Here is a 56,286-nt window from a genome sequence, read left to right as displayed (position 1 = left end):
CGTCACCGAGCTGACCGAGACCGTCACGCCCGAGCTGGAGATCCTGCGCATCTCCGGCGAGGTCGAGCGCGAGCAGCGCTCGGCGCTCGAGCGCCGCCGCGCCGGACGCGACGACGCGGCCGTGCGCCGCGCCCTCGGGGAGGTCGTCACCGCCGCGCGCGGCTCGGCGAACCTCATCGAGCCGATCCTGGACGCCGCCCGCGCCGAGGCGACCCTCGGCGAGATCTGCGGGGCGCTGCGCGAGGAGTGGGGCGAGTACCGCGAACCGGCCCGCATTTAGCGCCCGCCTCTAGGGCCTGCTCAGGGCTCCGGATGGGCGGCGTCCGGGCCGCCCGCCGCCCGAACCGCGCGCCGCGGCGCGGCGGCAGACCGTGCGCGGATGAAATCGGACGGACAATGCCCGTGCGGGATGCTTCAGCAGGGATGCTAAGGGCGCCCTTTCCTCTATGGTCGAAGCTGGCGCCGTCTCGCGACGCTTTGCCGTGTTGCGCGAAAATGAGACAGAACGTCCCGCTGAATGGAAGCGCCTGCCATTGGTGGCATCCTCACAATAATTTGTATAGGGATCGTGAATAGTTATTCGAACATGCGCGCCGATATGTCGGATAGCATTGAAATTGAGGATTCAGTGGTCGCTGTGAATATTTATCGCGTGGTTGCCTATGTTGCAAAAGCAAATTATTGAGCTGTAAAGTACCTGTTTATGGCCCTTTATTTCCGTATTGTCCGACGCTGTACTCCTGGGTAATTGCTGACATGATCGGCATCACAGTTTAATTGGAGGAAAAACTTCCTCGCGATGGCCGTGACGAGATGATCTTGATGTAGTAGTCTGATCGAATGATGCATGCTGAGCGAGTCGCATACCCCGGAGGTGATCGACCGACACGTGAATCAGGCGGCGCCCGCGGAGACCGCCCCAGGGGTGAGGCCATCGAGAACTACGGCCTCTGAAAACAAAGCTTCTGAAAAGGATTCATCGGCTCAGCTCCGAGCACACCGCATTCCCCCGGATGCATCCGAGAAGGCCGCGCCCGCGGCAGTGCCCATGAAGTACGAGCCGGCCCAGCGCCGGTACCGCGCCAACACGACAGGCAAGGTGGTATTCCCATGGCGGACAAGCAGACGAAGGAAAGAAGAAGCACTTCCAACGAGTACGGTCATTTGGCGCCGTTGTTCGTGGAGTTGGCGGGGTTGGAGGCGGGTGATCCGCGGCATGCGGAGGTGCGGGATCGGTTGGTGACGGGGTATCTGCCGTTGGCCGAGCATATTGCGCAGCGGTTCTCGGGGAAGGGGATCGCGAAGGATGATCTGGTGCAGGTGGCGTCGGTGGGGTTGATTCATGCGGTGGATCGGTTCGATCCGGCGCAGGGGGCGGATTTTCTGTCGTATGCGGTGCCGACGGTGATGGGGGAGGTGCGGCGGCATTTCCGGGATACGTCGTGGCCGATGCGGGTGCCGAGGCGTTTGCAGGAGTTGCGGTTGGCGATCAATCAGGGGAATGCGGAGTTGGCGCAGGAGTTGGGTCGTCCGGCGTCGGCTGAGGAGTTGGCGCGGCATTTGGGGATCAGTGTCGCTGAGGTGGCCGAGGGGTATGAGGCGCGGCAGGCGTATCGGGCGGTGTCGTTGGATGAGCCGCCGTTTGAGGATGCGGAGCGGGCGTCGTTGGCGGAGTCGGTGGGGTCGGAGGATGCGGCGTTGGAGTTTGTGGAGAATCATGAGTCTTTGGTGCCTTTGTTGCAGGGGTTGCCGGAGCGTGAGCGTCGGATTTTGGCGTTGCGGTATTTCGGGGATATGACGCAGACGCAGATTGCTGAGGAGGTGGGGATCTCGCAGATGCATGTGTCGCGGTTGCTCAACCGGATGCTCAACGACCTGCGCGAAGGCCTTACCAACGCCCCGACCTAGCGGCAAAGGTCGCACCCGACTCGAGCAAAGAGACAGGCCCACACAAGCAAAGGCTGTGCCCACACAAGCGAAGATCACGCAAGCACGCCGCCTCGCCGCGGCGTGCTTCGTGCGTTGCGGCCGCCCCCGTTCAGTCTTCGAGCTGCTGGGCGGGCAGCCGCAGGTAGATCCGCACCGTGGTGCCGTCCGGGCAGGTGTGCATCCGGACGAGGTCGACGATCTGGTTGACCAGCAGCAGCCCGCGGCCGTAGTGCTGGGCATCGTCGGCCGAACGCCGCCCCACCAGCGGATCGGTGATCTGCCCCGTATCACTGACCTCGCAGATCAGATGCCTGCTGTCGGTCCAGATCCGGAAGGTGCCGAGCCCGCCGCCGTGGCTGATGCTGTTGGTGAGCAGCTCGGTGACCGCGATCTCCAGATCGATGAGCTGCATCGCCGACAGTCCCACGGTCCGCCCGTACGCGGTGACGAACCAGCGCGCGTTGTCGAGCGTGGCGTAGTCGGCGGCGCGCTCGATGGCCGACCTCGGCGGGCGCTCGAGCGGCCGGTTGTAATCGGTGAGGATGCGGTCGGGGTCGTACCGGTCGCTGGGGCGCCGTCCGGTGCGGTCGATCAGGACCGGGTGGGTGGCCCTGGCGTCGTCGAGGACCCGCTGACCGAGCTCCCCGGCGTCGTAGGGGCACAGCTTGGTGACGGCGCGGCCGTTGAACGCGAGGTTGAGCAGCGCCTCGTGCTGCACGCACGCGGGGTACTCCAGCTCGCTGCGGCCAGGCCACACCGGCTCGCCGATGATCCGCACCCGGCGCCCGGGGTGGGCGTCGGCGAAGGTGCGCACCACGCTGGGGATGATCCGCCCCGGGTTGGCGCCCGCCTCGCCCATGTCGACCAGGAGGACGCGCTCGGCGGAGGCGCCCAGGGCCCGCCGCACCGACTCCAGGTTGTGCTCCGGCACGGCTACTGCCACCGGTTCGCCGGCGGTGAGTCCCCCCTCGATGAACGGGATCGTGCCGTTCAGGTACTCGTCGCCGCTGGAGTAGAACAGCGCCGGATGCTCGAAACGCTCCTCGGTCTCCAGTACGATCGCAGAGTTCATTGCGCTCCTTCGAACGTGATCGCGGCCGTCCCGTCCGGCCACAGGACCTGAATCACCCGGTGCAGCGCGGGCGGCGCTCCGTACACCACGACCCGGTGCCCGTCGGGCAGCGCGGCCGCAGCGTCCACCAGCAGCGTGGTGCCGCGGACGTCGATGAAGGCCACCCCGGACAGGTCCAGGTGGACCTCCTCGCCCAGGCGCGCCACGCGGCGCAGCGCCAGTGCCCATGCCTCGTGGCTGTTCAGGTCGATCTCGCCGGCGGCCCGCAGGCCGATCCGTCTGTCGCCGTATTCGGTGATGCGCAGGGGTTCGTGCAAGTCGTGCTCCTCGGCTGGGGGCGGGTACGGCGCTCGCTCAGAAGGCGTGCGGACACCGTGCCACTCGCTGACTGCGTGCTCTGCCATCACTCCACTTCCATGTGAGGCACTGCCGTGTGAGGCACTGCCATGTAGGGCCGCAGCGCTCCGATGGTGCTCCCGGAAAACGACGCTGCTCCGGCTTCCGTGCTATGGGTTCCACGAATGGCGGAGCCAATGCGTCAGTGGTGTGCTCCCGATGGATCCGGGCATATCGAGCCAGGGGCGGAGGCGGCTCATTGTGGCCATGAATTTTACCACCGGCGACTGACAGGGCTCCCCGCTCGCATTCGGTCCTGGACGCCGTGCGGTGCCCGTGCGAGCCGGGATCAGGAGATCCAGGCGTCGCACGAGACGTAGAACGCGTCGAGCGCGTCCTGCTCTTCCTGGGAGTCGACCGGGGTGTCGTAGTAGGTTTCGAGATCGTCGAGGCACGCCTGCATCGCCTCGGTGTCCGCGGCCTGCCCCTCCAGCTCGTCCACCTGCCCTTGCAGGTCCTCCAACTGCGCCTGGGCGTCGTCGAGCTGTCCTTGGAGCTCGTCGACGCTGGCGGCCCGGTCGTCGGCGAGGGCCTCGGCGTCGCCCGCCTTCCCGTGCGCCTGGAACCACAGGATCCCGAACAGCACGACGCCGACGAAGCACAGCGCTGCCCCGATGCCCAGCGCATGCACGACCGGCGACGGCTTCTGTTGGACCGGGGGCAGCGGCGGCCCGGCCATCGTCGGGAGTCCCATCGGCTGCTGCTGGTACGTCGGCTGCGGCGAGTAGGCCGGCCCGCCGCTCATCGGCTGCTGCGGCGGCTGGCTGTCGCCGGGATCGCCGAAGCTGTAGTGGGGCGGCTGCGAATAGGACATGGCGGGGGCTCCAAAACTATGAGGGCACTTCAGTGGCATTTTAGTGCGGTATCGCTCATCAGACGCCCCGCACGCCGCTGCGGTTCCCGCCCCCGGCGCGGCCCCGCCCGTGGAGAGCTGCGCCGGTTCCGCCGCCAGTGCCGGATACGGTGTCTGTACGGCCGACCGCGTGGCGTCAGGCCGTGCGGATCCGGCTGCGCCACAGCAGCCAGATGAAGTACGGCGTCCCGATCAGCGCGCACACCAGCCCGGCCGGGATCTGCGCCGGAGCGATCACCGTGCGGCCCACCGTGTCGGCGACGCTCACCAGGAGCATTCCCAGCAGGACCGCCACCGGCAGCACCCGCGTGTGGCGCGAGCCGACCAGGCCCCGCGCCAGGTGCGGGGCGACCAGACCGACGAACGCGATCACGCCGACCACGGCCACGGCCGCGGCCGTCAGGACCGCCGCGGCGGTGAGCAGCAGCAGCCGCGTGCGCTCCAGCCGGACGCCGAGGACCCGCGGTGTGTCGTCGTCCAGCGACAGCAGATCGATCTCGCGGCGGTGCGCGACCAGGAACGGCACGATCAGCGCGAGCGCGAGAGCGAGCGGGAGGAGCCGGTCCGCGGTGCGCCCGTACGTGGTGCCCGAGAGCCAGGTCATCGCCTTCGGCGTGTTCCACGGGTCGGAGTACAGGATGATGAGCGTGCAGGCCGCCATGCCGATCGCGGCGGCGCCGATGCCGACCAGCACGAGCCGCGCGGTGTCCAGGCCGCCCTTCCAGGCGAGCCGGTACACGATCGCGAACGCGGCGAGGCCGCCCGCTGCGGCGGCGCCGGTGATCGTCCACGTGCCCGCGTCCGGCACGAGCGTGATGAACGCGACCGCGCCGACCCCGGCCCCGGCGGTGACGCCGATGATGCCCGGCTCGGCGAGCGGGTTGCGGCACACGCCCTGCGTGACCGCCCCGGCCGCGGCCAGGGCCGCGCCCGCGAGCAGCGCCGCGAGCACGCGCGGGTAGCGCTGGTCGATGATCCACGTGTAGGCCGAGCCGGTGCGGCCCTGCACCCAGTTCCAGATGTCGCCGCCCAGGAGCAGCTGGTCGCCCATGAGCATTCCGGCGATCAGCGCCGCGGCGACGGCCGCCGACAGTCCCGCGACGATGAGGCCGAACGCGAGCCGCCCGCGGTTCGCCGCGCCGTGGAGCATCGCCGGGCGGTCGTCGGCTCCCGCGCCGGTCATCCGGCGCGCCAGCCACACCATGACGCCCGCGCCGAGGATCGTGGTCGCGACGCCGACCGGGATGAACACGCTGTGCTCGGCGCCGACCAGCGCCCGCAGCGCCACGTCGGCGCCGACGATGACGATCGCGCCGCACAGGCCGCTGAAGAGCAGCAGCGCGCGGTGGGGCAGGAGCTCGGGCACCTTCTGGGCGATCAGGCGCGCCGCGACCGGCGCGGCCAGGCCCGCGAAGCCGATCGGCCCGGCCACGGTCACCGCGCAGGCGGCCAGGAGCAGGGCGATCACGACCGCGGACAGGCGGGTGCGCCGCACGTGGACGCCGAGGCCGGCGGCGGTGTCGTCGCCCAGGCGCATGACGTCGAGCCTGGAGGCGAGCGCGATCGCGCCCGCGACGGCCAGGGCCACCAGCGGCCCGGTCTGGAGGAGCGGCGCGAAACCCGTGAGCGTGAGGTTGCCCGAGCCCCAAGCGAACAGGCCCATCGTCTCCTGCTGGAACACGATGAGCAGGAGCGAGACCACCGAGTTCGCGGCCATCGCGGTCGCCGAACCGGCGAGGATGAGCCTGGTGGTGGCCGAGCCGCCTCCCGAGGCCATGGCGAGCACGAGCGCCGCGGTGGCGATCGCGCCGAGGAAGGCCACGCCGACGCCCGAGAGCAGCGGCAGCGTGATGCCGAACGCGGCGACGACGGTGACGGCCAGATACGCCCCGGCGTTCACCGCGAGCGTGTCGGGGCTGGCCAGGGGGTTGCGGGCGATCGACTGGAGCAGGCTCCCCGAGACGCCCAGGGCGATGCCGACGAGGACGGCCGCGGCCAGGCGCGGCAATCGGGCCCCTGACAGGACGTTCCACACGCCCGGCTCGGCCGAGCCGGTGGCCAGGCGCAGCAGGTCACCCGCGTCGACCGTCGACGTGCCCTGCGTGAGGTGGAGTGCCGCCAGCGCGACCAGGACCCCGGCGGTGACGGTGAACATCGTCGCCGCCGGAAGGAAGCGGGGGTTCGCGGCCCCGTCCTCCGGTCGCACCGGCGGTGTCAGGGTGCGGCTCAACTCGCGTAGACCTCGGCGTAGAAGTCGAGGAAGAGCTCGCAGGAGCGGGGGCCGCCGAAGGTCCAGGCGCCGTGCGGCAGCTCGTACATCTCGCCGTCCTCGACGAACTTCAGGTCGTCCCAGATGGCGTTGCCCATGAGCTTCTCGTTGAAGATGTCGTCGTCGAACGAGTTGTTGTAGACGAACTTGAGCTCGGTGTCGGTGAACTGGGCCATGCCCTCGACGTCGGTGGCGCCCAGGCCCCACAGCTCGTCGGTCTCGCCGGTCCAGGCGTTGGCCAATCCGACGGCCCCGGCGAGCGCGCCGGGCAGGGACCCGGCGCCGAAGGGCCGGATGGAGATCGTCGAGCCGTCGTCCCAGCCGTCGGCGAACAGGTACGGCACGTCGGCGGTCCCGGCGGCCTCGATCGCGGTGGCGACCTCCTCGACCTTCGCGTCGAAGTCGGCCAGGAGCGCCTCGGCCTCGTCGTCCTTGCCGAGCAGATCGGCGATCATGGTGACGTCGGACTTCATGCGGCCGATGTTGTCGGCGGCGTCGGAGCCCTGGGTGACCAGGACGGCGGTGAACTCCTCGAGCTGGGGGATGAGCTTCTCGTCGTCGGTCTCCATGACGACCAGGTCGGGAGCCAGTCCGGCGATGGCGTCGATGGACGGCTCGGAGCGGGTGCCGACGTCGGTGACGGTGTCGTCGAGCGGCACGGCCGCGCCCGCCCACGTCTGGTAGCCCTCCAGGTCGGCCGCGCCCGCGGGCATGGTGCCGAGGCTGGCGACGATCTCGGTCTCGGCCCATTCGAGGGTCACGACGGTCTCGGCGGGGGCGTCGAGCTCGACGGTCTCGCCGCGGGCGTCCACGGTGGAGACCGGCCCGGCCGCGTCGTCGGTCTCGTCGCCGCCGCCGGTGTCCTCGGTGGTGCCGCAGGCGGCGGTGGCCAGGAGGGCGGCCGCGGCGAGCGAGGCGGGCACGGCGGCGCGCAGGTGGTGGTGCTGCATCGGGTTCCTTCGTTATTCGGCGGCGCTGGACGCGAGCCGCCGGCTGTGCTTGCCGATGGGCCGGGTCGTGAGCAGGCCGGTGGCGGGATCGGTGTCGACTTCGATGTCGATGCCGTAGGCGGGGGTGAGGTTCTCGGGGGTGAGGACCTCGGCGGGCGTGCCGGAGGCCGCCACGCGCCCGCCGTGGAGCAGGACGGCGCGGTCGGCGACGGCGGCGGCCTGGTCGAGGTCGTGGAGGACGACGCCGACGGCGGTGCCGTGGTCGTCGGCCAGGTCGCGGATGAGGTCGAGGATCTCCACCTGGTACCGCAGGTCGAGGTAGGTGGTGGGCTCGTCGAGGAGGAGCACGCCGGTGTCCTGGGCGAGGCAGGAGGCGAGCCAGACCCGCTGGCGCTCGCCGCCGGAGAGGGTCTCGACGCCGCGCTCGGCCATGCCTGAGACGCCGCAGATGCCCATGGCGCGTTCGACGGCGGCGGGGCCGTCCTCGTCGCCGGAGCGCCAGCGGCCGCGGTAGGGGTGGCGGCCGTAGCCGACGACGTCGACGACGCGGACGCCGCCGGGGACGGGCCTGGACTGGGCGAGCAGGGAGACGCGCCGGGCGAAGTCCTTGGGGGCCAGGGCGGCGGCGGGCGTGCCGTCGTCGAAGGCGATCTCCCCGGCGCTCGGCCGGTGGAGCCGGGCCAGGGAGCGCAGCAGGGTGGACTTGCCGCTGCCGTTGGGGCCGAGGAGCGCGGTGACCTCGCCGCAGCGCAGTTCGATGTCGGCGCCGTGCACGACCGTCTCGCCGAAGTAGGCGAGTTCCAGGGAGCGGCCGCTCAGACCGGCGTCATCAGACATGTAGGTAAGGCTAACCTACATTCTTCCGGCGGTCGAGAGGGGTGGACGCCCGGAGGCGAAGATGACACGCGAGCGGGTGAATCCCGTGCCGCGCTATGGACTTGCCGTGCCATATGGGGTCGACTTATCCGAGACGGCGGTGCACCGGCGCACCCCGTGCCGGTGCGGGCGCGTTCGCGCGCCCCACCGACCGCCGCGGAAGAAAGGACGAGCATGACACCGGATGTGAAGGTGGGACCTTCGAGTGTCGCCATTGACGAGGAGACCTGGACCCTCGAGCGCGTCAAGGCGCTCGGGGTGATGACCAACGTCGAGACGGCCGCCCAGATCCTCGGGATCGGCCGGACCGTGGCCTACCGGCTGGCCAAGGACGGGGACTTCCCCGTCCAGGTCCTCAGGATCGGGCACAGCTACCGGGTGCCGGTGCTGCGCCTGCTCGAACTGCTCGGCGCCGAAGAGTAGCGGCCCGGCAGCCCTCGGTGCCGCGAGGGGGCGCGGCACCGGGCGCACCGTCACTGACGCTTCTTGTGCTTGAAGTGCACGAACAGGCGGCCGAAGTTCTTCGAGTCCTTGTCGACGCGGTGGTACAGCGCCTTGACGTCCTTCTGGTCGAGGAAGCGCAGCACCTTCTTCTTGAGCTGGCCCGAGCCCTTGCCCGGGATGATCTCGACCGTGTCGATCCTCTTCGCGATCGCCTCGTCGATCACCTCCCGCAGCGCGCGGTCGATCCGGTCGCCCTTGTTGTAGATGTCGTGCAGGTCCAGCACCAGTTTCGCCATGCGACGAGCTTGACACAGGCCCTACGCGGCGGCCACGCGGCGCAGGTCCGGCTCCAGGTAGATCGCCGTCGCGATCGGCACCGCCTCGCGCACGCGCGCCTCGGCGGCGTTGATCTCCGCGGCGATCTCCTCGCCCGTCTCGGAGTTTTGGATGCCGATCTTGGCGGCCACCAGCAGCTCGTCCGGGCCGATGTGCAGCGTCTTGAGGTGGATGATGTCGGTGATGTCACCGCCCGCGAGGATCGCCTCCTCGATCGCGGCGATGTGCTCCAGCGAGGCGGACTCGCCGATGAGCAGGCTCTTGATCTCGATGGCCAGCACCACCGCGATGGTCACCAGCAGCAGGCCGATGACGACCGTGCCGAGCGCGTCGAAGAGCGGGTTGCCGGTGATGACGGCCAGCCCGACGCCGAGCAGGGCCGCGACCAGGCCGATGAGCGCGCCGACGTCCTCGAGCAGCACCACCGGCAGCTCGGGGGACTTCGCCCCGCGCACGAACTTGACCCACGACTTGCGCCCGCGCAGCGTGTTCGACTCCTTGACGGCCGTGCGCAGCGAGAACGACTCCAAGACGATCGCGATCACGAGCACGACGATCGCGACCAGCTCGTTCGACAGCTCGTGCGGGTTCGTGATCTTGTGGTAGCCCTCGTAGAGCGCGTACAGGCCGCCGACGCTGAACAGCACGATCGCGACGATGAACGCGTAGATGTACCGCTCGCGCCCGTACCCGAACGGGTGGGCCGGGCTCGCGGCCCGCTTGGCGCGTTTGCCGCCGAGCAGCAGCAGCCCCTGGTTGGAGGCGTCGGCCACCGAGTGGACGCCCTCGGCCAGCATGGAGCCGGATCCGGTGATGCCGGCCGCGACGAACTTGCTGATCGCGATGCCCGTGTTCGCTAGCAGGGCCGCGACGACCGCCTTGGTACCGCCTTCTGCTGACATGTGCCCGTCATTCCTTCCGTCCGGGGGTGCGCGCAGAACGAGTGTGTCATGGCATGGCAACAGACACCACGACAGTCGGCGCCGCGCCGCCTGGCGGGACGCGCGAGCGGCCTCGCCGCCGCCCCGCGATGCTAACCTTGAGCCAGTGGCCACGCCCCGGACGCCGAGCGTCCGGACAGGGTGCGGGCACTGCGCACCGCCAAGGGGCACCCGCCCCGGCCGGCCCCCGATCGAGGAGCCCGGCCCCTGCGCAGACCCCCGCCCGCGTCGCCACCGCACGGACCGAGTGGTGGACCGGTTCCGGCATATGAGACCCAGCCGGGTCGTGCCGAGAACCGACACCGAAAGGCCGTGCCGTGACCACCCTCGAACGGGTCCAGCCCGTCTCCTCCGCCGCCGTGGAGCGGCCCACCCTCAGGCAGTGGCTGTCCGTGGCCGCCGTCGCCCTCGGCGTCTTCACCGTCATGACCGCCGAGATGCTCCCGGTGGGCCTGCTCACGCCCATCGGCGCCGAACTGGGCGTCAGCACCGGCACCGCCGGGCTCATGGTCGCCGTCCCCGGATTGGTGGCCGCCGTCGCCGCGCCGGTGAGCACCGTCCTGACCGGCCGCGCCGACCGCCGCCGCGTCCTGCTCGGCCTCGCCGCGCTCGTGGCCGCCGCGAACTTCGGCGCCGCACTGGCCACCGGCTTCGGCCTCATGCTCGCCGCCCGCGTCCTCGTGGGCCTCAGCATCGGCGCGTTCTGGTCGGTCGCCGGAGGCATCGCCCTGCGCCTGGTGCCCGCCTCGGCCGTGCCGAGGGCCACCGCCGCCGTCTACGGCGGCATCGGCGCCGCGACCGTCCTCGGCGTCCCGGCGGGCACGTTCATCGGCGGCCACCTCGGATGGCGGGCCGCGCTCGCCGTCCTCGGCGGCCTGAGCCTGGCCGCCTTCGCCGCGATCGCCGCCCTGGTCCCGAAGCTGCCTTCGACCGGCGCCGTCCGCTTCGCCTCGCTCGCGCGCATGGCGCGGGCCAACGCGGGCGTGCGGACCGGCCTGGCACTGACGTTCCTCATCGTCGCCGGCCACTTCGTCGCCTACACCTACGTCAGGGAGATCCTGGAGGCGAGCGGCATCGCGGGCGGCGCCGTCAGCGGCCTGCTCATGGCCTTCGGCGCGGCCGCGCTCGGCGCCACGGCCGCCTCCGGCGCGCTCATCGGCACCCGGTTGCGGGCGACGCTCGTCGCCCTCGCCGCCGCGATGTCCCTGGCCATGGCGCTCATGGCCCTGGCCGTGGGCGACGTGTTCTCCGCCGCGGCCGTCCTGGTCCTGTGGGGCGCGGGCTACGGCCTGGTCTCCCCGGCCGTCCAGACCTGGTACCTGCGGGCCGCCCCCGATGAAGCCGAGGCCGCGACCTCGCTGAACACGATGATGTTCAACCTGTCGATCGCGGCGGGCTCCTTCGCGGGCGGCCTGGTCGTCGACGCCTCGGCCGCGCGGGCCGTGCTGTGGATCGGGGCGCTCCTGCTCGTGCCGGTCGCGCTGCTCGCCCGCCGCCGCTAGGCGCCGCCGCCGAGCGGTGGAAGAATAGGCCCAGCGCCGACGGAGGGAAGGGCCGATGACCGTACTGCTGGTGTTCGCCACCGCGATCCTGGTGGCCTCGATCGTGCCCGGCCCCGACTTCGTCATGGTGACGCGCAACGCCATGCTCAGCGGCCGGGCGAGCGGGATGTGGACGGCTCTGGGCATCGCGCTGGGCGTCAGCGTCTGGGTGGTGGCCACCGCCGCCGGACTGGCGGCGCTGCTCGCCGCCTCGGCCGCGGCGTTCACGATCGTTAAGATCGCCGGTGCCGCCTACCTCGTCTACCTCGGCGTGCGCTCGATCATCGCGGCCTTCAAGGACCGCTCGAAACCGGTCGTCGAGGTCGACCTGGAGCGGCGGATGAGCCGGTGGGCGGCGTTCCGCTCGGGGCTGCTGTGCAACCTGCTCAACCCGAAGGCGGCCGTGTTCTTCACGGCGCTGATGCCGCAGTTCATCGGCGGCGGCGCGCACTGGGCGTACGTGGGGGAGCTGGCGGCGGTGGCGATGGCCGCGAACGGGCTGTGGTTCCTGGTGCTGGCCAACCTCGTCGGCCTCATGCGCCGGTTCCTCACCCGGCCGAGGGTGCGCGCGTGGCTCAACGGGATCACCGGCGGCATCATGGTGGCGTTGGGCCTGCGGGTGGCTTCCAACTAGAGGGGGGGCCCGCCCGTCGCCCACCTCCACCCGAACCAGTCGCCGCTGCGCGGCGGCAAGCCATGTGCCCGTCGCCCACCTCCACCCGAACCAGTCGCCGCTGCGCGGCGGCAAGCCATGTGCCCGTCGCCCACCCCCACCCGAACCAGTCGCCGCTGCGCGGCGGCAAGCCATGTGCCCGTCGCGGGCGGCAAACTATGCTTCCGCGGGCCCCCACGACTCGATGAGCGGCTCGCCGTGCTCGCTTCGCCCCCACGCCTCGTCGACGCGACCGAGCCTGGACTTGGAGGCCAGGCCGTGCACGACCGCGATCCTGTCGCCGCGCACCTCCAGGACCACCATGCCCACCACCCGGCCGTCGAGGACGGCGACCACGGCGGGCTCGCCGTTGACCACGGCGGCGTGGAGGGCCGGAGCGCCGCCGACCAGCCGCAGCTTCGCCGGAGTCGGCTTGAAGGCGCCGCGCAGCGCGGCGGCGATCCGCTCGGGGGCGGCGAGCCGCACCAGCTTCTCCGACAGCCCGGCGCCGTCGGTGATCGCGGTCGCGTCGTCGGTCAGCAGCGCCACCAGCCGCTCGGTGCGGCCCGAGGCGGCGGCGTCGACGAACGCCTCGACGATGCGGCGCGCCGAGGCGCGGTCGGTCGCGCCGGCGCCGCGCCCGGCGGCACGGTGCCCATAAGAACGGTGCTCATAAGTGATGCGGCGCCGGGCCCGGTGGGCGTGCTGCTGGCTCGCCGACTCGGTGATGTCGAGGATCTCGGCGATCTCGGCGTGCGAGTGCGAGAACGCCTCGCGAAGGACGTAGACGGCCCGCTCCACCGGCGAGAGGCGCTCCATGAGCGTCAGCACCGCCAGCGTCACCGACTCACGCTGCTCGGCGGTGTCGGCCGGACCGAGCATCGGGTCGCCCTCCAGCAGCGGCTCGGGCAGCCAGTCGCCGACCGCGCGCTCGCGCCGAGCCTGCGCCGAGCGGAGCCGGTCGAGCGAGAGGTTGGCGACGACCTTGGTCAGCCACGCCTCGGGCACCTCGATGCGCCCGACCTCGGCCGCCTGCCAGCGCAGGAACGCGTCCTGCACGACGTCCTCGGCGTCGGCGGCCGAGCCGAGCAGGCGGTACGCCAGCGAGGCCAACCGGTCCCGGTTGGCCTCGAAACGCTCGACGGTGGCCGTGTCCATGCGGGCGATGCTAGGCGGTGGCGGCCTCGGCGGAGCGGTCGGCCGCGGCCGACCGGCGGTGCCTGCGGGCCGGCATGCCGAAGGTCGGGTGGGCGACGCTCCACGCGGCGCCCTTGAGGATCCCGTTCTTGACGCGCGCGGCCGTCCGGCCGCCCACGACGGCCCAGGACTTCGACCGCGCGTCACCGTCGACCACTTGGAGGATCGCGTCCTTGCGTCCGAGGCTGATGTGGTTGCCGTAGTACACCATCGGCGAACCCGCGGCGTTGCGGCCGGTCAGCTCCCTGATGATCGCGGCCATCGCCTGCTTGCCGGTGAACCCCGCCGAAGCGCAGCTCATCGGCAGCGGCAGACCGTTCTCGGCGACGGCGTGGACGCTGTCCCCGGCGGCGTAGACCTCCGGATGGGAGACCGACCGCATCGACTTGTCGACCGTGATCCGGCCGTCGCCGCCGACGGCGAGGCCGCTGGCGGCGGCGATGGGATGGGCGGCGAAGCCCGCCGCCCACACGGTCGCGTCGGCGTCGAAGGCGGTGCCGTCGGCGGCGACGGCGCCCGCCGCGGTGACCTGAGCGATGGGCGTGTGCTCGTGGACCGCGATGCCGAGCCGGTCGAAGGCCCCCAGCAGGTGGCGGCGGGCCTTGGGGGCCAGCCAGCCGCCCAGCTCGCCTTCGGTGGCGAGGGCGATCCGGAGCCCGGGCCGGGACTCGGCGAGTTCGGTGGCGCCCTCGATCGCGGTCAGGTTGCCGCCGACGACCAGCACCGACCCCGCGCCGTCCAGCTCGTCCAGGCGGGCGCGCAGACGCAGCGCCGCCGGGCGCCCGGCGATGTGGAAGGCGTGCTCGGCCACGCCCGGGACGCCGTGCTCGGCGATGGTGCTGCCGAGCGTGTAGACGAGGGTGTCGTATTCGAGCCGGTCGGCGCCGCTGCCGTCGTCGACGGTGACGGTCCGGCGGTCGGCGTCGACGGCGGTGACGCGCGCCAGCCGCAGCCGGACGCCGGTGCCGGCGAAGATCGCCGCCAGGTCGCGGCGGGGCAGGTCCTGCCCGGCGGCGAGCTGGTGCAGTCGGAGCCGTTCGACGAAGTCGGGCTCGGCGTTGACGACGGTGATCTCGAAGTCGGCCGGGTGGAGTCGGCGGGCGAGGCATCCGGCGACATAGGTCCCGCCGTATCCGGCCCCGAGGACGATGATGCGGTGCTGCATGTCCCTCTCCTGTCTGTTCGCTTGCACTCTGAACGAGACGGCGCCCGGATTCATGACAGCTTCGGCTATGCCGTGCATCACGTGAACCGCGCGGCGGGTGTCGCGGGGCATGCGGTGAGATGTTCGCGGCGGCGGTCGGTCCGGCGCGCTTGCGGGAGCACGCCGACAGGGATCGACCGCCGCCGGGAAAACCGCTGGCGGCCGCGCCCGTCCATGGGCGACGATCGGCGCCATGAGTCAGTGGGAACTCGAACCCGAGATCGAGGCGTACTACGAGCGCGGCGGCGAGCGCGACCGCCTGACGAGGAAGGCGCGCGGCCGCCTGGAGTTCACGCGGATGCAGGACCTGCTGCGCCGCGTCCTGCCCGGCCCGGGGCTCGACGTGCTCGACGTCGGGGGCGCCACCGGCGTCCACTCCGCCTGGCTGGCCGCCGACGGCCACAAGGTGACCCTCGTCGACCCCGTGGCGAGCCAGGTGGCCGTGGCCGCCGAACTGCCCGGCGTCGAAGCGGTCGTGGGCGACGCCCGCGACCTGCCGTGCGAGGACGAATCCCGCGACGCGGTCCTGCTCATGGGCCCGCTGTACCACCTGACCGACCGCGAGCAGCGCGTCCGGGCGCTGCGCGAGGCGCGCCGCGTCGCCCGCCCCGGCGGCGTGGTCGCCGCCGTGACGATCAACCGCACGGCGGGCTGGAACGACTGGCTCCTGTGGAACTCCGCCGACTACACGATCCAATCGCTCTCATCGGACGAGAGCCTCCGCGCCCTCAAGGAAGGCCACCTGCGCTACTTCGACCGGGACATCTTCACCACGGCCTACCTCCACCACCCCGGCGAGATCGCGAGCGAGTTCGCCGACGCGGCCATGGCGGCGCCCGCCCAGTACGCGGTGCAGGGCTTCCCCGGCTACATCCCGCAGCTGGAGGCGATCATCGACAACGACGAGGTGCGCGAGCACCTCCTCGAAGGCCTGCGCGTGATCGAGACCGAACCGTCCCTCCTGGGCGCGAGCAACCACCTGCTGACGGTCGCAACCCTCCCCGGCTGAACGGCCTTCGCCGAAGTCAGGCGACCGGCCGCGGGGCGCGGTCGGTGATGCAGTATTCGAGGCCGGTCGGGTCGTGGAGCACCTGCCAGTGCTCGAACCGCTCGATCGGCACGGCGCCGAGTTCGCTGTGGCGCAGGGTCTCGGCTTCGAGGTCCGAGGTGGCCAGGTCGATGTGGGCGCTGACCGGATCGTCGAACTCGGCCTCGTCGCGGCGCTGGAGCAGGATCTCCAGCGGCATGCCCGGCGGCCGTTCGAGCCGCTCGAACTCGGGGGAATCGCTCGGCCGGGGGCGGCGCCCGCTGAACGCCACCCAGAAGTCCCGTTCGCTCCCGTAGACCTGGGCCGGGATGTCGATGCAGATCTGGTCGGCGATGCTCCGCTGCCCGCCCGGCCATGTGACCGGCGCGGGTATCGCCGTCTCTCCGTCGTAGGCCACGATGCAGAAGGGGAACCCGCCGGGGGAGCGGAGGGCTATGAGTCCCTCTCCCTTGCGCACGACGCCGGCTCCGAGGGACTCGGCCCGCGCGGCCTCGGCCGCAACGTCGTCGGCGTGCAGGTCGAGGTGGTTGCCGCCCTCGCCCGACTGGAGGCGCTGCACCCACAGGCACGAGTGGCCCTCCCGGGGGGTCAGGGCCGCGAACTCGTTGTTCACGCCGCGCGGCTCCGACAGGTTCGCGTCGGTCACCTCCAGCCAGAACGTGGTGCCGGCCTCGAAGGCATCGGCCGGGAAGTCCCAGAACGCGCTCATCCATCGAATCGCCATACCCCGGAGTCTAAGGGCGCGGTGCGGCTCGTTCAGGGACTTGAAGAACCCTCAGGTGCCAGAAGCCGCCGCATCGCCTCCAACTGGGCGTCCGCCAGGAGGATCAGCTCGTCCTCGGTGAGGTGGTCCATATTGGTCACCGACCATTCGTCCATCGCCCACAGCACCGCCCTGACCAGCTGCCGTTGCAGTGAGACCGGCAGCTCCTCACCCACCGCGCCCACCGAGCGGCCCGCCTCCAGTGCCCGGTCGATCCAGGCGTCGATGCGACTTCTGCTCGCGTCGAGCGAGGCCGGGGCGTCGGGGAGATAGAACAGCCTCGCCAGCGCCGTGAAGCCCGGGCGCTCCTGGGAGGCCTGCGCCAGGCGGTCGGTCAGCGCCCTGACGCGGCCCCAGAAGTCGCCTTCGGCGAGCTCGGCCGGGTCGGGCAGGCCCAGGGCCGCGGCCAGGTCGCCCCCGATGTCGGCCACCACCGCGCCGAACAGGGCCTCCTTCGAGCCGAAGTAGTGGTAGAACGAGCTCTTGCTCATGCCCTGGCCGCGGATGATGCGGTTGAGGGAGGCGCGCTCGTAGCCCGCCTCGGCGAACTCCACCGCCGCCGCCTCCAGCAGCGCGCGCCGCCGCTCCGGCGGCAGCACCCCCGTCTCGCGTCTGGTCATGGCCGCCAGCATACCCAACGGATTGGACCGGGTGGTCCAATCGTGTGGTACCTTGGAGTGGACCGGGTGGTCCAAAAGTGAGGGGAATGACCATGCTGCAGGAAACTCCAGTGCGGGCGCAGATCGACGCCTCCCGCGACGACCGGCTCCGCGTGCTCGTCGTCGGTGCGGGCGTCGCCGGGCTCACGCTCGCCCAGCTGCTGCGGCGGCGCGGCCTCAACCCCGTCCTGATCGAACGGGCCGGCCCCGACGCCCCCAGCGGCTACATGCTCGCCCTCATGCCCCTGGTCGACCCCGTGCTGGAGGCCCTCGACGTCGTCGACGACTACGTCGCCGCCAGCGTCGGCATGGACCGCTACCGCATCCGCGGCCGCCACGGCGCCCTCATCAACCAGTACTCCATGGGCGGCCTGCTCAACGCCTACGGCGACTACCGCGGCATCGGCCGCGGCGAGCTCATGGACGTGCTCGCCGCCCGCGGCGGCGCCGTCAGCCACGAGACGACCGTCACCGCCCTCGAGCAGCGCGGTCCCGTCGTGGCCGCCGCCATCGGCGGCACCGAGGCCGAGTTCGACGTGGTGATCGCCGCCGACGGCCTCCACTCCGCCACCCGCGGGCTCGTGCTCCGCTCCGAGCAGGTGAGCACCTACGACACCGACTGGGGCGGCTGGGTCGTCTGGACCGGCCCCGACGCCGACATGGACCTCGGCGAAGAGCTCTGGGGCACCGGCTCCTTCGTCGGCACCTACCCCGTCAAGGACCAGATCGGCACCATCGTCTGCGGCCCCCGCGAGACCAGGGCCGCGGGGCTCGAGGCGTTCGTCGCGCGCCTGCGCACCGAGATCCGCGACCCCGGCGAGCGCATCGACCGAGTCCTCACCGAGGCCGTCGACGGACGCCCCTCCTACTACTGGTCCCTGACCGACTGCCGCAGCGACGCCTGGTCGATCGGCAGGATCGGCCTGGTCGGCGACGCGGCCGCCGGGTTCCTGCCCACCGCCGGGATCGGAGCGGGCATGGCCATGGAGTCGGCCTGGGTCCTGGCCGACCGCCTCGCCGAGGCCGACGCGGGCGGCGCCGAGGCGGCCCTGGCCGACTTCGAGCGGACCCAGCGCCCCAGAGTCGAAGCCGCCCAGAAGAACTCGCGGCAGCTCGCGCCCCTGCTGTTCAACGAGAGCGGCGCCGGGGCGGTCCTGCGCGACGTCGCCACCCGCTTCATCCCGCTCTCGGTGGCCCTGAAGCCCATCCGCGGCCTCCTCGAGACCAGGCCCGCGGGGCTTTCCTGATCCCGGTCGCGGTGCGACACTGAGGCATGCGCTGGATCCGGGTCGGCATCGTGGCCGTGTTCCTCCTGGCCGCCTCGGCCGCCGGACTCGCGGGCGGCCTCGCCCGCGGCGGCGAGCAGGCCGCGCCGCACGAGGTGACGCCGTCGCCGCCGCCCGAGCTGACCGCCACCGCCGAGATCCGGCGCTCGTTCATCGAACCCGGCGTCGTCGCCATCGCCGTCACCAACCACGGCCCGGCGCCGGTCCGCGTCCTCGGCGTCGAACTGCTCAGCGACTCCTTCGCGCCGCTCGGCCCCCAGCCGTTCGACGCCACTGTTCCCCCCAGCGCCAACCCGCGCGACCTGCTCACCGACTACGGTGCGGCCCGATGCCCCCACGGCGTCGACTCCACCGCCGCGCCGTCGTCGGTCGTGCTCGACGTCGCGACCGACGACGGCGCCGTCCACGAGGTCGCCGCCGAACTGCCCCACCCCAACGGCACCCTCGACCGGCTCCTCAAAGAGGCGTGCACCGCCCAGTTCCTCACCCGCACCGTCGAAGTCGAACTCGGCGAACTCACCCCCGCCGAGGACGGGACGCTCGACGGCACACTGATCGCCCGGCCCGTCGGCGGCGCCGCGGTCGAGGTCACCGAGGTGCGCGGCTCGGTCCTGTTCGACATCACCGCCGCCGAGCTGCCCGGCCGCACCGTCGGGCTCCACTTCGACGCCCACCGCTGCGAAGGCCACGCCGTCGGCGACGCCAAGCAGCCGTTCGCGTTCACCGCCTGGATCGCCGTCGACGGCGCCGAACCGGCGGCGGCGCCCATTCCGGTCGGCGAGGCGCACCGCCGGGCCCTCTACGCCATGCTCGACGAACGATGCGGACACACCGGGGACTGATCTGCATGAGGCGCCCGCGCGTCGGCGGACGTACGCTTGAGCACGTGGGTGATCGCACGGATACCGTTTGTCAGGAGGCCCGCTGGCGGCGGGCGAGCCTGGTCGACAAGCTGCGCGAACGCGGATCGATACGGTCCGCCGCAGTCGGGGACGCGATGCTGGCCGTGCCCAGGCACCGCTTCGTCCCCGAGGCCCCGCTCAGAGCCGCCTACGCCGACGACGTGTTCGTCACCAAGCGCAACAACGAGGGCGACGCCCTCAGCTCGGCCTCGCAGCCGGCGATCGTGGCCGAGATGCTCGAGCAGCTCGACGTGGCACCCGGCCACCGCGTGCTCGAGATCGGCGCGGGGACCGGCTACAACGCCGCGCTCCTGGACGCCCTGGTCGGCCCGCGCGGCTCGGTGACCGCCGTCGACCTCGACGCCGACACCGTCAAACGGGCGCGCGAGGCCCTCGACGCCGTCGGGTGCGAGCGTGTCCGCGTCGTCCAGGCCGACGGCGAGGCCGGCTTCGCCGAGGGCGCCCCGTACGACCGCATCATCGTCACCGTCGGCACCTGGGACCTCCCGCCCGCCTGGTGGGATCAGCTCGCCGAGGGCGGCAGGCTCGTCGCGCCGCTCCAGATCCGCGGCTCCGAGCACTCCGTCGCCTTCGACTACACCGGCGGCGTCCTGCGCAGCCGATCCGTCATCACCTGCGGGTTCATGCCGATGCGCGGCATCGGTTCCCACGAGAGCCAGGCCGTGGAGCTCTCCGAGGGACGCATCATCGCCTTCCACGCCGACAAGGAGGTCGAGGCCGCCGGGGCCCGCGGCGTGCTCGACGAGCGCGGCACCACCGTCTGGACCGGCGTCCGCATCGCCCCAGGCGAGGACACCGCCCAGCTGTCGCTGTGGCTGGCCTGCGCGTTCAGCGGCTGCGGGCGCATGAGCGCGCCCTTCGGCGACCACGGGAAGCTCCGCCTCATGCTCCGCTGGGCCAACCCGGCCGTGGTCGACGGCGGCGCGTTCGCGTACGTGGCCTGCAGGCGCGACGGGGACGCGGACGACGTTCGTGGGAGCGGTATCGAGGTCGGCGTGCGCGGCCACGGGCCCGGCGGCGAGGCCCTCGCCGAGCGCGTCGCCGCCCAAGTGGCCGTCTGGAACCGCGAATGCCGCGGCGACGTCCGCCTCCAGATCGAGGCGTACCGGTCCGGCGTCGGCCCCACCGTCGAAGGCCGCTTCGTCGTTCCCAAGCGGCACAGCCGACTCGCGATCCGGCTCGCCCGGAGTTCGTAGACAGGCCCCAGCCCCGGTCGACCGTCGGCCCCGCCGGGTATCGTGAGCGCTTCGGCGGCCCCGGCCCGCCGGTGTGATCTCGGTCCTGAACGCCGCCGGCCGGACCCCGCCGCCTGCGCGCTGACCGGGGACTTCGAAAAAGACGGGTTGATAGCCGGGGTTATCTTCGCTGCTACCGACATTGTCGGGCACTTCGCCACGGCCGACCCCTTGCGCGAAACCCTCCGGCATCCGCGCGGGCCCCGAACCGCGCACCCGAGAAAGGACTCCCCCGATGACCGACCCCACTTTCCGGCAGCGTGCGCGCTATTGGTTCGACAACACCATGTCGAAGGGCACCAAGGCCCTCATCGGGTGGCTGACCGTCATCACAATGGCGCTCACCGCGATCGGCGCCGCCCTGCTCGTCGCCACCGCCTCTGGCGAGGGCGGCGTCATGGAAACACTGTGGACGTCGTTCACCCACATCCTCGACGCCGGCACGATCACCGGGGACGCCGATGTCGGCACCCCCTTCATGGTCATCATGTTCGTCACCACCATCGGCGGACTGGTGATCCTCTCCTCACTCGTCGGTGTGCTCACCACCGGTCTCGACGCGAAACTCGAGGACCTGAGAAAAGGGCGCTCATTCGTCGTCGAGAAGGACCACACCGTCATTCTCGGATGGTCCGACCAAGTGTTCATCGTCATATCGGAATTGGTGGAGGCCAACGAGAGCGAGAAGCACGCCTGCATCGCCGTGCTCGCCGACCGCGACAAGGTCGAAATGGAGGACGAGATCCGGACCAAGCTCGGCGACCTGAAGTCCACCAAGGTCGTCTGCCGCACCGGCGACCCCGCCGACCCCGACGACATCGCCCTCGTCAACCCCGGCCAGGCCAAGAGCATCGTGCTGCTCACCTCCGATGAGGACGACCCCGACGCCCAGCTCGTGCGCAGCCTCCTCGCCGTCACCCAGGGCGGGCAGAGCGAGCAGATCCGCTGCCACGTCGTCGGCGCCGTCGCCGAGAGCCGCAACCTGCCCGCGGCGCGCCTCGCCGGGGGCCGCATGGCCCACGTCGTCGATGCCAACGACCTCATGGCCCGCCTGATGGTCCAGACCTGCCGCCAGTCCGGCCTGTCGGTCGTCTACACCGACCTGCTCGACTTCGGCGGCGACGAGATCTACATGGTCGACGAGCCCGCCCTCGTCGGGCGGCCCCTCGGCCAGGCCATGCACTCCTACCGCACGTCCTCGCTCATCGGCGTCCTCACCAGTGAGGGCGTGTGCCACATCAACCCGCCCTCGAGCGCGCAGCTCCAGGCGGGGGACAAGCTCATCCTCATCGCCGCCGACGACAGCGCCATCGTCCTGGACGGCTCGCGCCCGGCCATCGACGAGAGCGCCATCGTCGCCCGCGGCGAGGCCGGGAAGCGCGCCGAGCGGACCCTCGTCCTCGGCTGGAACGCCCGCTCGGGCACGATCCTGGAGCAGCTCGACCAGTACGTCGCCACCGGCTCGATCACCGACGTCGTCACCGACCACCCCGACGCGGCCGAGGCCGTGCGCCGGATCGGGCCCGCCATGCGCGTCCAGGGCCTGAACTTCAAGGAGGACGACCCGACCGACCGGCGGCTCCTCGAATCGCTGGCGCCCGGCTCGTACAACCACATCATCGCGCTGTGCTCGGACCACGTCGATCCCAAGCTGGCCGACTCCAAGACCCTGGTGACCCTGCTCCACCTGCGCGACATGGCGCAGCGGGCGGGGACCCGCTTCAAGGTCGTCTCCGAGATGGCCGACGACCGCAACCGCAGCCTCGCCCAGGTCACGCAGGCCGACGACTTCATCGTCAGCGACAAGCTCATCAGCCTGCTGCTGACCCAGACCGCCGAGAACCCGCACCTGTCGGCCGTGTTCGCGCAGCTGTTCAGCCCCGAGGGCTCCGAGATCTACCTCAAGCCGTGCGAGCACTACGTCCGCACCGGCGTGCCGGTGAACTTCTACACCGTCGCCGAGAGCGCCAGGCGCCGCGGCGAGCTCGCGATCGGCTACCGGCAGGCCGCGCTCGCCCAGCGGGCCCCGGACTACGGCGTGGTGCTCAACCCCGACAAGGCCGCGCAGGCGGTGCTCCAGCCCGGCGACAAGATCATCGTCCTGGCCGAGGACTGAGGTCCTACGACTCCGGGAGGAGTTCCGATTGCGACTCGCGGCCGACGCCGTTGTCGCACCGCACGGGTAGCGTCGAAGCCGACCGCCAGCACCCAGCGGAGGAAACCACCGATGTCCGACACCACCACAGCGGGAACCGCCACGGCGACCGCCGAACCACCGCCCCCCGAACGCCCGGCGGCCGAACCCGCCGGGCCCGAGGCCGAACCGGCCGCCGCCGAGGCGCCGGAGAAGGCCCCGATCACGCGGCTGTGGGCGTACGCCCGCCAGCACCTGCGCCTGCTCGTCATCGGCGGGGCGCTCTCGTTCCTGGGCGGGCTCACCGGTCTCGTCCAGCCCCTCATCGCCATGGACGTCATCGACGCGCTCGCCGACGACACCTCCATGCGCGACCCGCTGCTCATGCTCGCCGCCGTCGTCATCGTCGGCGCGGCCCTGGGCGCGCTCGGCCCCTACCTGATGCAGGTCGCCGGCCAGAACGTGGTCCTGAGCGTGCGCAAGCGCCTCATCGGCACGCTCGTGCGCCTCAAGGTCGCCGAGGTCGACCGGCTGCGCCCGGGGGACCTGGTCTCCCGGCTCACCTCCGACACGAACCTCCTGCGCACCGTCGCCAGCACCACCGTCATCGGCGGCGTCACCGACTCGTTCATGCTCGTCGGCGGCATCGCCCTCATGGCCTGGCTCGACCTGGCCCTGTTCGGCACCACGATGGCGATGGTGGTGCTGGTGACCGTGATGATGCTGTTCATCATGCCCCGCATTCGCAACGCCACCGTGGACTCCCAGAAGGCCCTGGGCGACATGGGGTCCCTGCTGGAGCGCGTCTTCACCGCGTTCCGCACCGTCAAGGCCTCCAGCGCCGAGGAGCACGAGATCGCTCGCCTCGATGATGCCGCGACGACCGCCCGCGACAAGGGCGTCAAGGCCTCGCTGTGGGAGGGCCTGGCCGGGGTGGCCGCGTTCCTGCCGGTGAACATCGCCTTCTTGATGGTGCTCGGCGTCGGCGGCGCCCGCGTGGCGGCCGGCTCGATGGAGGTCGGCACGCTCATCGGCTTCCTGCTGCTGCTGTTCTACCTCATGGGCCCGGTCAACGGCCTGATCGCGTCGCTCTCGCAGCTCCAGACCGGCCTGGCCGCCGTCAAGCGGATCGAGGACGTGGCCGAGCTCGACGCCGAGGAGGCCGCGAACGGGACCGCCGCCGACGTCGGCGAGGGCCCGGCGCGCGTGGCCTTCCGCGACGTCACCTTCCGCTACGGCGAGGACCTCCCGTACGTCCACCACGGCATCACGTTCTCCTCCAGCGGGAAGGGCCTGACCGCGCTCGTCGGCCCCTCGGGCGCGGGCAAGACCACGGTGTTCTCGCTCATCGAGCGGTTCTACCCGGCCACCAGCGGCTCGGTGACCGTGGACGGCCGCGAGGTCTCGGAGTGGCCGCTGGCCGCGTTGCGCCGCATGATCGGCTATGTGGAGCAGGACGCGCCGGTCCTGCACGGAACGCTGCGCGAGAACCTCGTCATGGCCGCTCCCGAGGCCACCGACGCGGAGGTCGAGGACGTCGTCAAGGCCGCGCGTCTGAGCGAGCTGGTGGAGCGGCTGCCCGAGGGCCTCGACTCGCCGATCGGCTACCGGGGCATGACGATCTCGGGCGGCGAGCGCCAGCGGGTGGCGATCGCCCGCGCGCTGCTGCGCAAGCCGCGGCTGCTGCTGCTCGACGAGGCCACCTCGCAGCTCGACGCCGCCAACGAGGCCGCGCTCAAGCAGGTCATGCTCGACGCCGCCGAGCGCACGAACGTGCTCGTGGTGGCGCACCGGCTGTCGACGGTGACCAGCGCCGACCAGATCGTGGTGTTCGACGCGGGGAGGGTACGGGCCGTGGGCTCGCACGCCGAACTGGTCGAGACCGACGAGCTGTACCGAGACCTGGCCGCCTCCCAACTCCTCACCGCCGACCAATGACACCGCAGCCACCACCACACGGCTGAGGACTCCGCCCCCGGCGGGGTCCGCCGAGCTTCCGGTGCCGCTTCTTCACGGTCGGGCCGCCGCGCATTCGCGCGGCGGCCCGACCGTTTTCGTATCCGTGATCTCCGGGCCTTGACTCGCGGGCGATATCGCGACAAGATGTCTTATGGTAAGCGGTTCCCGTCGTGATCTGGGCACGTATATAGAGGTATTCACGTTGAAATCTCGCGCAGCGATGGCACACGATAGAAACCGGTATCATAACTTCATGAAGAGAAGCTCGACATGAGCGGAAGACCGCCGTCTCGGCGCCCGCACCGGCAGCCGGGTGAGGCACGCCGGAACGGCGGTCCTCCGCGAGGCGCGTGCCGCGCACCGGCACGCCCGGCGGATCGGCGGCGGCACTCGGCCGCCGACCCGGCGACCCCGAACCCCGACCAGCCACGGCGATGCTTGCGAGCCGTCAGTTGGCACAGAGAGGAACGACATGAACGGCAACACCAGCGGACTGCGGCGGCGCACCCTCGCCAAGGCCGGTCTCGGCACGGCGGCGGCAGCGCCGCTGCTCGCCGCCTGCGGGGGCGGTGACGACGAAGGCGGGGGCTCCGGCCCGATCACCCTCAAGCTGTGGAGCGACAAGGCGGGCATGTCCGACGCCGTCGCGGCGTTCAACGAGGCCCACGACACCGACGACATCCAGATCGAGTACATCGAGGTGCCCGCCGCCGAGATGGTCAACCAGGTCAACCAGGCCGTCGAGGCCGGCGACCCGTCGGGCGCCCCCGACCTGTTCCAGAGCGACAACCGCAACGGCGCCGAACTGCTGGCCCAGCAGCAGATCATCGACATCGGCGCGATGCTGGAGCCGCACGGCGAGCTGCTCGACCCGTCGGCGGTCCAGGCGCTCACGATCGGCGACATCGTCTACGGCGTCCCCAACACGCGCAACCCGAACTTCGTCATGGTGTGGCAGCCCGCCTTCGACGAGGCCGGCCTCGCGGTGCCGACGACGTGGGAGGAGGTCGTCGCGACCGGCAAGGAGCTCAAGAAGGACGGCCGCCACATCTTCAACTTCGCCGGCGAGGACCCCTCGACGTGGATGTACATGGCCTGGCAGGCGGGCGCGCGCTGGTACCGGATCGAGGGCGAGGCCTGGAGGATCGCGATCGACTCCGAGGAGAGCCGCTACGCGGCCGACATCGTGCAGCAGCTGTTCGACAACGACCTGGTCGAGAAGATCTCCTATGCCGACTACGCCGCGATGATGCAGGAGTACGACCAGGGCGACATCGTGCTGCGCCAGACCTCCACCTGGCAGCTGGCGGGCCACCAGGCCAACATGAACGCCACCCTCGGGCAGTGGGCCTTCGCGCCGAACCTCGGCATCATGGGCGGCGAGCCGATCTCGGCGGGCGACACGTCCGGGCTCATGGTCACCTCGCTGTGCGAGCACCCCGAGCGGGCCGTCGAGGCCGCCGCGTGGCTGTCCACCGACGAGGAACCGGTGTCCATCATGGCCGCGCCCGACACCGGCTCGGGCTGGTACCCGGCGGTCGAGGACACCGAGCCGTATCTGGACGCCGTGATCCCCAAGGAACTGCTGGGCGACCACGCCGACGACGCCGTCTCGGTCATCCTGGAGTCGGCCGTGTTCGCCGACGACTGGATCTACGGCCCGAACTCGACCTCGATGTACGAGGAGCTGGCCGACCAGTGGGGCCAGGCGATGGCCGGGGACATCAAGTTCGCGGACATCGCGCCCCACATGCAGGAATGGACGGTGTCCGACCTGAAAGACCGGGGCATCAACGTGGCCGAGTAGCGGAACGGCCGCTATAGCATTGGTTATAGGCTATAATCATCTTATATTCTATAGGGTATAAGATATATCGCGACTATAGAATATAAGCTATAAGCACGCTAGTGCCGCCGCGGTGTCGCAGGTGGCTGCCACGATGGGCGGATGGACGAGCAGGCATTCCCCATCCTCCGAGTCGAAGACGCCGCGGCGGCGGTGCGGTGGTACGAGCGGCTGGGCTTCACCCACCTGTGGGAGCACCGCTTCGAGCCGGAGTTCCCCGCATTCGTCCAAGTGGCCCGCGGGGAGGCGATGCTCTTCCTGTCCGAACACGAGGGTGACGCCCGCCCGGACGGCCTGGTGTATCTGCGGCTGCGCGACGTGGACGACATCGCGGCCAGGTTCGGGACGCGGGCGCGGGACACCGAGTGGGGCACCGGTGAATGCGAGCTGCGGGACCCGGACGGGAACCGGCTGCGCATCGGCATGGAGCGGTGACCCGAAGACCGGACGGACCGGGACGCGCCATGGTTCCAGAGGGAGTCGGCCCCTCGCGCTGCTGCCGCCTGAAGGGGCTGTGAAGCGCCGCCTCGGCCGAACTCGAGTACGCGGCCGACTCGTGTCTGATGCCGCCGCCCGGAGGATTTATGAAGCGTCGGCCATGACGCCGAAGACGGCTCCGCCCGGCGACCTGATGTCGGCGATGCGCACCATCGACGTCTCGACGGGCGGACCGACGACGTCGCCGCCGAGATCCTCGGCCATGGCGCACGCCTCGTCGGTGTTGTCGACCGCGAACATCACCACCCATTGCGAGGACAGCTCCCGTTCGGCGCCCTCGGCGGCGTGGCAGCCCCCGAACTCCTCGAAGCGGTCCTTGGGACTCAGCGCCGCATACGGCCGCGGGTCCTTCGAGTCCGTCCACGGCGGGACGTGGACGTCCCAGCCGAGCAGGTCGGCGTAGAACCGCATGGCCTCGGAGGGGACGCCGTCGTAGCCGTACTCGAACCAGGCCGGGGCGTGCAGCTCCTTGCCCGCACCGAGCCCCGTGTTGTCGTCGAGCGGCTCGAAGAGCCCGAACATCGCGCCGTTCGGGTCGAAGACCATCGAATACACCAGGTTGTCCGCCACCGGCGTGGGCGGTATGTGGACGGCGCCGCCGAGCTTCTCGGCGCGCTTGGTCGCCTTGGCGCAGTCCGCGACGTAGAACTGCACCGTCCAGCGGCTCGACGCGTTGAGGTAGTTCGGCGACTCGGGGACGATGCCGCCCACGGTCCGCCCCGAACGCTCGCTCTCGCCGATGCGGAGGTCGGTGTAGTGCCCGAACTCCTTGCCCGAGTCGACCGCCTTCCACCCGAACAGCTCGGTGTAGAACTCGAGGTCCCGGTCGAAGTCGGGGGAGTTGGTGTCGACCCAGATCGGGGCACCCAGCGGAATGGACGTCGGCATGGCGAACCGCTCCTTCGCAAGCATTGGTCTGCGGACAAGGACACGGTGGCACGCGGCCCGGCCGCCCGCAGGAATTCCGCCGTTTCGGCGGTCGGGCGGTGTTGTGTCTCCCGAGCCCGCGACAACGCGGTGTTCACAGGCCGTCATCGACGGTCCAGGGCTCCGACCGCGCCGCTGCCGCGGCAGCGCCTCAGGCGGCCTCGGAGACGACGCCGAACAGCGCCCCGCCGGGCGAGGACAGCGTCGCGGTGCGCATGCCCGCGTCGTCGCCCGGCGGCATCAGCACCGAGCCGCCCATCCCGACCGCCGACGCCGCCACCCGGTCGACCGAGTCGACCGCGAAGCACACGATCCACTGGGGAGGCAGACCCGCCTCCGGTCCCACCGCGGCGCGGCAGCCGCCGAACTCGATCCCCGACTCGCGCACCCGCAGCTCCACCGGCGGCGCGGCGTCGTCCGGGTCCTCGGACCCCGTCACCACCACCGACCAGTCGAACAGCTCCGCGTAGAACTGCATCGCCTCGACCGGGGCGCCGTCGTACACGTACTCGAACCACGCGGTGGCGCCCGGCTCGCCGTACGCCATGAACCCCATGTCGTCGTTCAGCGGCTCGAACAGCCCGAACGTCCCCCCGTCGGGGTCCCGCATGCTGGCGAAGACGAGATCGTCGCCGATGCGCATGGGATTGGTGATCGCGGCGGCCCCGAGCTTCTCGGCCTCCGAGGCGGCCGTGACGCAGTCGCGCACGTGGAACGACACGCCCCAACTCGCCGACCGGTCCGGCTGGTCGGACTGGTTCGGGGCGATCCCGGCGACGGCGCGGGCGTTCGCGGCGCTGGTGCCCAGGCAGAACTCGGTGTAGTGCCCGAACTCCTCGCCGCTGTCGAAGGTCTTCCAGCCGAACAGGCGGGTGTAGAACTCCAGCTCGGTGGGGAGGTCGGGCGCGTTGGCGTCCACCCAGATCGGGGCGCCGAGGGGTATCGAGGTCGGCATGTGCACCGCTCCTTCGCGGGTCGGGGTCGCAATGCCATCACGGTCCCATGCGGACGGGGCCGCCGCAAGGGTTTCGGTCCGCCGTTCCGGTCCGTGCGACTCGGAGGACGGCGACCGGTGGGAAAAGCCCGTTGCTCCGGTCCGAGCGGTGCGGGCGCAGCCCGAGGAACGGCGACCGGTGCGAAGGCCCGCCGTCCCAGTCCGGGGACGCGGCGGGGAATGGCGATGGTGCGAAAGTCCGCCGTTCCGGTCCGCCGGGCGCGAGTCGCGAATCCGTCGCCTCCGCCCGCCGTTCCGGTCCGCGGAGCCCTCCGCCCCGCGGACCGGTGTCGATTACGGGCGAGGGCGCTGCTTGAGCAGCGCGTCGCGGCTATCCCTCTCGATCCGCTCGCAGCGCGTCGCGGCTATCCCTCTCGATCCGCTCGCAGAGCATCGCGGCTATGCCTCTCGATCCGCTCGCAGCGCGTCGCGGATCTGCTCCAGAAGCACGATCTGCTCCTCGCGCTCCACCTTCTCCTCTTCCTTGTCGGTCACGAAGCGCTCGCGCAGCTTGTTGAACGGCACCACGATCACGAAGTACACCGCCAGGGCGGTCAGGAAGAACACCAGCAGGCCGTTGATGAACAGGCCGTAGGGGAACTCGACGCCGTTGATCGTGAAGCTGCCGCCGATGTCGGCGCCGCCGGTGACCAGGGTGATGAGCGGGTTGAGGAACGCGTCGCCGAACGAGCCGACCAGCGCGGTCAGGGCCGCGCCCATCACCACCGCCACCGCCAGCTCGACGACGTTGCCACGCATCAGGAAGTCTTTGAAACCTTGGATCATGCCCAGAGTGTCGCATCCGCGTGCGGCAGAACACCTGTCGCGCGCCCTGGTGTCGGAGGGAACCGACCGTCCGGGGGAGCCGCGCACGGCACCGCCGCCGGCGGCGAGCGTTAGCGGCTCGGCGGCGGCGCCGACGTCTCGCGCACGATGAGCTCGGGCGCCCGCCACGCCGGGGCCGGCTTCGGCACCGAGCTGTCGAGGCGGTGCCTGAGCAGCTCGAACGCGCCCCTGCCGACGTTCTCGAAGTCCTGGTTCACCGTCGTCAGCGCGGGCGTGGTGTACGCCGAGAACGGCGAGTTGTCGAAGCCGACGATGCTCAGGTCCCCGGGCACGTCCCGCCCGGCCAACCGTGCGGCGCGGAGCGTGGCCAGCGCGAGGTCGTCGTTGCCGCACAGGATCGCGGTCACCGAGCGGTCCGCCACCAGCGGCTTCACGGCCTCGAACGCCTCGGCGATCGTCCACCCCGACTGGATCATCGGCGGCGGGACCCGCCCGGCCTCGCGCAGCGCCCCCGCCCAGCCGTCGGCGCGGTGCGACTTGCGGTCCGCCTCGGTGCCCATCGCGGTGGGGATCGCGAGGTGGTGGACGGTCTGGTGGCCGAGGTCGAGCAGGTAGCGGGTGGCCTCGGCGGCGATCTGGCCGTCGTCGAGGCCGATCAGCCACGGCTCGTCCTTGCCGGTGTACTCGCCGATGGCCACCAGCGCCTGCGGCTGGGCGTTCAGCAGCGTGCGCCTGGCGCGCATGCCCGGCTCGTCGTGGGCGACGATGATGGTCGGCTCCCCGGCCCTGGGCAGGCGGGCGATGATGCTCGCGTCCGAGTGGGTCTCCTCGGGGTCGAGCACGGAGATCGAGACGCTCCAGCCCGCCGCGCGGGCGGCCTTCTCGATGCCGCGCAGGGACGCCTCGGAGCCGTAGAGCGAGGTGTCGGCGGTCAGGACGGTGACCGACTGCGCCGCGCCGCCCGCGAGGGTCCGCGCCAGCCGGTTGGGACGGTATCCCAACTCGTCGATGGCCGCCAGCACCTTGTCGCGGGTGGCAGGGGCCACGCGTGGCGAGCTGTTGACGACCCGTGAGACGGTCTGGTGCGAGACGCCCGCCAGTTTGGCCACGTCCCAGATGCTGGCTGCCTTCTTCGGCTCAACGCTCATTGCGTTCGGTCACCTTCTGCCTACTTTGAGATTGTCCGCCATCCGGCCATCGGACACCGCAGCGGCCCGAACCGGGACGCTGGACCACAGCCCGGCCGGATGCACGCTTGCCAGCGTAGATCGCATCGGCCCGCCCGTCGGCCGCGGTGCCCATTCCGCCTCGACTCATATGGACACAATCGGGTAACGACCGGATCATGGCGCGGTAAAAGCCCCGAGTCCCCGGATCGCCGTCCCGAAGGGCCCACCTGCCACTCCAGTGCCTGCGGTCGCGCCCCCGGCGGGCGTCGTGAGCGCGAGTTCACACATTGGAAATCTTTCGCGACAACTTCTTAACACGACGAGGCGAGCCGCGTAACACGTCGCGGTGAAGCTGGCAGGACTCCGGTAGGTAGGAGATCACGCGCCGGCCGCTCGCCGCCGAGCCGATCGGCGGCCCGACGGGCCATGACGGCCCTCGGCCGGCGCGTGATGACCGCCGCCGAGCAGCGTCGCTCCCCTCGAAGCCGGAACCGCACGAAGCCCGACACATACCCACTCTCTGGAGAGGAGGCGGCCATGCCCGAGCTCGACACCGGCAACAACGCCTGGATCCTGATCTCCGCCGCCCTTGTTCTGCTCATGACGCCCGGCCTCGCCCTGTTCTACGGCGGCCTGACGCGGGCCAAGAGCGTCATCAACATGATGATGAAGTGCCTGGTCGCCCTCGGCATCGTCTCGATCGTCTGGGTCCTGGTCGGCGAGTCGATCGCCGTCGGCGACGGCACCGGCGACAACCCGCTCTTCGGCGACCTGAGCACCGCGTTCGGCCTGAACTACGTCGCCGACCTCGGCACGGTCTCCGGCGGCGTCTCCGCCGGGGCCATGTCCGCCTTCGGCATGATGTTCGCGATCATCACCGTCGCCCTCATCGCCGGGGCCGTGGCCGACCGCATGAAGTTCAGCGCCTGGGTCGTCTTCGCCACCGCCTGGGTCGTCCTGGTCTACGCCCCCGTCGCCTACTGGGTGTGGGGCTCGGGCTGGATCGAGGACCAGGGCGTCCTCGACTTCGCCGGAGGCACCGCGGTCCACGCCAACGCCGGAGCCGCCGCCCTCGGCCTCGCGCTGGTCGTCGGCCGCCGCATCGGCTGGAAGGACGGCAACTTCGCGCCGCACAACCTGCCGCTGGTCGTCATCGGCACCGGCCTGCTGTGGTTCGGCTGGTTCGGCTTCAACGCCGGATCGGCGTTCGTCTCCGACGAGATCGCCGGCCTGGCCCTGCTCAACACGCAGGTCGCCACCGCCGCGGCGATCCTCGGCTGGCTCCTGGTCGACCGCGTCCGCGGCATCAAGCCCTCGGTCCTCGGCGCCTGCTCCGGCGTCATCGCCGGGCTCGTCGCCATCACCCCGGCCGCGGGCTACGTGACCCCGCTCGGCGCGATCGCCGTCGGCGGCGTCGCGGGCGTCATCTGCCCCTTCGCCATCGGCCTGAAGCATCGGTTCGGCTACGACGACGCGCTCGACGTGGTCGGCCTCCACATGGTCGCGGGCATCTGGGGCTCGGTCTCGGTCGGCCTGTTCGCCTACGGCGGCGTCACCGGCGGCACCGACGGCCTCTTCTACGGCGGCAGCTTCGGCTTCCTCGGCTGGCAGGCCCTGGCGGTCCTGTCCGTGGTCGTCTACTCCTTCGCCGTGGCGGCCCTCATCGGCCTGGTCCTGAAGTTCACCATGGGCGTGCGGATCAGCGAGGAGGAGGAGCTGGCGGGCATCGACGCGGCCCAGCACGGCGAGAGCGGCTACGACCTGCCGGTCAACGGCGAGGCCCTCGGCGCCGCCATCGGCTCGCCGGTGCCCGAGGTCCCCGAGAAGGTCCAGGCGTAAACCCCCGCATTGGCGCCGCCCCCGCGGACGGCCGCCCGGTCCCCCACGGCCGGGCGGCCGTCCTGTCGTCTTTCGCGACACGGCCGTTAAGCTCGTAGGGATACCTGCACTGACACCACCGAGAGGTTCGCCCGTGTTCGACGCCCTGTCAGAACGACTGTCGGGAATCTTCGAGTCCATCCGCGGCAAGGGCCGCCTGACCGAAGCCGACATCGACGCCACCGCCCGCGAGATCCGCCTGGCGCTGCTCGAGGCGGACGTCGCGCTCCCCGTGGTGCGGACCTTCATAGCCCAGGTCAAGGAGCGGTGCAAGGGCGCGGAGGTCTCCAAGGCGCTCAATCCCACCCAGCAGATCGTCAAGATCGTCGACGAGGAGCTCGTGGCGGTCCTCGGCGGCGAGACCAGGCGGTTGAACTACGCCAAGCAGCCCCCGACGGTCATCATGCTCGCCGGCCTCCAGGGCGCGGGCAAGACCACCCTCGCCGGGAAGCTCGCCAAGCACCTCAAGGCCGACGGCCACTCGCCGCTGCTCGTCGCCGCCGACCTCCAGCGGCCGAACGCGGTCGGGCAGCTCGAGATCATCGCCGAGCGGGCCGGGGCCGCGATCTACGCGCCCGAGCCCGGCTCGGGCGTCGGCGACCCGGTCAAGGTCGCCACCGACTCGATCGACGAGGCCAAGCGGGCCGGGCGCGACGTGGTCATCATCGACACCGCCGGTCGCCTCGGCATCGACGAGGAGATGATGGCCCAGGCCCGCGACATCCGCGACGCCACCGAGCCCGACGAGACCCTCTTCGTCATCGACGCCATGATCGGCCAGGACGCGGTCAACACCGCCGAGGCCTTCCGCGACGGCGTCGGCATCACCGGCGTGGTCCTCTCCAAGCTCGACGGCGACGCCCGCGGCGGCGCCGCCCTGTCGGTGCGCCACGTCACCGGCCAGCCGATCCTGTTCGCCTCCACCGGCGAGAAGCTCGATGACTTCGACGTCTTCCACCCCGACCGGATGGCCTCGCGCATCCTCGGCATGGGCGACATGCTCACCCTCATCGAGCAGGCCGAGGCCGCCTTCGAAGACGAGCAGAAGGAGGAGATGACCCAGAAGCTCCTCCAGGGCGAGGACTTCACCCTCGAGGACTTCCTCGAGCAGATGCAGGCCATCCGCAAGATGGGGCCGATCGGCAACATCCTCAAGATGATGCCGGGCATGGGCCAGATGAAGGAGCAGATCGAGTCGATCGACGACAAGCAGATCGACCGCACCACCGCGATCATCCGCTCGATGACGCCCGAGGAGCGCCGCAACTCCAAGCTCATCAACGGCTCGCGGCGCCTGCGCATCGCAGGCGGCTCGGGCGTGACCGTCTCCGAGGTCAACCAGCTGCTCACCCGGTTCAAGGACGCGCAGAAGATGATGCGCCAGATGGGCGGCGCGATGGGCCTGCCCGGCGGCGGGGGCACCAAGGCCACCAAGTCGCCCTACGGCAAGCGCAAGGGCAAGAAGGGCAAGAAGAAGGTCGTGCGCCGCGGCGGCGGCCGCCCCGGCGGGGCCCCGCAGCTGCCCGGCGGCGCGCCCGGCGAGATGCCCGACCTCTCGAAGCTGAACCAGGGCGACGTGCCCGACATCGACATCAACGAGTTCCTCAAGCAGCAGAAGAAGCAGCAGTAAGCGGACACCGACGCGAGCGCGAGGCGACATGACCGACAGCCGTACGAGCGCGGGCGCGGCGCGCCCGCTCCACATGCGGGTGGTCTGGCTGCCCGACGACACCGTCCGCGACCTCTACGTCGACGGCGACCGGATCACCTCCGAGCCGGTGCCCGGCGCCGAGACCGTCGCCACCGGCGGCTACGCCCTGCCGGGCCTGGTCGACGCCCACTGCCACATCGGCATCAGGCGCGGGGCCGCGCCGATCGAGAGCCTCGACGAGGCCCGCTCGCTGGCCCACACCGACCGCGACGCGGGCGTCCTGGCGATCCGCGACGCCGGTTCGCCGTTCCCCTACCCCGAGCTCGTGGGCGAGGACGGCATGCCGCGCCTGGTCCGCGCCGGGCACCACGTCGCCGCCTCCAGGCGCTATCTGCGGGACATCGCGATCGAGTGCGAGCCCGACGAGGCCGCGGCCGAGCTGGCGCGGCAGGCGAAGCTCGGCGACGGCTGGGTCAAGCTCGTCGGCGACTGGATCGACCGGTCCAAGGGCGACCTCGCCCCGAGTTTCGAGCCCGAGGTGCTCACCGCCGCGATCGCCGCCGCCCACGCCGAGGGCGCGAAGGTCGCCGTTCACACCTTCTCCGAGGAGGCCGTCGCCTGCGTCGTGGAGGCCGGGGCCGACTCGATCGAGCACGGCACGGGCCTGTCGACCGCCCTGCTCGACCGCATGGCCGCCCAGGGCACCGCGCTCGTGCCGACGATGGTCAACATCGAGACCTTCGACGACATCGCGGCCGGGGCCGAGGCCAAGTTCCCCGCCTACGCCGACCACATGCGGCGCCTGGGGGCCGGCTTCGCCGACGTCGTGCGCGAGGCCTGGGAGGCGGGCGTGCCGGTCTACCTCGGCACCGACGCGGGCGGCGGCATCGACCACGGCCTGGCCGCCGAGGAGATGCACCTACTGCACACCCGCGCCGGGATCCCCGCCGCCGAGGTGCTCGCCGTCGCCTCCTGGCAGGGCCGCCACTGGCTCGGGCTGCCGCCCGACCTCGGCGACGTCGTCGTCTACGACTCGGACCCGCGATCCGACCTCGCGGCCGTCCGCGAACCCGAGCTGATCGTCCTGCGCGGCCGCGTGGTCCACCGCCGCTCCTGAAGAGCGTCCCGACGGGTGGACGCCGGGAATCGGGTCCCCCACTGAGCGCACCGCTCGGCTAGGCTGAACGCCACCACATACCCCTAGGGGGGCCAATCCATTGAGCAACCCTTGCAATTCCGTAGTGGTGCGGGTTGGATATGGTGAACGCCCGCGCCGTAGTAGCCCGAGCAGAGAGTGTTGAAGCGATGTCATATCCTCCGCCTCCGGACCAGTCCGGCCAGGGCGGTTTCCAGTACGACCCGTACGGCAACCAGCCCGGATCCCAGCCCCCCAGTCCCCAAGGTGGAGGCTACAGCCCCCAGCAGCCCGGCTACCCGCCGCCGCAGCCCCAGCAGCCCGGTTACGGGGCCCCGCAGATGCCGCCGCAGTACGTCGGCGTGCCGGTCCAGGGCCCGAAGAACGGCATGGGCACCAGCGCGCTCGTGCTCGGCATCGTCGGCCTCGTCACCAGCTGGATCCCGTACGTCGCCTGCTTCGGCTGGGTGATGTGCATCCTCGCCATCATCTTCGGCGGGATCGGGCTCTCCCGCGCCAACAAGGGCGAGGCCACCAACAAGGGCGCCGCCGTCACCGGCCTCGTCCTCGGCGTCCTCGCCTTCGCCCTCGGCATCATCATCACGATCGCCGTGTGGGGATCCGTCATGGGCGCCATGTCGACGACCAGCACCTACTGACCCGTCGCCACCCGACATCGTTCAGCGGCGCGAGCGGATGCTCGCGCCGCTGCTGTGTCCGCTGATCACATCGTGACCAGGCAGAACGGGTGCCCGACCGGGTCGGCGAAGACCCGGAAGGTCTCGCCGCCGCCCTCCAGGCGCCGCGCGCCCAGCTCCAGGACCCGCCGCTCGCTCTCGTCGAGGTCGTTCACCCGCACGTCGAGGTGCATCTGCTGGTGGACCTCCGGGTCGGGCCACGTGGGCGCCCGGTAGACCTCCGCCTGCTGGAAGGCGATCCCGGGCCGGTCGACGGCGTCGCCGATGACCACCCAGTCGCCGTCGTCCTGCACCTGCACCATGCCGAGCAGCTCCCGGTAGAACTGGGAGAGCTCCTGCGGGTCAGGGCAGTCGATGATGAGTCCGTGCCATGTTCCGATCATCCCGGCAGTGTGGCAGACCGGTCCGACATGCGGGGCCCATGCGGCGAGAACGGCGCCGCTCAGGTCGCGTCGTCGTAGCGGCTCGCGGCGCGCCCGCCGCCCGTCTCGGACGCACCGCCCGCGGCGGTGTCGCCGGTGACGGCCCTTGAAGCGCTCCCGCGGGGGCGGCGGCCGTTCACGGCGCGCCTGGTGTCCTCGATCCCGCGGGTGGCCTCGTCGAGGTCCTCCTTGAGCGGCTTGGTGCCCTCCTGGAGGTCCTTCATCGTGGCCTTGAGCGGGTTGGTCAGCATCTCCTGGTCCTCTTCGCTCAGGATGTGCTTGCGGACGAAGGTCTTGGGGTTGAGGTCCTCGGGCTTGATGTCGGTGCCGATCTCGCGGCTGAGGTCGGCGGCGGCGTTCGAGGCCATGTTGCGGGCCTTGGAGATGAACCGGCGGAGATTGCGCAGCGCCTCGGGGAGCTTGTCGGGGCCCCACAGGAAGATGGCGATGAGGATGATGACGAGGAACTCGAGCCCTCCGAAACCTCCGAACACCCTGACCTCCCTGACGCCGACGAATCTTCGCCAAGAGTATTCGCTTGCCGGACCGAATGCCAAGGCGGCCCGCCCCGGGTCTCGACGAGGTCACGGCTCGTCAGGCCCGCGCCCGTTCGCCGCCGCCCGTCAGTCGCTCGCGGCCCCCAGCGTCACCTGGGCGCTGTCCTCCTGCCCGTCGCGCTCGTAGACCACGGTCACCGTGGTGCCCGGCGCGAGCTTGCGGATGAGGGCGACCAGCTCGGTGTTCTCGGTGACGGTCTGGCCGTCGAAGCTGGTCAGCACGTCCCCGTCCTGGAGCCCGGCCTGCTCGGCGGGGGAGTCGGGCAGGATCCGGCTCAAGGTCACCCCGACGCCCAGGTCCGACTCGCCCAGCTCGGCGCCGATCACCGAGTGCGAGGCCGAACCGGTCTCGATGATCTCGTCGGCGATGCGTTTGGCCTGGTTGATCGGGATGGCGAAGCCGATGCCGATGTTCCCGGCCTGCTCGCCCTCGGCGGCGGTCGAGGCGATCGCCGTGTTGATGCCGATGACCTGCCCGCCGATGTCGGTGAGCGGCCCGCCGGAGTTGCCGGGGTTGATCGCCGCGTCGGTCTGGATCGCGGCCATGACCGCCTCGACCTCGCCCGAGGAGTTCTGCGTCAGGACCGGCCGGTCGATCGCCGAGACGATCCCCTCGGTGACGGTCGAGGACAGCCCGAGCGGCGCGCCGATCGCGAGCACCGGGTCGCCCACCGCCATCTGGTCGGAGTCGGCCAGGACCATCGCCGGGTGGTCCTCGTCGCTGTCGATCTTCAGGACGGCGACGTCCGAGTCGGGGTCGGAGCCGATGACGTCGGCGGTGACGATCTCGCCGTCGTTGAAGATCACCTGGAGCTGCTCGGCGGGCTCGCTGCCGCCGCCGACGACGACGTGGTGGTTGGTCATGATGTAGCCGTCGTCGCTGACGACGAAGCCCGAGCCGTTGCCGCCGCCCGCGGTGAGCACCGTGACCACCGAGGGCATGATGCTCGCGACGACCCCGGCCACCGAGTCCGGGTCGCGGTCGACGTCCGGCTCGGCGCCGGTGATGGTGCCGCCGAGGGAGTCCGAGCGGGTGGCCCAGATGCCGATCGCGGCCCCGAGGGTCCCGGCGACGAGCGCCACGACCGCCGAGACGGCGACGACCAGGCCGAGGCCGACGCGCTGCGGGGCCTGCGGGCGTGGCGCGAGCGGCTCGATCGCGGGCGCGGCCGGGACCGGGTGGGTCTGGATGACGGCGTGGCTGCCGGGGTCGCGCCACGGGTCGGCGGGAGCGTCCGGGTTCCACCAGGCCGAGTGCTGCGGCGCGGCCGACTGTGATGCCGACTGCGGTGCCGTCGGCGGGGCGCCGATGGCGGCGTGGGGCTGGTCGGTGCCGTAGCTCATGCGTTGTCCCCTCGTGGGTACGGCGTTCTCGTCGATGTCGGCGGAGCGGTGGACCGGCCTGCGCCGTTAGGGGTCCGTTCCATTGGTCCCATTGTCGCCCACGCGCGCAAGAATGGCACACGGATCCTCATCGGCGTGACGCCCGCCCGCCCGAGCGCCGGGGGCGGCAGGGCGGCGCGCGACGAAGGCTCGCCTCGGACGCCGGTCCGAGGCGAGCCTTCAGTGTCGATATCGGCGGCGGGGTGACCGCCATGGGGTGCTTGGCGCTGACTACTCGAGGGCCCCTTGGAGCTCTTTGTTGAGCGTCTCGGCTTCCTCCGGAGTCATTTCGACCACGAGCCGGCCCCCGCCTTCCAGCGGGACCCGCATGATGACTCCGCGGCCCTCTTGCGTCACTTCCAGCGGGCCATCACCGGTCCGCGGCTTCATGGCCGCCATATTCGTCTCCCCTCGATCCAATGTCGCAGGTTGCGACTCGACGTTGCTAGATCAAGTTTCCCCGATGACATGGGCGAGAGCCAACTCGCCCCTCCGAGTATGTGACAAAGTTCCGGAGAAATCGCCCATAAGGGTCAAACCGCACTTACGGAATCGTCCCTGGATAGCGGGGTTAATCCTCGGGATCCTGTTCGTGCTCGGCACCGAGGAGGAACGCGGTGCCCTCGATCTCGCGGCCGTACGGGGCGACGAACGTCGGCAGCTCGGTCGGGCCCAGCGAGCGCACGTAGGACCAGAACAGGCGCACGGCCTCGGCCCGGTCGGCCGCCTCCACCGGGATCGAGAGCGCCACCAGCCAGTCGCTGCGGCGCTCGGCCGTCGGCAGGGCGCCGACCAGCACCTCCCACGCCTGCGGGTCCAGCGCGCTCCAGCCCTCCTCGGCCGACCCGTCGGCCGCCTCGGCGAACACGGCCGGCGCCGACGGCTCATCGAAGCGGCGGCGGTAGGCGACGGCCCCGCCGTCGACCTCGCCCAGCGCGAAGACCCCGCCCGGCCCTGCCAGGGCGACCTCGTCGCCGTCCGCGGCGCCCGCGGGGACGTCCGCGACGGGCTTCACCGAGTCGGCCTCATAGGCCTGTTGCTCGGTGAAGTCGTCCTCGTTCAGCACCAGCAGCCAGTAACGCATCGTCCAATCCCATCACGTCGCGCCGCGGCACCGGCGCCGTACCTCGGCCCGCGCGCCGTGCCTCACTGCTCGGCTTCGGCGTCTTCGGGCGCGGCCTCGATCGCGTCGAGACCGGCACCGGGACGCTCGACGCCGGCCAGCTCCTTCTCCAGCTCCGCGAGCCGCTCGTCGCGGCGCCCGATCTCCCAGGCGAGGCGGTTCATCGCCGCGTCCACCTGGGCGGTGCGGTAGCCGCGCAGGCCCGTGTCGAAGCGCAGCGCGCCCACGCCCGACTCGGTCACCGGCCCCTCCTCGCCCAGGCCCGCGGGCGCATCCTCGGGGCTGTTGTCCCGCAGGCCGTCCTGGCCGGTGGCCCAGACGACGATCGAGAAGGCGATCCACACGCCGATGGCCGCGACCACGACCGGCAGCACCAAGCTCACAGGATCCTCCAAAGGCTCTACGCGAAGAACGCGACATAGGCGAACAGCGCCATTGTGACGACCGCGAGCGTCACGCCGAGACGCGGGTTGCGGGGCACGACCGGCTTGATCGGTTTCCCGGCCCGGTCGACCATCGGCACGCGGGGCCGGTTGGCCGACCCCACCAGCAGATATCCCACCAGAGCGGCCAGGACGGGCGGCAGGAACGCGACCCACCACGACGAGTCCCCGCCGCCGGTGGCGCGCAGCCAGACCACCTGGGCGAGCAGGCAGGCGGCCATGACGCCGCCGTAGATGATGAGCTCGCGCACGACGTGGTGGGCGCGCGGCAGGAACGTGGGCCGCTGCGCCGCCCGCATCGTCGCCAGGCGGGCGTCGCCGGCCTCGCGCAGCCGCACCCGCGCGTCGCGCAGGACGGTCTCGACGTCGGCGCCCTCATCCGGCGCCGGGGAAGGCGCGAGGTCGGGGACCGGGCGCCGCAGCGCCGCGCAGCCCTCGGCGAGCGAGGCGACCTCCTCGTCGAGGTCGGTGCGCAGCGCCTCCAGGGCCTGGCGCCGCCGCGCGAGCCGCTTGCGGCCCCGCTCGGCGCCCGCCGCGGTGTCGGCGTCCAGCTTCGCCAGCTCGTGGACGAGGTCGTTGTAGGCGTGCAGCGCGTTCATCATGCCGTCCCGTACTCGTCGAGGCGGCCGGGCCTGACGTACGGCACCGCGAGCCGCTCGGTGCCCGCGTGCCGGTCGATGACCAGGCAGCGGTTCGCGCGCGGGTCCCAGCCGATGTTCGGGTCGCCGGTGACCGCGCCCAGGTCCGAGGCGGCGACGTTGAGCGCCACCAATCCCGCGCAGTGCTCGCGGTTCGCCGCGCCGCCGATGTCGTCGAGGAAGCGCCTGGCCCCGCGCCACCAGCCGAGCAGGTGCAGGCCCTCGGCCGGGCCGTGCAGCAGGAGCTCGCGCAGCGCGGGCGGCGAGCCGTCGGCCCCGTCGGCGCCGAACCACACGACGTAGGCCGGTCCGGTGCGGTCGGCGAGGATCTCGCCGGGCGCGAGACTGCGGCAGCGGTGCCCGCCCGCCTCCAGGGCCGCCAGCGCCGCGGCGGCGACGTCCTCGGCCCCGGCGGCCGTGGCCGCGATCCGGAACTCCACGCTCCCGGGCTCGTGCTGGCGCCCCAGGGAGGCCGCGGCGGCGGCCAGGACGTCGGCGGCGACCGGCGAGGTGCCCAAGACCGCCAGGTGGCGCCCGGGGCTGCGGTCGAAGTGGTAGCCGACGGTCGAGACGTGCACGTCCACGGCCCGGCCGAGCAGCGCCCGCGGCGTCGGGTTCGGCTTCAGGGCCGCATAGCTCGGGTCGTCGGCCAGGTGCTGCTCGTCGAAGCCGCGGAAGACGACCGGCTGGACGTCGGACTCGCGCCGCTCCCACAGGCTCCGGCGCAGCGCGGCCAGGAGCGGCTCGGCCGAGGAGGCGTCGGGGAAGGCCAGGGTCCGGTTGCGGCCCTTGGTGCCGCCGGAATCGTTGACGACGGCGTGGCCGACGGTGAGGGACTCGGCGGCGTCGTTGTCGTCGGCCAACAAGTGCCTGGCGCCCGGCAGCGCCACGCGCAGCGGGAACTGCCCGAAGATCGAGTCCTTCTTGGCGTACAGCGCCTCGATGCCGGAGATCGTCTGCGAGGCGAGCACCAGGTGGACGCCGTAGGAGCGGCCCTTGCGGGCCAGTTCCTCCAGGTGCGCCACCGCCTCGCGCGCGAGGCGGTCGTTGCCGGAGAACAGGACGTGGAACTCGTCGACGACGGCGACGATGCGCGGCAGGGGCACGTCCGGGCGCAGCTCGCGCAGCCGCGCCAGGCGGGTGGCCCCGGCCCGCTTCATGAGCCCGGCGCGCCGGGACAGCTCGGTGCGCAGCGCGCCGAGCACCGCGACGCCGTACTCGCGGTCGGACTCGACGCCGACCGCTCTGACATGCGGGATCCACGACTCGTCGATCGCCGAGGGCGTGAACTCGGTGAACGAGACGCCCTCCTTGAAGTCGAGCAGGTACAGCTCCAGCTCGTCGGGGGAGTAGCGGGTGGCCAGGCCGTAGAGCACGTCGAGCAGGAACACGGTCTTGCCGCCGCCGGTACGCCCGCCGATGAGCCAGTGCGGCGTGGCGTCGTCGAAGGAGACGGTGACGTCGCCGCCGGGGTCGCGCCCGATGACGGTGGTCAGGCCCGCCCGGCTCGACGCGGTCCAGATCTCCTCCGGCACGATGTCGGCGACGGTGAGGGTCGAGGCCGCCCGGCGCTGGTCGGCGCGCGCGTCGAACACGGCCCGCGTCAGGCTCGGCGACGGCGTCTGGTCGAGGCGGACCGGCAGCGGCAGCTCGCCGAGCCGGACCTCGTCGGTGCACGTCAGGTGCACGGCGTGTTCGAGCGCGGGGAGCGTCTCGCCCTGGAGTCCGGCGCGCCAGCCGCACAGCACCAGGTGGGTGCGGGCGGCCGGGCCCGCGTGGGCGAGGGCGGCGAGGCGCTCGCGCAGGCTCCTGCCGACCTGCGGGGGCATCCCGGCGACCACGATGAGGTGGAAGGGCCGGTTCGCGATCGACTGGCCGCGCGCGGCGATGTCGCGGATCTCCTGGAGGCGCTTCTCGGCGGTGGTGAGGACCCGGCCGAGCGCGAGGTGGTCGGTGGCGACCGGTTCGGCGAGCCCGGCGTCGACCAGCGGTGTGGCGGCGGCGAAGACCTGGCCGAGCGTGACGCCGTCGACGAGGCTGACCTCCAGGCCCGGGTAGGCCGCCACCAGGCGCACCAGGAGGCTCTGGAGGAGCCCGGCGACGCGGGGATCGGCGGCGTCGGCGTCGACGGCGAGGTGGCCGCGGCCGAGCAGGTCGACCAGTGCGGGGAAGGCCGGGTCGCCGTCGAGTTCGGCGGTGCCGAGTCGCACTGCGCCCGAAGCGGGCTCGTCCGTCCACACCGGAGTGCTGTTCGCGACGGTGTGGAGCTCCGCCCCGAGCCAGCCGCCGGTGGCCGCCTCGGCGGCCTCGCGCAGTCTGGCCGACAGCTCGCGGCGCCGCCGCGTCGTGTCGGTGACCGTCAGGTGCGACTCCTCTTCGGCCAGTAGGCGTTCGGCGCGGTCAGCGGACCCGGCCACGTCGCGCAGCGCCTGCGCCGCACGCTCCAATTCGGTCCGCCAACTCAACACTGCCTCCCGGGGGTCGCACGGATGCGACTCACCTTACCGGGAGCGGCTCACCCGTGTGGTGACCGAGTGCCGGGCCGTCCACGGGGAGTCAGGGGCACGTGTAGTGGCCGAGCGCCAGGTCCGCCAGGTAGGCCGGGTCGTCGGCGCCGCACAGCTCCCGCGATGAGTGCATCGACAGGATCGGCGCCCCGACGTCCACAGTCAGCACTCCCAGCTGGGCGCCCGAGAGCGGCCCGATCGTGGTGCCGCCGGGGATGTCGTTGCGGTTGACGTAGTGCTGCCAGGGGATTCCGGCGTGCTCGGCGGCCTTGACGAACACGGCCTGCTCCTCGGCGCCGGTGGCGTAGCGCTGGTTCGCGCTCACCTTGATCATCGGGCCGCCGTTGGGCATCGGGTGGTGGCCCGGCTCGTGCTTCTCGGCGTAGTTGGGGTGCAGGGCGTTGCCGGTGTCGGCCGACATCATCCGCGAGGCGGCCGTGATCCGTGCGAAGCGCTCGAAGCCGCCGCCCGCGACGCGGCGCAGCACGCTCTCCAGGAACGGGCTCTGCGCGGCCGCGTAGGTCATCGAGCCGGTCTCCTCGTAGTTGAAGGCGACGAGCACCGGGGTCTCGGCGGCGTCCTCGGCGGCGATGAGCGCGGCGAGCCCGGCGTGCGTGCTCAGCAGGTTGTCCAGGCGCCAGGCGGCGAACAGCTCGCCGTCCTTGCCGAGGTAGGAGGGCCGGTCGCAGGCCGCGGTGAACAGGTCGAACCCGAGGACGTCGGCCGCGTCGACCCCCGCCTCGGCGGCGACGAACTCCAGGAACTCGCCCTCGCGCGGCTCGCCGAGCCCCCACACGGGCGTGAACTGCGTCTGCGCATTGACCTTCTGGCCCTCCTCGTTGACCTTCCGGTCGAGGTGGATCGCGAGCCTCGGGATGCGCAGCACCGGCCGGTCGACGTGGGCGAGCACGTGCGAGCCGTCGCGCATGACCAGCCGCCCGGCCACGCCGAGGTCCCGGTCGAGCCAGGCGTCGCGCTGGACGCCGCCGTAGACCTCGCACGCCACCTGCTTCCAGCCGCCCGAGCCGGTGTCCGGCCGGGGCTTGACCTTCAACGTCGGGGTGTCGGTGTGCGCGCCGAAGACGCGGAAGGCGTCCACCTCCCCGTCCTGGCGCCAGGCGACGATCGAGCCGTCGCGCACGACGTAGTAGCCGCCGCTCTCGCCCGGCCACGCGTCGGTCTCGCGCAACTGCCGGAATCCGGCGGCCTCCAGCCTGGCCCCCGCGACGGCGCAGGCGTGGTACGGCGTGGGCGACAGCCGGATGAATTCGGCGAGGTCATCGGTGTGCGACCGGTCGAACCGAGGCATCGGGGCTCCTTCATTGGCGGGAATCGGGCGCGGCTGACAGCATAGACGAATGCGTGCGTTGAAACTGGGGAGAAGGACGTTCGGTGAGGGCGACTACGCGGTCATGGCCATCGTGAACCGCACCCCCGACTCCTTCTACGATGCCGGGGCCACCTTCGAGTTCGAGGCGGCCCTGGCCGCCGTCGCGAACGCGGTGGCGAGCGGCGCCGACATCGTCGACATCGGCGGCGTCAAGGCCGGGGACGGGCCCGAGGTGACCGTCGCCGAGGAGATCGAGCGGGTCGTGCCGTTCGTCGCCGCGGTCCACGACGCCCACCCCGAGCTGGTCGTCTCCGTCGACACGTGGCGCGGCGAGGTGGCCCGCGAGGCCGTCGGGGCCGGAGCCGAGCTCATCAACGACACCTGGGCGGGCTGGGACGCAGGCGTGGTCAAGGTCGCCGCCGACACCGGCGCCGGGCTCGTCTGCTCACACACCGGCGGGCTGGAGCCGCGGACGGTCGCCGCCAAGGCGGCCTACGGCGACGTCGTCGCCGAAGTGCGGGCCGAACTGGTGGCCCGCGCCGATGCGGCCGTGGACGCGGGCGTCCGCGCCGACGGGATCCTCATCGACCCCACCCACGACTTCGGCAAGACCACCTACCACTCCCTCGAACTGACCCGACGCCTCGACGAGCTGACCGGCACCGGCTGGCCGACCCTCGTCGCCCTGTCCCGCAAGGACTTCGTCGGCGAGACCCTCGACCTGCCGGTGGACCGGCGCCTGAACGGCACCCTCGCGGCCACGGCGGTCTCGGCCTGGCTGGGCGCCCGCGTCTTCCGCGCCCACGACGTGGCCGCCACCCGCGAGGTCCTCGACATGGTCGCCTCCGTCAAGGGCCACCGCCCCCCGACGAACCCGCACAGGAGCCTGTGAGGCGAGCGGGGTCGGGAACCGTCCGCCTCCCTGCTCCCACACTGCCGAACATCCGAGGGCTGGTCCAGCCGCGAAGCGGCTGGACCAGCCCTCGAGTAAGACCTGTGTGGCCGAACTATTCCTCAGTGAACTCGGAAGTGTCGATTTCGATGTCGAATGGTTCGGGCAGCCACAATTTGGTTCCGAACCCGACTGTCTGGTGCAGCTTGTACTTACCGTCGCCGTCTGGTTCGTGGTACACGGTGACAGTGCCGTCGCCGTCAAGGCGGTCCACTATCACATAGATCGGGATCTGCGCTTTCCCATAACTTTCCAACTTCCAAGTAAGGTCGCGGTCTCGCGTGGAAGCCGAGGTGATCTCTACGACCAGTTCCACCTCATCGGCGTTGAGCAGCCACTCTTTGCCGCTGTAGAGGGCTTTTTTGGGCGCCGCCACCAAGTCGGGAATCACCGCCTCACCGGTGCTGTGAAGTCTGATCGACTCGGTGTTGGTGATGGCCCATCCAAGCTTCTTTGCTTTCGGCACCAACTGCTCAACCAGTAGCGCGAACAACAGGTTATGCAAGTTCATTGGGCTCGGTGACACGACGATCGCTCCTCGCAGAATTTCCGCGCGAGAGCCAGGCGGCAACTTCAGGTGCTCCCAGGTCTCCCAGAGACGGTCGTCTTCGGGATCGATCCCCGATCGCTCCTCGATTATCGGCTCTACCGGTTCGACAGCCACCATCGTCAGACCTCCCATGTCGGCCCCCTTTCCTGATCTCTCTATCCGTTCATGACCAGGACGGGGCGGCGTCTCCAGTATGCGACAACATGAGAGGCCACGCCACCGTCCCGGACAGTCCAACGAATGGGGGACGAGAAGGTGATGAACCCCAGTCACATTGTCGAAAACCCGACAATGACGATCAGCGGGCGGTGCCCATGTGCTCCACGGCCTCGTCGACGTCGTCGGTCACGAGCACCAGCTCCACGTCGTCGGGGTGGATCTTGCGCTGCTCGACCATGCTGGTGCGCAGCCAGTCCACCAGACCGCCCCAGTACGCCGTGCCGATCAGCGCGATGGGGAACTTCCCGACCTTCTCGGTCTGGACGAGCGTGAGCGACTCGAACAGCTCGTCCATCGTCCCGTAGCCGCCCGGCAGGGCGCAGAACCCGCACGAGTACTTCAGGAACATGACCTTGCGGACGAAGAAGTAGTGGAAGTCCAGCTGGATGTCCACGTAGTCGTTGACCCCCTGCTCGAACGGCAGCTCGATGCCGAGGCCGACCGATTTGACGCCCGCCTCGGCCGCGCCCCGGTTGGCCGCCTCCATCGCGCCCGGCCCGCCGCCGGTGAGGATCGAGAACCCGGCCTTGCCGAGCTTGCGGCCCAGTTCCACGCCGAGCCGGTACTCCTCGGAGCCGACCGGAGTGCGGGCCGAGCCGTAGACGCCGATGGCGTCGCCCAGCTCCGCCTCCTCCAGCTTGTCGAAGCCCTCGACGAACTCGGCCTGGATCTTCATGACCCGCCAGGACGCCTTCCGCTTCCACTCGTCGCTGCGGCGCGAGTCCAACAGGTGCTCGTCGGCCGTGACGCGGCGCTTGATCGTCATGATTCCTCCGTGACGTAGGCGAGCAGCGAGTCCGCGCACGCGCGGATGCGGGGGAGCTCGACGCGCTCGTCCTGCTTGTGGGCGAGGTTCGGGTCGCCCGGCCCGAAGTTGACGGCGGGGATCCCGAGCGTGGCGAAGCGGGCCACGTCGGTCCAGCCGAGCTTGGCGCGGAACTCGCCGCCCGCGGCGGCGACGAACTCGGCCGCCTCGGGTCGGTCCAGGCCGGGGCGGCACGACGGCGCCGAGTCGGTGACCGCGAAGTCGAACCCGTCGAAGACCTCCCGCAGGTGCGCCTCGGCCGCGGCCTCGTCCCGGTCGGGCGCGAAGCGGTAGTTCACCTCCACCCAGCACTCGTCGGGGACGACGTTCCCGGCCACCCCGCCGCCGATGAAGACCGCGTTCAGGCCCTCCCGGTAGGCGCAGCCGTCGACGACGACCTCCCTGGCGTCGTAGGCGTTCAGCCGGTCCAGGAGAGCAGCTGCCTTGTGGATGGCGTTCTCGCCCTTCCACGACCGCGCCGAGTGCGCCCGCCTGCCCCGCGTGGTGACGCGCGCCCGCATCGTCCCCTGGCAGCCGGCCTCCACTAGGCCGTAGGTGGGCTCCAGGAGGATCGCGAAGTCGGCGGCCAGCAGTTCGGGCCGGGACTTCGCGAGCCGGTTGAGCCCGTTGCGCTCGGCCTCGATCTCCTCGCAGTCGTAGAACGCGAAGCTCAGGTCGAACTTCGGCTCGGCGACGGTGGCGGCGATCCACAGCGCCAGCGCCGTCCCCGACTTCATGTCCGAGGTCCCCAGCCCCCACAGCACGTCGCCGTCCAGGCGGGTGGGGAAGTTGTCGTTCACCGGGACGGTGTCGAGGTGTCCGGCGAGCATGACGCGCCGCTCGCGGCCCAGCTCCGTGCGGGCGACGAGGGTGTTGCCGACGCGCTCGACCTTGAGCCGCTCGATGCGCCCCAGCGCCGCCTCCACGGCGTCGCAGATCGCCGCCTCGTCCCCCGAGACCGACGGAATGTCGCACAGCGCCCTGGTGAGCGCCACCGGATCGGCGAGTACCGCCTCACTCAAAACTGTCACACTCGCAGACGATACCCGCCGCGCCGATAGGCTCTCAGCGTGAATGCATTCCTGACTGACGCAGCATGGGGCACCGGCGTGGCGACCGTCGCCGCCGACGGGACCGTCCTCGACGTGTGGTTCAACGAGCTCGGCCTCGGCGCGGCCCCGGACGGCCTGAAGGCCCCCGACGTCGACACCGAGAACCCCACCGGCACCGCGTCCAAGGGCATCGCGGTGTCCGTGGTCTCCCTGGCCGAGGCGCCGGCCGACACCGCCGACGTGTACCTGCGCCTGCACCTGCTCTCGCACCGGATCGTCACCCCCCACTCGGTCGACCTGTCCGGGCAGTTCGGGCTGCTGCCCAACAACGCCTGGACGAACTTCGGGCCGGTCCCGGCCGATGCGGTGAATGAGGCGCGGCTGCGGCTGCGCCGGGCCGGGCAGGTGCTGGCGGTGAAGTCGGTGGACAAGTTCCCGCCGATGGTCGACTACGTGACCCCGCGCGGGGTGCGCATCGCCGACGCCTCGCGGGTGCGCCTCGGCGCGCACCTGGCCGAGGGCACCACCGTCATGCACGAGGGCTTCGTGAACTTCAACGCCGGGACGCTCGGCAACTCGATGGTCGAGGGCCGCATCTCGGCGGGCGTCGTCGTCGGCGACGGCTCGGACATCGGCGGCGGCTCCTCGATCATGGGCACCCTCTCGGGCGGCGGCAAGGAGGTCGTCTCGATCGGCGAGCGCTGCCTGCTCGGCGCGAACGCCGGAATCGGGATCTCCTTGGGCGACAACTGCGTCGTGGCCGCCGGGTGCTACGTCACCGCCGGCTCGAAGGTGACGCTGCCGGACGGGACCGTGGTCAAGGCCGCGACGCTGTCGGGCAAGGACGACCTCCAGTTCTGGACCAACACCCAGACCGGCGTGCTGGAGGTGCGGCCGCGCTCGGGCTCGTGGGGCGAGCTCAACGAGGCCCTGCACAGCGCCCAGTAGCGAAGGCGGCCCGCCCGAGACGGCTCGGGCGGGCCGGTCAGGTCAGGAGGTCGGCGTCAGGCCGAGCTGCTTGCCCGCCAGCGACACCTTGCGGACGGCGAGCTGGTCGGCCACCGCGCGGATCGCCCGAGACGCCTCGGCGTCGGGGTCCGACAGGACCAGCGGCACCCCCGCGTCGCCGCCCTCGCGCAGCCGCGGGTCGAGCGGCACCTGGCCTAGAAGCGGCACCTCGGCGCCGACGTCCCTGGTGAGCGCCTCGGCGACGGTCTTGCCGCCGCCGGAGCCGAACGGCTCCATGTGCGAGCCGTCGGGCAGCTCCATCCACGACATGTTCTCGACCACGCCCGCGAGCTTCTGGTGGGTCTGGGTGACGATCGCCCCGGCCCGCTCGGCCACCTCCGCGGCGGCCTGCTGCGGGGTGGTCACCACGACCAGCTCCGCGGTCGGCAGCAGCTGGGCCACCGAGATCGCGATGTCGCCGGTGCCGGGCGGCAGGTCCAGCAGCAGCACGTCCAGATCGCCCCAGTAGACGTCGGCGAGGAACTGCTGGAGCGCGCGGTGCAGCATCGGACCGCGCCACACCACGGCGGTGTTGCCCGGGGTGAACATCCCGATCGAGATCACCTTCATGCCGTGCGACTGCGGCGGCATGATCATGTCCTCGACCTGCGTCGGCGCGCCCTCGACGCCGAGCATGCGGGGCACCGAGTGGCCGTAGATGTCGGCGTCCACGACGCCGACCGACAGGCCCTTCCGCGCGAGCGCGGCGGCCAGGTTCACCGTGATCGACGACTTGCCGACCCCGCCCTTGCCGGAGGCGACGGCGAACACGCGGGTGCGCGACTGCGGCAGGTTGAACGGGATGACCGGCTCGGCCTGGCCGGGGCCGCGCAGCTTGGCCTGGAGGCCCTTGCGCTGCTCCTCGCTCATGACGCCGAACTCGACCTCGGCCGCATCGACGCCCTCGACGCCGAGCGCCGCCTCGCGCACGTCGCGCTGGAGCGTGTCGCGCAGCGGGCAGGCGGCGACCGTGAGCAGGATCTTCACGCGCAGGCGGCCGCCGTCGGCCTCGATGGCGTCGACCATCCCCAGCTCGGTGATGGGGCGGCGGATCTCGGGGTCGTTGACCTGCGAAAGCGCTTCGCGTACGGCCTCGACTACAGCGGCGGTATCAGACATGCCCCAATCGTAGCCACGTGGACGCGAATCGCCATTCGGCAGTACGCTGCCGCACATGCTTCCCTTCGCGATCGTCGACGTCTTCGCCCTCCCGTCGCCCACTCCCGCCCCAGGCGGAGCGGGCGCCGCGCCGATGCCCTATACCGGCAACCAACTGGCCGTCGTCTACGAGGCCGAAGCCCTGACCACGGAGCAGATGCAGGCGATCGCGGTCGAGTTCGGCTACTCCGAGACCGTGTTCGTCCTGCCGCCGACCACCGGCGAGGCCGACTACCGCGCCCGGATCTTCACTCCGACGGAGGAACTGCCGTTCGCCGGGCACCCCACGGTCGGCGCGGCCCTCGCCGCGGTCGGCTCCGGGCGGGTCGAGCCGAGGGGCGCCACGGTGGTCCAGGAGTGCGCGGCCGGTCTCATGACCCTCGAACTCGACGGGAGCGCCGCGAAGCTCACCTCCACCGCCATCGAGGTCGGCCTCGCCCTCGACCCGGCGGCCGCCGCCGCGGCCTGCGGCCTGGACGCCTCCCGCGTCATCGGCACGCCGCAGACGGCCGGCGCCGGGTACGCCCACAACTTCGTGCGCCTCGCCGACGCCGACGTGGCCGCGGCCGTCGACACCCCCGGCCACCTCGAGAAGGTCTACCTCTTCAGCTTCGACCCCGAGACGAACGCCGTCCACGGCCGCCTCTTCCACCTCGGCGTCGGCGAGGACCCGGCCACCGGATCGGCGGCCCTCGCCCTCGGCGTCCACCTCGTCGATCAGGGCCTCGTCAGCGGCGACGGCACCCACACCTACGCGATCGCCCAGGGCGCCGAGATGGGCCGCCCCTCGGCCATGCTCGGCGAGGTCGTCGTCGAGGGCGGCAAGGCCGTCTCGGTCTCGGTCACCGGCTCGGTCGCCATGGTCGCGAAGGGCGAGCTTGTCACACTGCCCAGCGGGCGGTGAACGATTCGGCCGTATAGCGTTCGGCCGCGAGGTCCTCGGGCCACATCGCCGCGCGCAGATCGGCCGTCCACAGTGCCTGCGGCCAGCCGCCCTTGCGCAGCAGCGCCGCCACGAACCGCTCCGGTTCGGCCAGCGAGCGCCACACCGACGGCAGGAACGTGGCCCTGCGGCGCTCGGGTCCGAGCAGCGTCAGCCCGTCCGTGCCCGGCCGCAGGTGCTCGAGCAGCGCGGCGAAGGAGGACACCGCCAGCGGCCGCGCCGTCGACAGGACCGCCACGGTCACCGTCAGCTCCGGCAGCTCGGCGGCCTCGACCGGCGCCGTGCGCGGGTCGCGCGCGGCCAGGCGCGCGTTGCGCACGACGTCGAACCCCAAGGGCCGCAGCGCCGCCAGCGTCCCGATGCACCCGCGCAGCCGCGAGCCGCGCTCCAGGGTGACGAACGTCGCCCCCGGCTCGTCCAGGACCGCGGTCCTCGGCGCGGGCGCGAGGCGCTCGACCAGCTCGGCCGGGTGCGGCGGGCGGCGCGCGAAGCTCGTCTCGACGGCGCTGCGGGCCAACGCCGTCAGCGTCTCGCCGAACTCGGGCTCCATCGTTCGATGATGACACGGCGCCGCATCCGCTCCGGACCCCGATTCACTTGATCGGGGCCCGGCGGTGCTGTGTTTCGTCATCGGTACATGAGAGACTCGCCGCATGAACTCACCGCGACCGAGGCAAGCGCCATACGACCGAGACGGCGATCTCGCCGAGGTGATCGACCTGCCCGCGAACGAACTCGGGGGCGACCAGGCGAGCCAGCTCGGCCGAATCCAAGAACTCGACTCCCTCGCAGGCAAGATCGCGCTCGTGACCGGCGCCGGCGCCCCCGACGGCATCGGCTACGCCATCGCCACCCGGCTGCGCCTGCTCGGCGCCGCCGTGGCGGTCGTCTCCACCACCAAGCGCATCCACGAGCGGGCCGGGGAGATCGACGCGGTCGGCTTCGTCGCCGACCTCACCGACGAGGCCGAGGTCGGCGGGCTGGCCGACGCGGTCACCGACGCCGTCGGCGAGGTCGACATCGTCGTCAACAACGCCGGGCTCACCTCGAAGACCGATCCGGCCGTGGTCAAGCCCGTCGCCCAGCTGTCCTATGCGGACTGGCAGACGGAGCTGGCCCGGAACCTCGACACCTCCTTCCTCGTCTCGCGCGCGTTCGTGCAGGGCATGGCCGAGCGCGGCTGGGGCCGCATCGTCAACGTCGCCGCCGCCATCGGCGTCGTCAACGCCGTCCCCGCCGAGGCCGCCTACGCCGCCGCGAAGGCGGGCGTCACCGGCCTGACGAAGGCGCTGGCCACCGAGGTCGTCGCCGACGGCGTGACGGTCAACGCGGTGGCGCCGGGCCTGATCCGCACCGGCTCCTCGACCGTCCCCGAGCTCCAGCGCGGCCTCGACGGCCCGATGGGCCGCCCCGGCACGCCCGAAGAGGTGGCCGCGGCGGCGGCGTTCTTCTGCGCCCCGTCGGCCTCCTATGTGACGGGCCAGACACTCGTGGTCGACGGGGGAACCGGAATCCGCGGTTAGCCGTCTAAGCCCCGGATCGACGACCGCAACCTCGATGTCGGTGCGGTCGTTAGTCCGGGCATGACCATGACTTCGGAACGGACACGGACGGCGATGGACGAGGCATTCGGGCGGGAGGCCAGGGCGGCCAGAGGACGGGTGACCACGGGCCTGGTCCTGCTGATAGGCGGGCTCGTCGGCCTCGCGGCCGCGTTCGACCTCACCTATGAGCGCATCGCCTCGCTGATCGACCCGGGCCACGTCATCTCGTGCGACTTCAACCCGGTCCTGTCGTGCGGCACCGTCATGGCGACGCCGCAGGCGTCGGTGTTCGGCTTCTCGAACCCGGTCATCGGGCTCATGGCCTTCCCGTTCGTCCTCTTCACGGGCGTGCTGCTGCTGTCGCGGGTCGCTCTGCCGCGGTGGGTGCGCCTGACCTTCAACCTCGGCACGCTCGCGGGCCTCGTCTTCGTCGGCTGGCTGATCTTCCAGTCGGTCTACGAGATCGGCGTGCTCTGCCCGTGGTGCATGGCCGTGTGGGCGGCGGTCCTGGCGATCTTCTGGTTCACCACCGTCCACAACCTCCGCAGCGGCGCCATCCCCGTCGGCGAGGGCTGGCGCGAGCCCGTCGACGACCTGCTCCGCTACCACTGGATCGGCCTGGCCGTCCTGTACGGCGTCGTCGTGGCGATCGTCGGCATGGGCTTCTGGGACTACTGGTCCACCCTGCTCTAGGCGAGCAGTTCGCCGTTGACCGGCACCTCGAGCACCTCGGGCCAGCTGCGCCGGATCAGCTCCAGGAACACCGTTCCGGCGATCCGGTCCTCCAGCGGCGCCGAGAGCAGCAGCCGGTAGACGAGCCTGGAGTTGACCAGGATGAACGTGTCGAAGGCGACGTCGCTCTCGGTCAGATGCGCGTTGAGCCACATCCCCGAGCGGTGCTCCCAATAGAACAGGTCGATCGGGTCGTACAGCCGCTGCGCGCGGTCGAAGTCGGTGGCCTCCACGTACTCGGCGAACGCCGCCCGTATCTCGGGGCTCTGCGAGGTCTTCTTGGTCAGCAGCTTCGCCATGTGGCCGGGCTTGAGCACCTGCGGCTGCTCGCGCCGGGCGCGGTAGAAGGCCCGGCCGATCTCGTACAGGTTCGAGCGCAGGTGCAGGCCCCGCTCGGGCTCGTAGCCGCGGTGCGCGGCCGCCAGGCCCGGGTGGCTGCGCCGCGGCGAGTTGCGCTCCATGACCGAGCGCAGCGGCTCGGCCGGCGTGCGGCCCTTGACCTCGATGCGGTGGTGGTCGAGCCCGAAGCGCCCCGCGAGCTCGACGGCGACCGCGACGTCGTGCTCGACGCCGCGCCTGGACGGGCCGCCCGATCCGACCGTGTCGTACGTGAAGTACATGAGCCTGTCGGCGAACGGCCGGGTGAGCGCGAGGGTGGTGCGGCTGTCGAGCCCGGCGGTGAGCGAGACCTCCAGGCGCTCGGTCGCGGTCAGCGCGGCGAGCTGGCCTCCGAGCAGCGGGAGCACCGCATCGACCACCTCGCCCGCGGTGCGCTGCTCCTGGGGCTCGCGCGGGAAGCAGCGCCCCACCCGCCCCCTGACGAGGTCGAGCTCGGTGTTCGGCGTCAGCATGACCACGCCCGCGAAGGTCGTGGCCCGGCCCGGCAGGGCGTACGCCCGCTCGGTGGCGCGCAGCAGCTCCGGGTCGGGGAACACCGACGGCCCGGCGCCGATGTGCTCGGCGACGAGCCCGGCGTGGGAGGCGGCGCACGGCGCGGAGGCGCCCGTCTCGTAGAACACCGCGCGCATCCCGGCGGCGTCGGTCTGGACGAACGCCGAGCGCTCGTCGCCGTCGAAGACGGCGTAGCGGCCCGAGAGCGCGTCGAGGCGGCCCTGCAGCGCGTCGCGCCCGCGCAGGCGCGATCGCAGGAGCTCGGCGGCGATCGCGGCGGTGTCGGTCGACCAGCTCTCGAGGTCGATCGCGCGTCCGAGAACGGCCACCCAGGCCGCACCGGCGCTCGCCACGGCGATCGGCGTCCGCGGGTCCCACGACAGCCACCGGTCGCCGAGCCGCTCCTGGCGCCAGTGCGCGACCGGCGGCCGGTGCGCCTCGGCGGTGAGCAGGAACCCGCGAGCCCACAGCAGGTCGGCGCAGTCGCCGTCCTGCGGCACGTCGTCTTCGCTTGCCGCGCGCGATGACCAGGTGTCGACGTCGAGTGGTGCGGACGGTCCTGATCGGATCCAGGACAGCAGCCGGTCGCGGACGGGACGGGGCATCGTCGGCCTTCCAATGGGCAATTGGCGAGGAGCTCTCGCGCCAATCGTAGAGCGTCGGCGCCGGTCGCGCTGCCCACCTCCGCGGATGGCCCGTCAGGCGATCTTGAGGCCGATCGGCTCCAGCCAGCCGCCGTCGGAGAGGTATTCGATGACCTGCTCCACGGCCTCGCCGACGGTGATGTCGCTCGTGTCGATCGTCAGCTCGGCGTTCGGCGGCTCCTCGTACGGGTCGGAGATCCCGGTGAACTCGGGGATCTGCCCGGCCCGGGCCTTGGCGTACAGGCCCTTGCGGTCCCGCGCCTCGCACACCTCCAGCGGCGTCGCGACGTGGACGAGCACGAAGTCGGCCCCCGCGGCCTCGGCCATGCGCTTGGCCTCGGCCCGGTCGGCCTCGTAGGGCGCGATCGGCGCGGCCATCCCGATGCCGCCGTGGCGCGCCACCTCGGAGGCCACGTAGCCGATGCGCCGGATGTTCATCGACCGGTCGGCCTTGGAGAAGCCGAGCCCGGCCGAGAGCACGCGCCGCACCACGTCGCCGTCGAACAGCGAGACGGTGCGCGTGCCCTCCTCCAGGAGCGCCTCGTAGACCCCGCGCGAGATCGTCGACTTGCCCGAGCCCGACAGCCCGGTGAAGAACAGCACCAGGCCCCGCTGGCGCCTTGGCGGGCGGGCCTTGCGCAGCTCGGCGGCGACGCTGGGCGGCGTGTGCCACTCCGGCAGCCCGAAGCCGCGGTCGAGCATGTCGGCGATCTCGGCGTCGCTCATCGCCGCGCGCCGGAACGGCGGCTCGATGTCCTCGACCGGCCGCCACTGGCCGTCGCGCGTGTCGTAGGCCAGCTCGCGCGGCACCATCGAGCGGACGCCGTCGCCGCCGCCGAGCCCGTCGGGGCCGGTCATGATGTGCGTGGCCCCGTAGGCGGCGGCGACCTTCGCGGTCAGCAGGCCGTCGCGGAGGCGGTCGCCGCGCTTGGACAGCGGCACCGTCAGCACCGTCGCGGTCGGCAGCCGGTCCTTGGCCGCCAGGACGCTGCGCACCAGCGCCGCCGTCGGCAGCCTGAGCGCGGTGTCGCCGTTGATCTCGTCGCCGGTGGGGATCATGACCAGGACGTGCGCGGCGAGGTTGTGGGCGGCGCGGACCAGCTGCGCGAGCTGCGGGCGGTGCAGCGGCCGGTCGG

At 71.5% G+C, this 56,286-nt stretch carries 54 protein-coding genes (2 of these 54 cut by a window edge); 22 read left to right on the top strand and 32 right to left on the bottom strand.

Translation table 11 applies throughout. The features are described from left to right. Both icmA and H613_RS0102340 read left to right on the top strand, forming a co-directional pair. Positions 1-280, top strand: the 3' end of a protein-coding gene (icmA, locus tag H613_RS0102345) for a coenzyme B12-dependent isobutyryl-CoA mutase large subunit (protein ID WP_026922536.1). It extends 1,448 nt beyond the left edge of the window; the window shows 280 of its 1,728 coding nt (coding positions 1,449-1,728); the start codon falls outside the window, past its left edge; it ends in the stop codon at positions 278-280. 830 nt (positions 281-1,110) lie between these two features. Next, complete coding sequence (locus H613_RS0102340) at positions 1,111-1,908, top strand: SigB/SigF/SigG family RNA polymerase sigma factor (protein WP_026922535.1); 798 nt, start codon at positions 1,111-1,113, stop codon at positions 1,906-1,908. A gap of 130 nt (positions 1,909-2,038) precedes the next feature. Here the strand turns inward: H613_RS0102340 and H613_RS0102335 are convergent, their stop codons facing one another. From H613_RS0102335 to H613_RS0102310, 6 genes are all read right to left on the bottom strand, one after another. Beyond that, entirely contained in the window at positions 2,039-3,001 is a 963-nt protein-coding gene (locus H613_RS0102335) for a sensor histidine kinase (protein ID WP_026922534.1), read from the bottom strand. Beyond that, positions 2,998-3,318, bottom strand: a complete 321-nt coding sequence (locus H613_RS0102330; RefSeq protein WP_026922533.1) for an STAS domain-containing protein — start codon at positions 3,316-3,318, stop codon at positions 2,998-3,000. Before H613_RS0102330 ends, H613_RS0102335 begins: the two co-directional genes overlap by 4 nt. Before the next feature lie 368 nt (positions 3,319-3,686). Then, on the bottom strand, positions 3,687-4,211 hold the full coding sequence (locus H613_RS0102325) for a hypothetical protein (RefSeq protein ID WP_026922532.1): 525 nt from the start codon (positions 4,209-4,211) through the stop codon (positions 3,687-3,689). A gap of 175 nt (positions 4,212-4,386) precedes the next feature. After that, positions 4,387-6,405: an iron ABC transporter permease gene (locus tag H613_RS0102320; protein WP_035735797.1), complete on the bottom strand. Its 2,019-nt coding sequence runs from the start codon at positions 6,403-6,405 to the stop codon at positions 4,387-4,389. A 71-nt stretch (positions 6,406-6,476) separates the two neighbouring features. Next, positions 6,477-7,469, bottom strand: a complete 993-nt coding sequence (locus H613_RS30585; RefSeq protein ID WP_035735548.1) for an ABC transporter substrate-binding protein — start codon at positions 7,467-7,469, stop codon at positions 6,477-6,479. Between the two features lie 12 nt (positions 7,470-7,481). Further along, the gene (locus tag H613_RS0102310; protein WP_026922529.1) at positions 7,482-8,306 is read right to left on the bottom strand and encodes an ABC transporter ATP-binding protein; all 825 of its coding nucleotides are present in this window, start codon (positions 8,304-8,306) and stop codon (positions 7,482-7,484) included. A 213-nt stretch (positions 8,307-8,519) separates the two neighbouring features. Between H613_RS0102310 and H613_RS0102305 the strand changes: the two genes are divergently transcribed. Then, positions 8,520-8,768, top strand: coding sequence for a helix-turn-helix domain-containing protein (locus H613_RS0102305; RefSeq protein ID WP_051392832.1), 249 nt, complete (start codon positions 8,520-8,522; stop codon positions 8,766-8,768). 50 nt (positions 8,769-8,818) lie between these two features. Here H613_RS0102305 and H613_RS0102300 read toward each other — a convergent pair whose 3' ends face one another. Next, on the bottom strand, positions 8,819-9,085 hold the full coding sequence (locus H613_RS0102300; protein ID WP_035735546.1) for a Smr/MutS family protein: 267 nt from the start codon (positions 9,083-9,085) through the stop codon (positions 8,819-8,821). A gap of 21 nt (positions 9,086-9,106) precedes the next feature. Continuing rightward, a complete protein-coding gene (locus H613_RS23900) occupies positions 9,107-10,027 on the bottom strand; it encodes a cation diffusion facilitator family transporter (protein ID WP_035735543.1) in 921 nt (306 codons plus the stop codon). Between the two features lie 356 nt (positions 10,028-10,383). Here H613_RS23900 and H613_RS0102290 point away from each other — a divergent pair, with 356 nt between their 5' ends. Further along, positions 10,384-11,568 (top strand): MFS transporter, encoded by a 1,185-nt coding sequence (locus H613_RS0102290; RefSeq protein ID WP_026922526.1) that lies wholly within the window; start codon positions 10,384-10,386, stop codon positions 11,566-11,568. Positions 11,569-11,623: 55 nt separating this feature from the next. Beyond that, positions 11,624-12,241, top strand: coding sequence for a LysE family translocator (locus H613_RS0102285; protein ID WP_051392831.1), 618 nt, complete (start codon positions 11,624-11,626; stop codon positions 12,239-12,241). A 195-nt stretch (positions 12,242-12,436) separates the two neighbouring features. Here the strand turns inward: H613_RS0102285 and H613_RS0102280 are convergent, their stop codons facing one another. Next, positions 12,437-13,417: a sigma-70 family RNA polymerase sigma factor gene (locus tag H613_RS0102280; protein ID WP_026922524.1), complete on the bottom strand. Its 981-nt coding sequence runs from the start codon at positions 13,415-13,417 to the stop codon at positions 12,437-12,439. Between the two features lie 10 nt (positions 13,418-13,427). Further along, positions 13,428-14,621, bottom strand: coding sequence for an NAD(P)/FAD-dependent oxidoreductase (locus H613_RS0102275; RefSeq protein WP_026922523.1), 1,194 nt, complete (start codon positions 14,619-14,621; stop codon positions 13,428-13,430). Positions 14,622-14,853: 232 nt separating this feature from the next. Here H613_RS0102275 and H613_RS0102270 point away from each other — a divergent pair, with 232 nt between their 5' ends. Beyond that, on the top strand, positions 14,854-15,669 hold the full coding sequence (locus tag H613_RS0102270; RefSeq protein ID WP_026922522.1) for a class I SAM-dependent methyltransferase: 816 nt from the start codon (positions 14,854-14,856) through the stop codon (positions 15,667-15,669). A gap of 16 nt (positions 15,670-15,685) precedes the next feature. On the opposite strand, the gene H613_RS0102265 is transcribed toward H613_RS0102270, so the two are convergent. After that, the gene (locus tag H613_RS0102265) at positions 15,686-16,432 is read right to left on the bottom strand and encodes a VOC family protein (protein WP_026922521.1); all 747 of its coding nucleotides are present in this window, start codon (positions 16,430-16,432) and stop codon (positions 15,686-15,688) included. 32 nt (positions 16,433-16,464) lie between these two features. Next, on the bottom strand, positions 16,465-17,091 hold the full coding sequence (locus tag H613_RS0102260) for a TetR/AcrR family transcriptional regulator (protein WP_035735796.1): 627 nt from the start codon (positions 17,089-17,091) through the stop codon (positions 16,465-16,467). An 86-nt stretch (positions 17,092-17,177) separates the two neighbouring features. Between H613_RS0102260 and H613_RS0102255 the strand changes: the two genes are divergently transcribed. The 7 genes from H613_RS0102255 to H613_RS0102225 all read left to right on the top strand — a co-directional run bounded on the left by H613_RS0102255 (position 17,178) and on the right by H613_RS0102225 (position 26,948). After that, complete coding sequence (locus H613_RS0102255; RefSeq protein WP_211234663.1) at positions 17,178-18,377, top strand: FAD-dependent oxidoreductase; 1,200 nt, start codon at positions 17,178-17,180, stop codon at positions 18,375-18,377. 26 nt (positions 18,378-18,403) lie between these two features. Next, the gene (locus H613_RS31270; protein ID WP_026922518.1) at positions 18,404-19,258 is read left to right on the top strand and encodes a hypothetical protein; all 855 of its coding nucleotides are present in this window, start codon (positions 18,404-18,406) and stop codon (positions 19,256-19,258) included. Positions 19,259-19,302: 44 nt separating this feature from the next. Beyond that, positions 19,303-20,535 (top strand): methyltransferase, FxLD system, encoded by a 1,233-nt coding sequence (gene fxlM, locus H613_RS29760; protein ID WP_026922517.1) that lies wholly within the window; start codon positions 19,303-19,305, stop codon positions 20,533-20,535. 274 nt (positions 20,536-20,809) lie between these two features. Then, entirely contained in the window at positions 20,810-22,690 is a 1,881-nt protein-coding gene (locus H613_RS0102240; protein ID WP_026922516.1) for a CASTOR/POLLUX-related putative ion channel, read from the top strand. Positions 22,691-22,801: 111 nt separating this feature from the next. Next, positions 22,802-24,646 (top strand): ABC transporter ATP-binding protein, encoded by a 1,845-nt coding sequence (locus H613_RS0102235; RefSeq protein WP_084546233.1) that lies wholly within the window; start codon positions 22,802-22,804, stop codon positions 24,644-24,646. A gap of 493 nt (positions 24,647-25,139) precedes the next feature. Beyond that, the gene (locus H613_RS0102230) at positions 25,140-26,474 is read left to right on the top strand and encodes an ABC transporter substrate-binding protein (RefSeq protein WP_026922514.1); all 1,335 of its coding nucleotides are present in this window, start codon (positions 25,140-25,142) and stop codon (positions 26,472-26,474) included. 141 nt (positions 26,475-26,615) lie between these two features. After that, the gene (locus H613_RS0102225; RefSeq protein ID WP_026922513.1) at positions 26,616-26,948 is read left to right on the top strand and encodes a glyoxalase superfamily protein; all 333 of its coding nucleotides are present in this window, start codon (positions 26,616-26,618) and stop codon (positions 26,946-26,948) included. Between the two features lie 147 nt (positions 26,949-27,095). On the opposite strand, the gene H613_RS0102220 is transcribed toward H613_RS0102225, so the two are convergent. The 4 genes from H613_RS0102220 to H613_RS0102205 form a co-directional block, all read right to left on the bottom strand. Continuing rightward, positions 27,096-27,899: a VOC family protein gene (locus H613_RS0102220; RefSeq protein ID WP_026922512.1), complete on the bottom strand. Its 804-nt coding sequence runs from the start codon at positions 27,897-27,899 to the stop codon at positions 27,096-27,098. Between the two features lie 190 nt (positions 27,900-28,089). Then, positions 28,090-28,893 (bottom strand): VOC family protein, encoded by an 804-nt coding sequence (locus H613_RS0102215; protein ID WP_026922511.1) that lies wholly within the window; start codon positions 28,891-28,893, stop codon positions 28,090-28,092. A gap of 438 nt (positions 28,894-29,331) precedes the next feature. Continuing rightward, positions 29,332-29,718: a large conductance mechanosensitive channel protein MscL gene (gene mscL, locus H613_RS0102210; protein ID WP_026922510.1), complete on the bottom strand. Its 387-nt coding sequence runs from the start codon at positions 29,716-29,718 to the stop codon at positions 29,332-29,334. Between the two features lie 110 nt (positions 29,719-29,828). Further along, the gene (locus H613_RS0102205; protein ID WP_026922509.1) at positions 29,829-30,866 is read right to left on the bottom strand and encodes a LacI family DNA-binding transcriptional regulator; all 1,038 of its coding nucleotides are present in this window, start codon (positions 30,864-30,866) and stop codon (positions 29,829-29,831) included. Positions 30,867-31,424: 558 nt separating this feature from the next. Between H613_RS0102205 and H613_RS0102200 the strand changes: the two genes are divergently transcribed. From H613_RS0102200 to H613_RS0102185, 4 genes are all read left to right on the top strand, one after another. Continuing rightward, positions 31,425-32,726, top strand: coding sequence for an ammonium transporter (locus tag H613_RS0102200; RefSeq protein WP_026922508.1), 1,302 nt, complete (start codon positions 31,425-31,427; stop codon positions 32,724-32,726). 133 nt (positions 32,727-32,859) lie between these two features. Beyond that, a complete protein-coding gene (gene ffh, locus H613_RS0102195; RefSeq protein ID WP_026922507.1) occupies positions 32,860-34,395 on the top strand; it encodes a signal recognition particle protein in 1,536 nt (511 codons plus the stop codon). 28 nt (positions 34,396-34,423) lie between these two features. Beyond that, positions 34,424-35,533 (top strand): amidohydrolase family protein, encoded by a 1,110-nt coding sequence (locus H613_RS0102190; protein WP_051392828.1) that lies wholly within the window; start codon positions 34,424-34,426, stop codon positions 35,531-35,533. Between the two features lie 188 nt (positions 35,534-35,721). Beyond that, entirely contained in the window at positions 35,722-36,210 is a 489-nt protein-coding gene (locus tag H613_RS0102185; protein ID WP_026922505.1) for a DUF4190 domain-containing protein, read from the top strand. A 65-nt stretch (positions 36,211-36,275) separates the two neighbouring features. Here the strand turns inward: H613_RS0102185 and H613_RS0102180 are convergent, their stop codons facing one another. The 9 genes from H613_RS0102180 to H613_RS0102140 form a co-directional block, all read right to left on the bottom strand. Further along, on the bottom strand, positions 36,276-36,632 hold the full coding sequence (locus H613_RS0102180) for a VOC family protein (protein ID WP_026922504.1): 357 nt from the start codon (positions 36,630-36,632) through the stop codon (positions 36,276-36,278). Positions 36,633-36,691: 59 nt separating this feature from the next. After that, positions 36,692-37,165 carry a twin-arginine translocase TatA/TatE family subunit gene (locus H613_RS23895; protein WP_051392827.1) on the bottom strand — a complete coding sequence of 158 codons (474 nt, stop codon included), beginning with the start codon at positions 37,163-37,165 and terminating at the stop codon, positions 36,692-36,694. Positions 37,166-37,294: 129 nt separating this feature from the next. Continuing rightward, the gene (locus H613_RS0102170; RefSeq protein WP_026922503.1) at positions 37,295-38,572 is read right to left on the bottom strand and encodes a S1C family serine protease; all 1,278 of its coding nucleotides are present in this window, start codon (positions 38,570-38,572) and stop codon (positions 37,295-37,297) included. Between the two features lie 270 nt (positions 38,573-38,842). After that, positions 38,843-39,010 (bottom strand): DUF3117 domain-containing protein, encoded by a 168-nt coding sequence (locus tag H613_RS29755; RefSeq protein ID WP_081687227.1) that lies wholly within the window; start codon positions 39,008-39,010, stop codon positions 38,843-38,845. 172 nt (positions 39,011-39,182) lie between these two features. Next, positions 39,183-39,695 carry a hypothetical protein gene (locus tag H613_RS31920; protein ID WP_026922502.1) on the bottom strand — a complete coding sequence of 171 codons (513 nt, stop codon included), beginning with the start codon at positions 39,693-39,695 and terminating at the stop codon, positions 39,183-39,185. A 62-nt stretch (positions 39,696-39,757) separates the two neighbouring features. Further along, positions 39,758-40,117, bottom strand: a complete 360-nt coding sequence (locus H613_RS31265; protein ID WP_051392826.1) for a DivIVA domain-containing protein — start codon at positions 40,115-40,117, stop codon at positions 39,758-39,760. 17 nt (positions 40,118-40,134) lie between these two features. Beyond that, a complete protein-coding gene (locus H613_RS31260; protein ID WP_026922501.1) occupies positions 40,135-40,779 on the bottom strand; it encodes a hypothetical protein in 645 nt (214 codons plus the stop codon). Further along, complete coding sequence (locus tag H613_RS23885; protein ID WP_211234661.1) at positions 40,776-43,280, bottom strand: FtsK/SpoIIIE domain-containing protein; 2,505 nt, start codon at positions 43,278-43,280, stop codon at positions 40,776-40,778. Before H613_RS23885 ends, H613_RS31260 begins: the two co-directional genes overlap by 4 nt. A 91-nt stretch (positions 43,281-43,371) precedes the next feature. After that, positions 43,372-44,631 (bottom strand): M18 family aminopeptidase, encoded by a 1,260-nt coding sequence (locus tag H613_RS0102140; RefSeq protein ID WP_026922500.1) that lies wholly within the window; start codon positions 44,629-44,631, stop codon positions 43,372-43,374. Positions 44,632-44,680: 49 nt separating this feature from the next. On the opposite strand from H613_RS0102140, the gene folP reads away from it, so the two are divergent. Continuing rightward, a complete protein-coding gene (gene folP / locus H613_RS0102135; protein WP_026922499.1) occupies positions 44,681-45,544 on the top strand; it encodes a dihydropteroate synthase in 864 nt (287 codons plus the stop codon). Positions 45,545-45,659: 115 nt separating this feature from the next. On the opposite strand, the gene H613_RS0102130 is transcribed toward folP, so the two are convergent. The 3 genes from H613_RS0102130 to dapE all read right to left on the bottom strand — a co-directional run bounded on the left by H613_RS0102130 (position 45,660) and on the right by dapE (position 48,209). After that, the gene (locus H613_RS0102130; protein ID WP_051392824.1) at positions 45,660-46,286 is read right to left on the bottom strand and encodes a Uma2 family endonuclease; all 627 of its coding nucleotides are present in this window, start codon (positions 46,284-46,286) and stop codon (positions 45,660-45,662) included. A 166-nt stretch (positions 46,287-46,452) separates the two neighbouring features. After that, entirely contained in the window at positions 46,453-47,139 is a 687-nt protein-coding gene (locus tag H613_RS23880; protein ID WP_035735537.1) for an LOG family protein, read from the bottom strand. Next, positions 47,136-48,209, bottom strand: a complete 1,074-nt coding sequence (dapE, locus tag H613_RS0102120; protein ID WP_051392823.1) for a succinyl-diaminopimelate desuccinylase — start codon at positions 48,207-48,209, stop codon at positions 47,136-47,138. The genes H613_RS23880 and dapE overlap by 4 nt, the downstream gene beginning before the upstream one ends. Positions 48,210-48,248: 39 nt before the next feature. Here dapE and H613_RS0102115 point away from each other — a divergent pair, with 39 nt between their 5' ends. Next, positions 48,249-49,178 carry a DapH/DapD/GlmU-related protein gene (locus H613_RS0102115; RefSeq protein WP_051392822.1) on the top strand — a complete coding sequence of 310 codons (930 nt, stop codon included), beginning with the start codon at positions 48,249-48,251 and terminating at the stop codon, positions 49,176-49,178. Positions 49,179-49,220: 42 nt separating this feature from the next. On the opposite strand, the gene H613_RS0102110 is transcribed toward H613_RS0102115, so the two are convergent. After that, positions 49,221-50,357 carry an Mrp/NBP35 family ATP-binding protein gene (locus tag H613_RS0102110; protein WP_026922495.1) on the bottom strand — a complete coding sequence of 379 codons (1,137 nt, stop codon included), beginning with the start codon at positions 50,355-50,357 and terminating at the stop codon, positions 49,221-49,223. Between the two features lie 55 nt (positions 50,358-50,412). Between H613_RS0102110 and H613_RS23875 the strand changes: the two genes are divergently transcribed. Further along, the gene (locus H613_RS23875; protein WP_211234660.1) at positions 50,413-51,300 is read left to right on the top strand and encodes a PhzF family phenazine biosynthesis protein; all 888 of its coding nucleotides are present in this window, start codon (positions 50,413-50,415) and stop codon (positions 51,298-51,300) included. On the opposite strand, the gene amrA is transcribed toward H613_RS23875, so the two are convergent. Beyond that, positions 51,278-51,889, bottom strand: a complete 612-nt coding sequence (amrA, locus tag H613_RS23870; protein WP_051392821.1) for an AmmeMemoRadiSam system protein A — start codon at positions 51,887-51,889, stop codon at positions 51,278-51,280. The two genes, H613_RS23875 and amrA, sit on opposite strands and share 23 nt — an antisense overlap. 103 nt (positions 51,890-51,992) lie before the next feature. Here amrA and H613_RS0102095 point away from each other — a divergent pair, with 103 nt between their 5' ends. Both H613_RS0102095 and H613_RS0102090 read left to right on the top strand, forming a co-directional pair. Further along, positions 51,993-52,862, top strand: coding sequence for an SDR family NAD(P)-dependent oxidoreductase (locus tag H613_RS0102095; protein WP_084546227.1), 870 nt, complete (start codon positions 51,993-51,995; stop codon positions 52,860-52,862). Positions 52,863-52,955: 93 nt separating this feature from the next. Then, complete coding sequence (locus tag H613_RS0102090) at positions 52,956-53,576, top strand: vitamin K epoxide reductase family protein (protein WP_051392820.1); 621 nt, start codon at positions 52,956-52,958, stop codon at positions 53,574-53,576. Here the strand turns inward: H613_RS0102090 and H613_RS0102085 are convergent. Further along, a complete protein-coding gene (locus H613_RS0102085) occupies positions 53,573-55,111 on the bottom strand; it encodes a hypothetical protein (protein WP_026922492.1) in 1,539 nt (512 codons plus the stop codon). The two genes, H613_RS0102090 and H613_RS0102085, sit on opposite strands and share 4 nt — an antisense overlap. Positions 55,112-55,204: 93 nt before the next feature. Further along, a protein-coding gene (cysC, locus tag H613_RS0102080; RefSeq protein ID WP_026922491.1) for an adenylyl-sulfate kinase crosses the window boundary here: on the bottom strand, positions 55,205-56,286 show its 3' portion. Its footprint extends 463 nt past the window's final position; only the last 1,082 of its 1,545 coding nucleotides appear in the window; the start codon falls outside the window, past its right edge; it ends in the stop codon at positions 55,205-55,207.

Source organism: Glycomyces arizonensis DSM 44726 (genome assembly GCF_000482705.1).
Classification (GTDB): Bacteria; Actinomycetota; Actinomycetes; order Mycobacteriales; family Micromonosporaceae; genus Glycomyces; species Glycomyces arizonensis.
Note: the sequence above shows the minus strand (reverse complement) of the source record. Positions and strands in the feature narration are given on the sequence as shown.

Bases quoted from the DNA above. Each gene is read 5' to 3' on its own strand.
- H613_RS0102265 (WP_026922521.1), bottom strand. From the start codon at position 16,432: ATGGCGATTCGATGGATGAGCGCGTTCTGGGACTTCCCGGCCGATGCC.
- H613_RS0102335 (WP_026922534.1), bottom strand. From the start codon at position 3,001: ATGAACTCTGCGATCGTACTGGAGACCGAGGAGCGTTTCGAGCATCCG.
- folP (WP_026922499.1), top strand. From the start codon at position 44,681: ATGCGTGCGTTGAAACTGGGGAGAAGGACGTTCGGTGAGGGCGACTAC.
- H613_RS29755 (WP_081687227.1), bottom strand. From the start codon at position 39,010: ATGGCGGCCATGAAGCCGCGGACCGGTGATGGCCCGCTGGAAGTGACG.
- H613_RS31920 (WP_026922502.1), bottom strand. From the start codon at position 39,695: ATGCGTTACTGGCTGCTGGTGCTGAACGAGGACGACTTCACCGAGCAA.
- H613_RS0102320 (WP_035735797.1), bottom strand. From the start codon at position 6,405: ATGTTCACCGTCACCGCCGGGGTCCTGGTCGCGCTGGCGGCACTCCAC.
- H613_RS0102185 (WP_026922505.1), top strand. From the start codon at position 35,722: ATGTCATATCCTCCGCCTCCGGACCAGTCCGGCCAGGGCGGTTTCCAG.
- H613_RS0102130 (WP_051392824.1), bottom strand. From the start codon at position 46,286: ATGGGAGGTCTGACGATGGTGGCTGTCGAACCGGTAGAGCCGATAATC.
- H613_RS0102255 (WP_211234663.1), top strand. From the start codon at position 17,178: ATGACCATGCTGCAGGAAACTCCAGTGCGGGCGCAGATCGACGCCTCC.
- H613_RS0102280 (WP_026922524.1), bottom strand. From the start codon at position 13,417: ATGGACACGGCCACCGTCGAGCGTTTCGAGGCCAACCGGGACCGGTTG.
- H613_RS0102215 (WP_026922511.1), bottom strand. From the start codon at position 28,893: ATGCCGACCTCGATACCCCTCGGCGCCCCGATCTGGGTGGACGCCAAC.
- H613_RS0102305 (WP_051392832.1), top strand. From the start codon at position 8,520: ATGACACCGGATGTGAAGGTGGGACCTTCGAGTGTCGCCATTGACGAG.
- H613_RS0102205 (WP_026922509.1), bottom strand. From the start codon at position 30,866: ATGAGCGTTGAGCCGAAGAAGGCAGCCAGCATCTGGGACGTGGCCAAA.
- H613_RS23875 (WP_211234660.1), top strand. From the start codon at position 50,413: ATGCTTCCCTTCGCGATCGTCGACGTCTTCGCCCTCCCGTCGCCCACT.
- H613_RS0102220 (WP_026922512.1), bottom strand. From the start codon at position 27,899: ATGCCGACGTCCATTCCGCTGGGTGCCCCGATCTGGGTCGACACCAAC.
- H613_RS0102325 (WP_026922532.1), bottom strand. From the start codon at position 4,211: ATGTCCTATTCGCAGCCGCCCCACTACAGCTTCGGCGATCCCGGCGAC.
- mscL (WP_026922510.1), bottom strand. From the start codon at position 29,718: ATGATCCAAGGTTTCAAAGACTTCCTGATGCGTGGCAACGTCGTCGAG.
- H613_RS31260 (WP_026922501.1), bottom strand. From the start codon at position 40,779: ATGATGAACGCGCTGCACGCCTACAACGACCTCGTCCACGAGCTGGCG.
- H613_RS0102140 (WP_026922500.1), bottom strand. From the start codon at position 44,631: ATGCCTCGGTTCGACCGGTCGCACACCGATGACCTCGCCGAATTCATC.
- H613_RS0102085 (WP_026922492.1), bottom strand. From the start codon at position 55,111: ATGCCCCGTCCCGTCCGCGACCGGCTGCTGTCCTGGATCCGATCAGGA.
- H613_RS0102110 (WP_026922495.1), bottom strand. From the start codon at position 50,357: ATGTCTGATACCGCCGCTGTAGTCGAGGCCGTACGCGAAGCGCTTTCG.
- amrA (WP_051392821.1), bottom strand. From the start codon at position 51,889: ATGGAGCCCGAGTTCGGCGAGACGCTGACGGCGTTGGCCCGCAGCGCC.
- H613_RS23880 (WP_035735537.1), bottom strand. From the start codon at position 47,139: ATGACGATCAAGCGCCGCGTCACGGCCGACGAGCACCTGTTGGACTCG.
- H613_RS0102225 (WP_026922513.1), top strand. From the start codon at position 26,616: ATGGACGAGCAGGCATTCCCCATCCTCCGAGTCGAAGACGCCGCGGCG.
- H613_RS0102260 (WP_035735796.1), bottom strand. From the start codon at position 17,091: ATGACCAGACGCGAGACGGGGGTGCTGCCGCCGGAGCGGCGGCGCGCG.
- H613_RS23900 (WP_035735543.1), bottom strand. From the start codon at position 10,027: ATGTCAGCAGAAGGCGGTACCAAGGCGGTCGTCGCGGCCCTGCTAGCG.
- H613_RS0102180 (WP_026922504.1), bottom strand. From the start codon at position 36,632: ATGATCGGAACATGGCACGGACTCATCATCGACTGCCCTGACCCGCAG.
- H613_RS0102285 (WP_051392831.1), top strand. From the start codon at position 11,624: ATGACCGTACTGCTGGTGTTCGCCACCGCGATCCTGGTGGCCTCGATC.
- H613_RS31270 (WP_026922518.1), top strand. From the start codon at position 18,404: ATGCGCTGGATCCGGGTCGGCATCGTGGCCGTGTTCCTCCTGGCCGCC.
- H613_RS0102310 (WP_026922529.1), bottom strand. From the start codon at position 8,306: ATGTCTGATGACGCCGGTCTGAGCGGCCGCTCCCTGGAACTCGCCTAC.
- H613_RS0102235 (WP_084546233.1), top strand. From the start codon at position 22,802: ATGTCCGACACCACCACAGCGGGAACCGCCACGGCGACCGCCGAACCA.
- H613_RS0102190 (WP_051392828.1), top strand. From the start codon at position 34,424: ATGACCGACAGCCGTACGAGCGCGGGCGCGGCGCGCCCGCTCCACATG.
- H613_RS0102275 (WP_026922523.1), bottom strand. From the start codon at position 14,621: ATGCAGCACCGCATCATCGTCCTCGGGGCCGGATACGGCGGGACCTAT.
- H613_RS0102340 (WP_026922535.1), top strand. From the start codon at position 1,111: ATGGCGGACAAGCAGACGAAGGAAAGAAGAAGCACTTCCAACGAGTAC.
- H613_RS0102095 (WP_084546227.1), top strand. From the start codon at position 51,993: ATGAACTCACCGCGACCGAGGCAAGCGCCATACGACCGAGACGGCGAT.
- H613_RS0102230 (WP_026922514.1), top strand. From the start codon at position 25,140: ATGAACGGCAACACCAGCGGACTGCGGCGGCGCACCCTCGCCAAGGCC.
- H613_RS30585 (WP_035735548.1), bottom strand. From the start codon at position 7,469: ATGCAGCACCACCACCTGCGCGCCGCCGTGCCCGCCTCGCTCGCCGCG.
- H613_RS0102200 (WP_026922508.1), top strand. From the start codon at position 31,425: ATGCCCGAGCTCGACACCGGCAACAACGCCTGGATCCTGATCTCCGCC.
- H613_RS0102270 (WP_026922522.1), top strand. From the start codon at position 14,854: ATGAGTCAGTGGGAACTCGAACCCGAGATCGAGGCGTACTACGAGCGC.
- H613_RS0102300 (WP_035735546.1), bottom strand. From the start codon at position 9,085: ATGGCGAAACTGGTGCTGGACCTGCACGACATCTACAACAAGGGCGAC.
- H613_RS0102090 (WP_051392820.1), top strand. From the start codon at position 52,956: ATGGACGAGGCATTCGGGCGGGAGGCCAGGGCGGCCAGAGGACGGGTG.
- H613_RS0102170 (WP_026922503.1), bottom strand. From the start codon at position 38,572: ATGAGCTACGGCACCGACCAGCCCCACGCCGCCATCGGCGCCCCGCCG.
- H613_RS0102240 (WP_026922516.1), top strand. From the start codon at position 20,810: ATGACCGACCCCACTTTCCGGCAGCGTGCGCGCTATTGGTTCGACAAC.